Source organism: Guptibacillus hwajinpoensis (genome assembly GCF_020524165.1).
GTDB lineage: Bacteria > Bacillota > Bacilli > Bacillales > Guptibacillaceae > Guptibacillus > Guptibacillus hwajinpoensis_D.
This window is the reverse complement of record NZ_JAIVKU010000005.1, coordinates 114,451-172,121: the sequence shown is the minus strand read 5'-3', so window position 1 is coordinate 172,121 and position 57,671 is coordinate 114,451. Positions and strand designations below refer to the sequence as shown.

The following is a 57,671-nucleotide window of genomic DNA, read 5'->3' as shown; positions in this document are numbered from 1 at the left end:
TCTAAACGGGCGCTTCCGCTTTTCAAGATCCAGCTACAGCGCCCAGACACTCGGTTACTTCACCCTATAACTCGAACACAAAAACCGTGTTCAAGTTATAGGGTTCCAGTGCCTGTCGTGTCTAAACGGGCGCTTCCGCTTTTCGAATTAAAATATCCTTTTTTTATCTCTTTCTTCTTTAAGTATTTCAACGGCTTCTCGGAAGCGTTGGGAGTGGATGATTTCGCGTTCTCTTAGGAAGGCGAGGGAGTCGTTTAGGTCAGGGTCGTCTGAGAGGTCGATGATCCATTGGTAGGTGGCTCTTGCTTTTTCTTCTGCGGCGATGTCTTCGTACAGGTCAGCGATGGGATCCCCTTTAGCGGCGATGTAACTTGCTGTCCATGGAACGCCTGCAGCGTTGGAATAGAAGAGGGCACTGTCGTGATTGGCGTAATGGGCACCGAGTCCAGCTTCTTTCATTTGATCAGCTGTTGCATCTTTTGTTAATTTGTATACCATTGTGGCAATCATTTCTAGGTGAGCAAATTCTTCTGTTCCGATATCGGTTAATAATCCGACCACTTTATCTGGGATGGTATAGCGCTGGTTCAGGTAGCGGAGAGCTGCAGCCAGCTCCCCATCAGCTCCCCCATACTGCTCAATTAAAAACTTTGCTAGCATGGGATTACAGGTGCTTACTTTAACGGGGTATTGTAATTTTTTTTCATAGATCCACATATAGCGTTCACCCTTTCGGAGTTAGACTTGCCACGGCCATGGGGCATCTTTCCAATCCCATGGATAGTTAGAATAACTGTTGCCATATTGTTGTAACGGACCGTATTCTTTTTCATAACGCTTTTTTAGTTGCTTTTTCATTTTTGCATACTCATTGAATTGTTGAATGGCTTCAAAATCATTAGGGTGAGTATCAAGGTAGAGCGTTAATTCTACTAGAACAAAATCAACAGCCTGAAGCTCTTCTAATAGTTCATAATACTCTTTTGGCAATTGTTTTTGAGACATGAGTTATTCCTCCCGCTTTGAAGGATAAGGATAAGGATAAGGATCATAGAAGGCTTTCCAGAGCGTCCCTTTCTGTAGGGCTGCGCGAGCAGTGTATTGTTCAAGACCTGGCGGTTGAAATCCCATATACAGGTTTGGTGGAGTCGAGTAAGATTTCACACGAATCGGAGGACATGGATCAAACGGACTAACATATGGCTCGTAAAATTTCCGGTTTGTATGCATTTCTTGACCTCCTTCTATACAAATCTCTACTCTTAAGATGTATGAACGAAATAAGAAAACATGAATGCCAAATAAAGAAGCACTTCCAACAATGGAAGTGCTTCTATGCTTTACATTTTATTAACGGTATTGTTCCATGTTGCCAGCATGTTTTTTAAATCGTGAAGATCTGATTTGAAAGGGAAGTCTGCTGCAACACTGCGCTTCTGACCATCATCTAATTTTTCATAACTATGAACAAACTCGGTCATGTCTCGGGTTAGTCGGTTTAATTCCCATTTAAACGTCTCAAATTCTTTTTCCATTATGAAAACTCCTTTATCAAATCATTCTTATAAGTACTATACCCGAGCGCATAAGGGAGGAAACCATAGAGTGTTCAATTTGGGATTAAATGTCGTTTGGCATGCGAACGTGTTTTCTTATTTCTATTCAATTGATCGAAAACATGAGATAATAGATGAAGAATTTACGTTGTAGGAGGTAGAACAAATGACGGTGCAATTTGTCATTGGTCGATCAGGAAGCGGAAAATCGGACCATTGTTTAACAGAAATGCAAAATGAACTAAGCAAGCGACCGATTGGACAGGATATGATTTACCTCGTTCCAGAGCAAATGACTTTTCAATCAGAATATGAATTAGTACATAATAGAGGTTTAAAAGGAATGATTCGCGCACAAGTTTTTAGTTTTACAAGACTCGCGTGGAAAGTACTTCAGGAAACCGGGGGCATGGCTCGTCCTCATTTAACAAGCGTAGGCACCAGCATGATGCTTCGCCAGATTATTGAGGAGAACAAATCGGATTTAAGAATTTATCAGCGCTCTTCTGAGAAAACAGGATATGTGGAACAACTCAATGATATGGTAACAGAATTTAAACGATATTGCCTTGAACCAGGCGATATTAAGAGCTTTGCTGATGATTTTTATATAGAAGATGAGCGAAGTCTTCTTCAAGATAAACTTTATGATTTGCATCTTGTTTACGAAGCTTTTCAAAAGAAAATGATTGGTCATTATCTCGATTCAGAAGACTATCTGGCGCTTTTGGCTGAGAAAATTGAGGAATCAGATTACCTGACCAACGCAACCATTTGGATAGACGGCTTTCATAGTTTTACCCCTCAAGAACTACTGGTCATTCAAGCTTTAATGAAAAAAGGAACAGCGCTCACGTTCACGTTGACGATGGACCCGGAGATGATTCCATCAGCCATACATGAACTTGATCTTTTTCATGAACCAGGAAAAACGTATCAAACGCTTCAGGATATGGCGAATGAAGCCGGCGTTGATATCAAGGAACCTCTTATTCTAACCACGCAGAAGCGGTATCAAAATAGTGAGATGGCTCATTTAGAAGCAAATTATGGTGAACGCCCTCCTGTCGTTTATCATGGGGAACTGCGCCATATTCAAGTTCATCATGCAGTTAACATACGTTCTGAAGTGGAGGCAGCAGCGCGTGAAACGCTCAGACTTGTTCGGGATGAAGGATATCGGTACAGAGATGTTTCGATTATGGTGCGAAACATGTCCACTTATTATGAACTTGTAGAAACGATATTTGGCGACCATGGGATTCCGATTTTCTCAGACCAAAAGCGGACAATGCTTCATCACCCTCTGATTGAGTTGATTCGCTCAAGTCTGGACATTATCCAATACAACTGGCGCTATGAATCGGTTTTTCGTTGTGTTAAAACCGAGCTCTTGTTTCCTGACGATACGGGTGAAAGCCTTGAAACGATCCGTGAACGCATGGATGAGCTCGAAAACTACGTTATTGCGAAAGGGATTAAAGGCTATCGTTGGAAGACGGGCGAACGATTTAAAGCCAATATTTATCGTCAGCTAGAAGATAAGGAAGTCATCACATCAGATGAACTCGAAAAAATGGAAGATCGATTGAATGAAACAAAAGATTGGATTGCAACCCCGCTTGAGAAATTTGAGCGAAAAATGAAGAAAGCTACCACCGTTCAAGATATGTGCGAAATTCTCTATTATCATCTTGAAAACTGCCACGCAGCAGAGAAGATTGATCGTTTGAAAGAGCAGGCAGAAATGTCGGGACAGCTTTCAAAAGCACGTGAACATGATCAGGTATGGGATGCGGTGATTTCACTACTTGATGAAACGGTTGAATTAATTGGTAATCAAACTCTTTCAGTGGAACAATTCACGAAATTACTTGAAGCGGGTATGGAAAATATGAAATTTGCTCTCGTTCCTGCTTCTCTTGATCAGGTAGTTATCGGAAGTATTGATCGGACGAGATTTACGGATGTGAAATGTGGTTTTCTACTAGGTGTAAATGAAGGGGTTCTTCCAGCTAGAATACAAGAAGACGGCTTGTTAAATGAGCAGGATAGGGAGAAGTTAGAAGAACAGGGAATTCAGCTTGCTCCAGGTTTAAAGCGACGTTTGCTAGATGAAGAATTTCTGATCTACCATTCATTGTCTACTCCTTCTGACTCTTTATGGGTTAGCTGTCCACTTGCCGACGAAGAGGGCAAGGGACTTCAACCTTCCATTGTTATGAATCGTTTGCAGGAGATGTACCCTGATCTTGAAATTGGTCTCAAATTTGCAGAGCCTGGTGAAGAGATGACCGAAGAACTATCATTTATTACAAATCCATCTAAAACCATTGGGCGGTTAACAGGACAGCTTAGACAATGGCATCGAGGTTATCCAATTGATCCGATCTGGTGGGATGCCTACAATTGGTTTATAGAAGCACCGTCTCAGAAAGATCGTATTCGGTTAATTGATAGTTTATTTTACCGAAACAAAGCCGAGCGCCTCACGGAATCAACCAGTAGAAAGCTGTATGGTAACCAAATTCAAACGAGCGTTTCTAGGATGGAGAGATATAAATCCTGTGCGTTCTCTCAATTTGCTTCTCATGGTCTCAAGTTAAAGGAACGAGCGACATTCAAGCTTGAAGCCCCTGACATTGGACAGCTTTTCCACGCGGCGTTGAATATGATGGCAGAAACGATTAAGCAACGACATTGGGACTGGGCGAAACTTTCGTCTAATCAATACTATGAGCTTTCAGGACAAATTGTGGAACAGCTTGCACCAAAGTTGCAAAATGAAATTCTATTAAGCTCAAATCGTTATCACTATATCATGAGAAAGTTAACTCAGGTAGTGGGTCGAGCTTCATCCGTTCTTGGACAGCAGGCAAAGAAAAGTGGGTTTCAACCAGCTGGCCTTGAATTAGGATTTGGTCCCAACCAAGAGCTTCCCCCTATCGAATTTACGTTAAAAAACGGTGTCAAGATCCAACTTGTCGGCCGTGTTGATCGAGTTGATCAGGCATTAAATGGGGAAGAACTGCTCCTGCGTATTATTGACTACAAGTCCAGCGGTACTTCTCTTGATCTTTCGGAAGTGTATTTTGGACTTGCTTTACAGATGCTGACTTATTTGGATGTGGTGATCTCGAATGCAAATGTCTGGCTTGGAAGAGAAGCCACTGCTGCAGGTATGCTGTATTTTCATGTCCACAACCCTATGCTCCAAACATCTGCCCCAGGACAAGCCGCTATTCAACAGGAGCTTTTTAGAAAATTTAAGATGAAGGGGCTTTTACTTGCGGATAAAGACGTAGTGAGTTTAATGGACAATGACATCGAGACAAAGAAATCCGATATTATTCCAGCTGCACTAAAAAAAGATGGAAGCTTTTATAAGAATTCATCCGTACTATCTTCGGATGATTTTCAAGCACTTCGTTCCTATACAAGGAAAACAATCCAAACGATCGGAACTGAAATATCAGATGGTCGTATTGAAATTGATCCTTATAAATTGAAAGATCGCATACCATGTACGTTCTGTTCGTACCGATCATTTTGCCAATTTGATCAGGCAATGGAAGATAATGCGTATCGTCCTATTGCTGCTCAGGATGATGAAACGATCTTAAGACGCATGCGAGAGGAGGCAGATGATGATAAATAAACCTGAAGGCTCAAGATGGACCGATGAACAGTGGGAAGCCATTGCTTCAAGAAATCAAGATGTGTTAGTAGCCGCAGCGGCTGGTTCGGGAAAAACCGCTGTTTTAGTGGAAAGGATCATCAGAAGGCTGGCAGACGAAAAGGATCCAGCCGAAGTTGATCGAATCCTAGTTGTAACATTTACAAATGCGGCAGCAGCTGAAATGCGTCACCGAATCGGGGAAGCCCTTGAAGAAAGACTGAAAGAAGACCCTTCTTCGCTCTATTTAAGAAGACAGCTGTCTATGTTAAATCGTGCTTCTATTTCAACTTTACATTCGTTTTGTATGGAGGTTCTTCGTCGCTATTATTATGAGATTGATCTTGATCCTGCTTTTCGCGTAGCTGACCAAACAGAAGCTGCACTACTTCGTGAAGAAGCGATGGAAGAGCTCTTTGAAGAGCATTATAGCCAGAAAGAAAATGAAGCTTTTTATGACCTGGTGGACCGCTATAGTAGCGATCGTAGCGATGTGGATCTACAGCTTCTAGTTGAGCGACTTTTTCATTTCTCTTCAAGTCATCCGTGGCCAAAACAGTGGTTGCTTGATAGTGTCGCGTTATATAAAAATGCTGGCTATAAAAGCTTCGATGAGCTTGTTTGGGTCGAGGAATTAAAGAAGGATGTTGTGCTTCAGCTAGAAGGGATGCGTGAAGTGCAAGAAAAGGCGATTTCGATTTCATCTTCACCAGGGGGACCAGAACCTTATCTTTCAACAATAGAAGCAGAACACGAAATGGTGAATGGACTTCTTCAAGCTTCTAATCAATCATGGGAAGCATTAAAAACCGCGTTTGAATCTGTTTCGTTTGGTCGCTTAAAGCCTTGTAAAGGGGATCAATATGATCCGGAGCTCATTGATACTGTAAAGGGAATGCGCGATCGCGTTAAGAAGACCATTCAAAGCATGAAAGAGGACCTCTTTCAAAGGGGAGCTCAGGAGTACCTCGAGGATATCCAGAAGCTTGCGCCTGTTCTTGAAACGTTAGCTTCTCTTGTTAATGAATTTAGAGAGAAGTATGCAGTTCTGAAGAAAGAAAAGGGACTTGTAGACTATAGCGATCTTGAGCACTATTGTCTCTCCATCCTATTAGATGACGCATCAACACCGGAGAACCCCATTCCTTCTAGTGCAGCGAAAGAATATCAAACCCAGTTTGCTGAAGTGCTCATTGATGAATATCAGGATACAAACTCCGTTCAAGAAACGATTCTAAATGCGATTAGTCGAACATCTGAAAACGGTGGAAATCGGTTCATGGTAGGGGATGTGAAACAAAGTATTTATCGATTTAGATTGGCTGAGCCCGGATTGTTTCTTGAAAAATATAAATCGTTTGGTCATTCTGTCGAGTCACCTTCCAAACGAATCGATCTTGCGCGAAACTTTCGAAGTCGTGAGGAAGTGTTAAATGGCACCAACTTTATTTTTAAACAAATTATGGATGAGCGTGTTGGTGAAATTAACTATGATAGTGCCGCTGAGCTTATTCCAGGAGCGGATTATCCCCCGTCTCAAACGGTTGTACCCGAAGTTCATGTGATTGATCAAAGCTCTAGCGAGGAAGAAGAGATTGAAAAAGTTCAGCTCGAAGCACGTTTGATTGCATCCAACATTAAATCGATGATGGGTAAAAGCGAAAGCGAGCGCACAAAAATATATGATCGAAAAGAAGATCGTATGAGACCGATTCAGTACAAAGATATGGTCATCTTGATGCGTGCTACTTCTAGCTGGGCCCCGGTTATGATGGAGGAATTGAAAGAGGCGGGTATTCCGTCTTATTCAGACCTTGCAACAGGCTATTTTGAAGCGACAGAAGTAGCGATAATGATGAGTCTTCTGAACGTGATCGATAATCCCTATCAGGATATCCCTCTCGCATCCGTCCTGCGTTCTCCGATTATTGGCTTATCGGAAGAGGAGCTTGCATTGATTCGAATTAATGAGAAACAATCAAGTTATTATCTTGCTCTACAGGTGTATTGTGAGACAGAATCAAATGAGCTTTCAGAGAAGCTTACACGCTTTATTGATCATCTTAATCGTTGGCGAGAACAGGCGAGACAGTCATCTTTAAGTGAATTAATCTGGCAACTGTATCGTGAAACAAATTATTATGAATTTGTTGGCGGAATGCCTGCTGGATTACAACGCCAGGCTAATTTGCGTGCTTTATATGATCGCGCAAGACAATATGAAGCAACTTCTTTCCGGGGCTTGTTTCGCTTTCTTCGCTTTATTGACAGAATGAAAGAGCGAGGAAGTGACCTTGGTACAGCACGGGCCTTAGGAGAGCAAGAAGACGTCGTTCGTGTTATGACGATCCATAAAAGTAAAGGACTTGAATTTCCTGTCGTCTTTGTAGCGGGTATCGCAAAGCAATTTAATATGAGAGATATGGCTAATCAAATGCTTCTTCATAAGGAGTTCGGATTAGCAACGAAATACATTGATCCGATCAATCGTATTAGTTATCCGACGTTGCCTTATTTTACATTACAAAAGCGAATGAAGCTTGAGCTATTGGCTGAAGAAATGCGGGTGCTGTACGTTGCCTTAACGAGAGCAAAAGAGAAATTGATTTTAGTCGGTACGGTGAATGATTGGGAGAAAGAGTTGCTTTCCTGGGCAGAGGCTCCCGGAGAAGAATGGCTCCTTTCCGATTATGAACGCTCCACAAGTAAAACGTATTTAAGCTGGATTGGACCAGCAATTATAAGGCATCAGGATCTTTCCTCTATGATAGAAGGAGTCGTTCCTGTGCCTAAGCACGAAGAAATTTTTCATCATCCGTCAAAATGGTCTTTAACCCTGCATCATGCATCCGATTTTTCTCAAGTTGAATCAGAAGACGTGAAGAAACACGAGGAATATGAGCAACTGCTTCAAAGGAAAGACCCTATTCCTGAAGAAAGTGTTTTTAAGGACATCGTGAACGATCGTTTGAATTGGACGTATCCACACAAGGCAGCTGCTGAAACAAAATCAAAGCAATCGGTAACGGAAGTAAAGCGCCAACGTGAAGTTTTCCAGGATGAACGTAGTGACAACCGTCTTGTCAAAGGGTTTAGTCAATCATTAAAGGAGCGTCCGCGCTTTCTTCAAAGTAAAAAGCTGACTCCTGCTGAGCGTGGAACTGCCATGCACATCGTCATGCAGCACATTGATTTACACCAACAGTACGAGGAAAAAGACATTAAAGAATTAATCGCAAAGCTTGAAACAAGAGAGTTGCTTACAAGTGATCAGGCACAAGCCATTGATGTAAAGCAAATTAAACAGTTGATTGATTCGGAGCTTGGCGAAAAGATGAGAAACGCCATAGACATTTATAAAGAGGTTCCTTTTAGTCTAGGTGTCGATTCAAAATGGATTTATCCTGACTTTCAAGGAGATGACGAAACCGTTGTACTGCAAGGGGTTATTGACTGTATTTTGCGAAATCAACATGGAGAATTGATTTTAGTCGATTATAAAACAGACGTTATCGAAAATCGTTTTTCTTCAGAGGATCAAGCAATGGAAACGATGAAACGTCGCTATTCAACACAGCTTCAACTATATGAAAAAGCGATTAATGAGATTTGGGGTTTACCATGTAAAGAGAAAATTCTTTTCTTCTTTGATGGTGGCAGGTCGCTCTTAATCGATTAAAAATAGCCGGGCAAATGTCCGGCTTCTTCCATTCAGTCGATCTAAACGATAAGGAGTGAGGAACATGAAATTGCTTCATACCGCTGACTGGCATCTCGGCAAAACGTTAGAAGGCCGAAGCCGTCTTCCTGAACAGCGTGAATTTCTGGAGGAGCTGCAAAACATTGCAGATGAAGAAAATGTAGACGCCATTTTAATGGCTGGTGACGTGTTTGATACGGTCAATCCACCGGCAGCAGCAGAAACCCTTTTTTATGACGCAGCTGTGAAACTAACAAGCCGTGGTGAGCGGCCGCTTATTATTATTTCAGGAAATCATGATAATCCAGAACGTTTATCGGCAGCACGTCCACTTGCTCATACAAGTGGCATTACGATTATTGGATTTCCGACGACAGAACCAGTTGACGTAACGGTTCGAAATGGACAAAATCTTTCCATCGCAGCTCTTCCTTATCCATCGGAATCACGTTTAAACGAATGCTTAACAGAAGGTCAGGAAGAAGATGCGCTGCAGCTTGCTTATGACGATCGCGTGAAAAAGCTGTTTAGCGATTTAGCGGAGGCCGGCAGAGAAGATGCGGTTCATATTGCAATGAGTCATATTTATGTTGCCGGAAGCCGTGAAAGTGATTCAGAAAGGCCCATTCAAGTTGGTGGAGCTTATACAGTTTCAGCCAATTCATTACCTGAACAGGCGCAATACGTAGCGCTCGGACATTTACACCGTCCTCAGACAATTACGAAGGGTTCTGCTCTTGCTCGCTATTCAGGCTCGCCACTTGCATATAGCTTTTCAGAGGCGAATCAAGCCAAATCAGTGACCATCATTGATTTAGAGCCGAAAGGACTTGCTCATATTCGTGAAATTCCATTGCAATCCGGTAAACCGCTCGTGCGTTGGATCGCGGAAAAGGGAATTGAACAAGTATACACATGGCTTGAAGAAGGAAAAGATCAGGATGCGTGGATCGATCTTGAAGTTCATTTAAGTGATACGCTTTCCATTGAGGAAATTCACCGCCTTCGCAGTCAACATAAAGGCTTTATACATATAAGACCTGTGTTTAAAAAGAAAGAAGAGCAGCGAGAGGTATCAAATGCCAATCTACCAATAGAAGAACTTTTTAAACGCTTTTATGAAAAGCAAACGGACGGTGCTGAACCAGATGATGAGCTTGTACAGCTTTTTCTAGATTTATCACAGGGAGAAGAAGAGGAGTAGGAAAGGAGTGAGAAAATGAGACCGATCACTTTGTCTGTTTCAGGACTACATAGTTTTCGTGAAAAGCAAGAAATAGACTTTGAAACGCTTTGCCAGGGAGGAATCTTTGGTATTTTTGGTCCAACAGGTAGTGGGAAATCGTCTCTACTTGATGCGATGACTCTCGCTCTTTATGGGAAAGTGGAGCGAGCAACAAATAACACGCAGGGGATTATGAACCATGCGGAAGATACGCTGTCTGTCTCTTTTACGTTCGCACTGAGCGACTTGCGATACCGGGTTGAGCGCACGTACAAGAGATCGGGCGATGTATCGATTCGCTCTGCTAATTCTCGTCTAATTGAAATAGGAGAAGAGAATACAGTTCTCGCGGATAAAGACCGGGACGTTTCACAAAAAATTCAGGACATTCTCGGCCTAACGATTGATGACTTTACTCGTGCTGTTGTTCTACCTCAAGGTAAATTTGCCGAGTTCTTATCGTTAAAAGGAACGGAAAGAAGGCAGATGCTTCAGCGTCTCTTTCAGCTTGAAAAATATGGCGATCAATTTAATCGACGCCTAAGATCTAGAGTTGATGAGAAAAAGCATCAATTAAATGAAGTTACCGCGGAGCAGACAGGCCTCGGTGATGCGTCAAACGAATTTCTGAAAGAAGCGAAGGAAGCCGTGAACACAGCGGATAAAGCAGCTCAAAAAGCAAAAGAAGAGCTTCTTTTAGCTGAAAAGCAAAAAGAACACGTGATCGAAATCTGGAATCTTCAACAACAGCTTGCTGATCTTCAAACGAAGCAAACCATGCTTGCGGAGGGGAAGGATGAAATCAATGCATTAGAAGAAAAGATGACACAAGCAGCAGCGGCTGCTCAAATAAAACCCTATCTCGATGCAGTTGAAGCGACGGAGAAAGAAGTTCAAGATGCGAAGCTTCGTTTTGAAGAGACGAAACGTGTTCTAAATGATATGAAATCCTTGTACCAATCATCGAAAAAAACCTACGAGGATGAACGAATGAAGAAAGAGGAGCAAGAGCCGCTCCTTATTAAACAACTCAATGACCTTGAGCGAGGATTAGCGCTTGAAAACGAAATCAAACAGGTTACAAGTCAGTTAAAAGACCGTGAAGAGCAGTCTTCATCGCATGACAAAGAAGCGAAGGTGGTTGAAGAAGAAACAGCGAAAGCCCAGCAGGATTTAAAAAAGGCGCGCATGCTTCAGTCTGATTTAAATGAAGAACTCACTAGTCTCCAGGTGACACCAGAGAAGCGAAAGAAAATGGGAAGAGCTCAAAGCTTGAAGCAGGAGTTTCAGTCGCTTAATAAACAGCTTGAAACGGCTCGTGAGGAAGAAGAGAAACAAGTTAGCGAACAAAAGCGACTTCAGCCTCTTAATGAGGAATTGGGAAAAAATTTAAATCAAATGAGAGAGCGCTATAGAGGTTACTATCAAGCTGTGCTTTCAACTTACCATGCTGTATCGTCCCATAAACTAACGCTCGAACAGCATATTCGAACAGTTCAAGAGGAAATCGAGCAAGGGCAGCGTAAATTAGAAGAAAGCCGAACGCATGCCATTGCCATTCGTCTTGCAAAAAGGTTAGAAGATGGTGACGCTTGCCCGGTTTGTGGTGCAACAGAACACGTCGATCTAGCGGATGGTGAAGATCAAACAGAAGAGATCAATGAACTTTTGCATCAAAAGGAACAAACGCGTGAAACGTTAAAAGATCTGTTTCAATCGGCGAACCAGCTTCAGTATCAGTTAGAACAAACGTCTGATACGATGACAGCACAACAAGAAGGGTTGACTCATGTTCAGAAGGATGACATGGACGAAGTGAAACGCAACTTTTCAGCAGAAGAATTGATGACAGAGATGAAGTCTCTTGCTCAAGACGTTCGAGAATTAGAAGAGAAAATCAAACATACAGGGAAAAACATTCAAGAGAAGCAGTCAAAAGCTTCAGAGTATGCTTATCAACTGGCGCAAATTCAGAAGGATCTCGATTCAAAGAATGAGAAACGAATGATCCTAAGGAAAGAAATGGCTTCGATAGAGGAAACGATTCAGAAGGAAATTTCTCTGTCTGTTCAACAAATTGAAGCAGAAATGGTTCACATTGAAAAAATGGATCAACAAGCAAACGTGATTCGTGACAGGCTTGCGAAAAGTGGTCCCTACATTGAAGCGAAGGAGCAACATGTTCAGGAGCTTCAAGAAAAGATGCAGCAGCATTCTGTTCGAAAGGTAGAGTTAACAAGCGCCATTCAGCAGCTTTCTGAACAAATCAGTAAAGCAAAGGCGGAGTATACAACTCTCGTAGGATTCACAACGGCTAAGGAAGGGTTATCACAGGTGAAAGAGCACCTCAATGCCCTTCGTCAGGCTGAAAAAAGTGCGCTCGAGCAATTCCAGCAATCTGAAGAACAGTACCAGCAAGCTGAAAGACGTGCTGCTGCTGATGAAAACTATAATAACGATGCACAACTTCGGTTAAAGAAAGCAGTTGAAACGTATGAAGCGGCTGAAGCAGCTTCTATCTTTGAAAATCGCTCTCAAATCCGTCATGCTGAAGTATCACAAGAACAGAAGATCAGCTGGGAAAAGCGTGTGGAAACGTATCGAAAGGAATGGAATCAAACAGCGCATTCGATCAATGAGGTTAACGAAAAGCTTGCTGGAAGAGCGATTTCAGAAGACTCTTATAAAGAAACAATCAACCAGGCGGAACAGGCAGGTCGTGTACGGGAAGAAACGCTCTCTCGGTTTGCGGCTGCGCAACATCATCTCGAAGATGTGACGAAGAGGCATGAACGATACATGGAACTCGAGGCGGTTCGTAAATCTGTCAGTGAAGAACTCGAAAAGCTCGGTAAGCTTCAAACCGTTTTCCGAGGAAATAGTTTTGTTGAGTTTATTGCTTCGGAGCAGCTGGAACAAGTTAGCCTCGATGCCTCACAAAAACTCGGCGACCTTACGTCACAGAGATATGCCATTGAGGTTGACTCTGGTGGAGGATTTCTCATCCGTGATGATGCGAACGGCGGCGTGAAGCGACCTGTTTCGACCTTATCTGGTGGCGAAACGTTTTTAACTTCTCTTGCGCTCGCACTTGCTCTCTCGGGTCAAATTCAACTAAGAGGAGCGCATCCACTACAATTTTTCTTCCTCGATGAAGGATTTGGGACCCTTGACGAATCTTTGTTAGACACGGTGATTACGGCACTTGAAAAGTTACAGAATGAGAGTTTATCTGTAGGTGTGATTAGCCACGTTCCAGAACTAAGGGCAAGGCTTCCGAGAAAAGTGATTGTTTCCCCTTCTGAACCATCAGGACGGGGCAGTCGAATTGAACTCGAAACATTGTAACGCATCGTCTGGATACAAGAATGGTTCTGATTAGCCAATAAAAGATTCACGCCTTTCCCGTAACCGTATTAGGCAAAGCTAGGTTTGGCTTTATGTCAATTAATAAAGAGAAAACGATCTGAAAGGATATGTTTTCTCTTTTTTTCTTGAAAGATACTGTCAAAATACGAGAGTTTATGTAAAAATATGAATAGTAGTTGAGGTAATTTACATAGGAGGAACATGGATGTCGCATTCTATGAGACTAGTTTTAGGAAGTTTTAAACCTTTTTCACATTTTCGGCCGCTTCAATCCGCTTATCGGTTGAAAGGTTCGTGGTGGCGCGTCATTTTACTTGCCATTTTTTCGTTTCTAATTGTCGGAATTACATCGTTTCTGAACATCAAATATGCTGGTCAGATGCCGGAATATACGGGGGTTGCATCCGAAGACCGCTTGCTTTTTGTCTTAAGTGAAGTGATCACAGATGGCTTGCTTGGCGTCATAACATTGTTTGCCATTGTGTTAGGAGGAGCGCTCCTGTACTGGCCATTTTTTCAGCAAGTTGGCTTTAAAAGGCTTGCCTACATACATAGCTATGTTGTCTTTATTCTGTTAATCGGTATGGTCCTTCAATTGCCGTTTATTCCATTTCTTCATGAGCCGTCGCTCGTTTCTCCTTATAGCCTGGGTGTATACGTTGATTTAGTAACAAATATCCCATTCTGGTTGTATTTCAGCTATAGTCTATCGCTCTTTTTAGCCTGGGGGACGTTTGTTCAGTATGCGGCAATTAGACAAAGCTCATCGGTATCGCGAGGGTATGTCACTTTTTGGACGGTCACATTGAATCTATTCATTGCCGCGCTCGCTGCTTATATGAGGACGGCATTTTGAAAAAGGTGGAGGGTCAAACCGTGAATCGTAAGTCACTTTGGATTAGTATTAGCGTTGCACTTATCCTGCTTCTTTTTATTACTGTCAACACTTTGATCATTCAGAGTGTCATTGCAGGTGAAAAGAAGCTTGAAACAATTACTGTAAAAGGAAAGACATATGAGGAACTTGTGACGTTTGAAGGAGTTCTTATTCCAGAACTAGAGGAGTCTTATTTTTATCAGGCTTCACGGGGAAATCTGTCAGATGTTCTTGTGAATGAAGGAGATGATGTTTCAACAGGAACTTCGCTTTTTGAATATGAAGAAAGTGAAGCTGTTGATGTATCAGATTTGAACGCACAGCTGAATAAGGCAGAGACAGCCGTTTCCGTACTTGATGATCAGCTTAGTGCTCTTGCAGTTCAGTCGTCGCGCATTGAATCGAATGAAGATCTTGAAGATGATCAAAAGCTTCAATTGCAGCTTGATGTCGAAGAGCAAATAAGAGATACCGAGTATAAGAAAAGGCTAGCTGAGCTTGACGTAAAAGAGTTGGAGCGACAAATTGCCGAAGCTGATACGAATAAAGCTGAGACTTCCGTTGATGCCACGTTTAATGGTGTGGTAGAGGAAGTGAATCGAACGCCTGAAGATGGAGAAGCCGTGGTAAAAGTATTATCGAATGACTTAACCGTACAAGGTGCTGTTAATGAAGTAGACTATCCTACACTATCAGTAGATCAGGAAGTCATTATTCGTTCTGCTGCTTATCCGGGACAACCCGCCAAAGGGCGAATTACGATCCTCGAAGATCGTCCCTACGAAGTAGAAGAAGACACCGGTTTTAGTATGTATCACTTTAACGTCATTTTAAGTGAAGATAGTGAGATGAAGGCTGGAACGCACGTAGTCATTGACGTTCCTCTCCACCAAAATACCAATGCACCGTCTGTACCTGAAGAAAGCATCATTGAAAAGGACGATAAGAGTTATGTGGTTGTTTTCGAAAAAGGTGAAATTCATTTACGAAAGATAGAGCAAGGACGAATCGAAGATGGTCGCGTTGAAATCCTTTCAGGTCTTAACCTAAAGGAAAAAGTTTTAACTGAACCTAGAGAAGCTTTTACAGAATTGCTTTCTGAGAAAAAAGATCAGGAGAAAGAAACAGAAGAAGATCAGAAGCCTACTCCAGATAAGGAAAGCAAAGGATGAGAGAAAAAGACCTGTTACCATACAGGTCTTTTTTTGTATGTAATTGTGTATCCAATTGTCACTTTATTAACGAAATATTCGTGAAAATAAAACTCCATTCATGTCATAATAGGTTTAATGAGAATAACTCTATTTCTATTTGCAAAGAAGGAGTGATTGGTTTTATGAAATTTGTTTCATTTCAAGTTAACGAAGAATCTGGGTTTGGGATTTTTGATGAAGAGAATCAGCAGATTATAAACTTAAAAGACTATTACCTTGATCAGGGGATAGACATACCAGATCTACAAACGTTTATTCAACGCGGTACACCTTCTTTTGATCAGTTTGATGACCTTTCATCTCGATATCATCTTTCAGTTGATGGTATACAGATCCTAGCTCCTATTACGAGACCAGCTAAAAACATTTTCTGTGTTGGAAAAAATTATCGAGATCATGCGATTGAAATGGGTAGCGAGAAAGATATCCCGTTACACCCGATGATTTTCACGAAAGCACCAACAACGGTCTCTGCACCTAATCGCGTTCTAACGTTTGATAATGAGTTATCTGAAACGCTTGATTACGAAGGTGAGCTGGCTGTTGTGATTGGTAAGAAAGGCAAAGGAATAAAAATGGATGATGCGATGGATTATGTGTTTGGCTATACAATCATCAATGATCTAACAGCACGGGATCTTCAAAAAAAACATGGTCAGTTTTTTATAGGGAAAAGTCTGGATGATTCTTGTCCAATGGGTCCAGTTGTGTTACATACCTCAGCGGTTCCTGACCCACATGCACTAACAATCGTGACGAAAGTAAATGGAGAAGTAAGACAAAACGGGAACACATCCAATTTTATTTTCACGATTCCTGAGCTAATCCATGTTCTCTCCAAAGGCATGACGTTAGAGCCTGGTGATATTATTGCAACCGGGACACCAGCGGGAGTTGGAAAAGGGTTCAATCCGCCTAACTATCTTATGGACGGGGACGTGATTGAAATAAACATAGAAGGAATTGGGACTTTACGTAATGAAATAAGAAAAAGATAACGTTCTCGTGTTTAAATCATTCTCAAAAAAGGAATTGTTATCCAGAGAACCGATTAGGAGGAATAGCGAATGGAAAAGTTTCATTACATTAATGGTGAATGGACAGGTCAGGATCTTGAAAAGCTTGAAGTGAACAACCCTGCAACTGGAGAACTCGTTGGTACTGTTCCGGTAGGAGGGAAATCGGAAACGAAGAAGGCAATTGACGCTGCGCATCAAGCATTCCCGGAGTGGTCAAGCCTCACCGCCTATGAGCGGTCTTCATACTTAAAGAAACTTCATGGCCTTATGATGGATCACGAAGATGAACTAGCTGAACTCATGACGCTTGAAATGGGAAAACCGCTTCATGAATCAAAAGGAGAAGTCGCGTACTCTGCTTCTTTCGTTGAATGGTTTGCAGAAGAAGGTAAGCGTGTGTATGGACGTACGATTCCACCTCACAAAGAGGAGCGTATGATGGAAGTACGTAAGCAGCCGGTTGGGGTTGTTGGTGCAATCACACCGTGGAACTTCCCAGCAGCCATGATTGCGCGGAAACTTGCCCCGGCTTTAGCAGCAGGATGTACGTTTGTCGTGAAGCCGCCGTCCGCAACGCCTCTAACGGCTGTACGTCTTGTAGAGCTTTGTGAGGAAGCAGGCATACCGAAGGGCGTTGTTAATCTCGTTACGGGTAAATCATCAGAGGTAGCGGGCGAACTGATGAGTAACCCACACGTTCGCAAAATCACATTTACAGGTTCAACGGAAGTGGGCAAGAAATTAATGGAGCAGGCAGCTGAAACGGTGAAAAACATTTCACTTGAGCTTGGTGGACATGCCCCGATTATCGTTCTTGACGATGCCGATATCGACAAGGCAGTTGACGGCGTTATTGCATCTAAGTTCCGAAATGGCGGTCAAACGTGTATTTGCGGGAATCGCATTTATGTGCAAGAGAAGATTTATGATGAATTTATTTCAAAGTTCGCTGATAAGACGAAAGATCTTAAAGTTGGTAACGGATTAGAAAAAGGGACAGACATTGGTCCGATGATTGATAAAGATGGCTATGAGAAGGTAGAAAAGCATGTGCAAAATGCGCTTAGCCAGGGAGCAGAGTGCGTGGTTGGAGGAGAAGGGTATGAAGAAAACGGATCCTACTTCTACCGCCCTACTATTTTGAAAGATGTGACGCCGGGTATGTTGATTATGAATGAAGAAACGTTTGGACCGGTAGCTCCAATTCAGAAAGTGACAACAGATGATGAAGCCATCAAGTTTGCGAACCAAACACCGTTTGGACTTGCAGCATACGTATTTAGTGAAAGTGTTCGAAGAGGAAACCATGTCGTTAATGGTCTAGACTATGGAATTGTTGGGTGGAATGACGGAGTTCCTTCAGCTGCACAGGCCCCATTTGGTGGGATGAAGCAGAGCGGTCTTGGTCGCGAAGGCGGTCATGAAGGAATTGAAGCATACCTAGAAACTAAATATGTTTCCATCGGATTATAGAATAGAAGAAAACCTCGCTATATAGCGAGGTTTTTTTCTATCTTCTAGTGCACTGATAAGACTTCTGTAATTTGTTCTATCGCCCAATTTAAGTCCTCTTCACTGATAATAAGTGGAGGTGCAAAGCGAATGACGGTTTCGTGCGTTTCTTTACATAGTAAGCCTTTTTCCTTTAGCTTCTCACAATATGGACGAGCCGCTTCATGAAGTTCAACTCCAATAAATAGGCCGCGTCCGCGCACTTCCTTAATAACAGGATTGTTGATTTCTTTTAACTTTTCCTGAAAGTAGTTTCCGAGTTTAAGAGAGCGATCAGCTAGTTTTTCATCTTCAAGAACTTCTAAAGATGCCACCGATACGGCGCATGCTAGTGGGTTTCCTCCAAACGTAGAGCCATGTGAGCCGGGAGTAAATACGCCAAGCACTTCTTCGTTAGCCGCTACACACGAAATTGGAAATACGCCACCACCAAGTGCCTTACCAAGAATGTACATATCAGGTTCAACGTTATCCCAATCACATGCGAAGCGTTTACCTGATCGACAGAGCCCAGCTTGAATTTCATCGGCAACGAAAAGAACGCGTTGTTCTTTACAATAGTCATAAGCTTCTTTAAGGAATCCTTCAGGAGGAATGTTAATACCAGCTTCACCCTGAATGGGTTCAAATAAGAAGCCGGCTGTATTTGGCGTGATGGCTTTTTTCAATGCATCAAGATCACCATATGGAATCAATTTAATTCCTGGAAGCATCGGTCCAAATCCTCGCTGGTACTCCTCTTCAGAAGAGAGAGAGACAGCTGTCATTGTACGACCGTGGAAATTCCCTTCACAGGCAATAATTTCGGCTTTATCCTTTTCTACGCCTTTCACTTCATAAGCCCAACGACGCATCGCTTTTACAGCAGTTTCAACTGCCTCTGCCCCGGTATTCATCGGCAGAATCATTTCTTTGTTTGTAAATTCAGAAACTTTTCGGTAAAAAGGAGCCAGCTGGTCATTATGGAAGGCGCGAGAAGTTAATGTCACGCGATCAGCCTGATCCTTTAAAGCTTGAATGATTTTCGGATGCCTATGGCCCTGATTGACCGCAGAATATGCGCTAAGCATATCCATGTAACGATTGCCTTCAGGATCTTTTACCCAAACACCCTCAGCTTCTGCAATAACGATTGGCAGTGGATGATAATTGTGCGCACCGTATTGCTCCGTCATTTCAATAATGTCTTTTGTTTGTACCATATTACCGTTCACTCCCATTCTTTTAGTCTTCCATACTAGTATAACAATGAAATCGTTTCCTTCCTATCATTTAAGGAAAATTAGGAAGGATGTTCCAAAATACTTGGAACGCGTTTTCATGATATGATTTAAGAGAGACTGTGATAAAAGGAGAGATCTTGCATGCTTCATGCCCACTATACTGCTTGGGGGTTAACACTTATTCTTTTTCTTGTAAGCTACTATTTCATGAGAGCTGGGAAAGGTAAGGCGCAAAATAGAGTTCATATGGTTCTTCGTTTATTTTATATTTTGACGGTAATTACTGGCATGTTCCTTGTCGTGGGATATCAATTTTGGGGACCGTCGATTGTCAAAGGTGTTGTTGCACTATGGCTCATTTTTTCAATGGAAATGATTCTTGTTAGGGGAAAAAAAGAGAAAACCATATGGCCATTTTGGCTACAATTTATGTTTGCTTTTCTCCTTGTCATTTTTTATGGGTATTCTGTACTGCATCTTTATCAGCTATAAGTCCTAAAACCCACCTCTAATCAGGTGGTTTTTTCTGTTAAACGTTTGATTTGTTTATGCCGATATAGGAAGTAGGGTCGATTGGCATATTTCTGGTATAGATGTATTCGTCTATTTTAGTTTTTGATATGATAGACATAATAAAAACTTTCGAATTAAAGGCATTGAAGGATGAGGTGTGTCAAGCTTGAGAACATTTTCAGTCAAGGTCTCTCACGAAGAAAACCTGCGCGAATATATGATGAATCATTCGAAATTGTTTCAGGCGCATGCTGTACTCGTTCAGTTATTTTGCTTGTCGGATGACAAAGAACTTGCGGCTCGTATTGCACAGGAAATATCAAATCTTTTACCTCATGCCGTCCTAATCGGAACAACAGCAGAAGGTGCGTTTTTCGAGAATAACTCTGTATCGGAAGGTATTGTCGTTTCTTTCACAACATTTCAACATACAGAAGTGAAGCCATTTGTGATCGAAGGATCCGAATTGGATAAACCATTTGTCGAGCATCCTAATGAGCTTATCATTCTTTTTAATAGTGGGATCGAGGATGAGGCTGTTTTTACACTCATGAAATCAACCCCCTTTATTGGTGGGAAAGCTACTGAAAAGAATCACAGTTCCTTCGTAGTGGCCGGTCACCAACTTCTTTTGGAGGGAATTGTAGGCGTTCGTATTAGTGGGCTGGACATACAGGCGCATGTTTATAGGGAAACCTTTTGGAGGCCAGCAGGAAGAACGTTTGAAGTCACAAAAGTGCTGGGATCTCGCCTTTTTGAAATAGAGGGGATGAGTGCAGTTGCATTCTATGAGAAATATTTAGGCGACGATGTGGCTAAACGTCTCCCGGAATCATCAACTCATGTTCCGTTGCTTCACTTATTGAATGGAAAAGAAAAGCCGATCTCCGTACTAGAGAAGCATCGAGACGGTTCTGTAACAATAAACGCAGTTCTTACTCATGGGTCGAAGGTGCAATTTTCTTATGGGGATGCCACGCAAATGGTAGACTCTTATGAGCGTATGAAACAAAATGTTGAGAACATTGGCTTAGAAAGTCTCTTTTCTTTTTCGGCTGCACCTCTTCCTAACCCTTTTATTAACGAACTTGTTCGCTATTTTGATCGCCTTGAGAATAAAGGCACGCTCACTTCTGTTAGGCTTAAATCTGAATACTATTCAGATGGCACCGCGTTTCATTATGATGAGAATCATATGGTATTTGCGCACTTCAACGAAAGGGATGCTAAACAACAAGCTGTAAGGCATCTACCATTACACAATCAGGAGATGAATGACTTGGATGGTTTAATGGCACTATCACATTTAATTAAAGCTTCTACAGAAGAATTAGAGACGTTAAACACCAATCTACAGCAGTCAGAGCAGCGTTTTAAATCACTGTTTGAACAAAATCCGAATCTCGTTTACTCGGTTGATGTATACGGTAAAATTACGAGTGTTAACCCTGCATTAAAATCATTGCTAGGTTATTCGTCCGAAGAAGTAATGAGTAAACATTCCCTACAGTTTGTCTCTTCTAAAGATGTGCAAATGACAAGAGAGAAGTTTTATCAAACATTCCAGGGGATGGCTCAAACTTATGAAGCGCATCTTGTTCATAAGTCTGGTGTAGATGTGTTATTCACCATCACAAATATCCCGATCCTCGTGAACGGAGAAATTACAGGAGCATACGGGGTTGCTAAAAGCATCATGAATCAGCGGAGAGCTGAGGAGAAAATTGCTCATCTTGCGTATTATGATGTACTTACAGAACTACCCAATCGCCTGTTGTTTGAAAAATTATTAAATGAATCTTTAAAAAATACAGAAGAAAAACTAGCCGTTATGTTTATTGACCTTGATCGGTTTAAATTAATTAATGATAGTTTGGGACATCAACGGGGAGACCAAATCCTGAAGCAGGTGACCAGCCGTATTAAAGAAGCGATTAAAGATGATGCGGTGCTTGCACGATTTGGTGGAGACGAATTTACTGTTCTTCTTCCAGGGCTTATATGTGAAAAAGATGCTTTGATGCTGGCAAGACGTGTCGTGGAACATTTAAAACAGCCGATTCTTTTTGATGATGTGGAATATTTTATGACGGTTGGCATCGGAATAAGTCTGTTTCCACTCGATGGTCAGGATCTCGATACGCTCATGAAAAATGCTTATATTGCATTAGATCGTGCGAAGCAACAAGGTGCAAACTATATTGAGTTTTATACGGATGAAATGACAGATGAAGCTTTTGAACGTTTAGAGCTAGAAAGTTATTTAAGAAGAGCTCTTGAAAAGGAAGAGCTTACATTATACTATCAGCCGCAAGTAAATCTTGATGAAAAAAAGATTTACGCGTGTGAAGCGTTGATACGCTGGAATCATCCGAAGCTTGGTCTCGTTTCACCAGCTCAATTTATTCCCCTCGCGGAAGAAACAGGTTTGATTGAAGAAATAGGCATATGGGTTTTAAATGAAGCGTGCATGCAAACGAGTAGGTGGCAGGCGCTAGGATATGATGATTTATCCATTAGCGTTAACGTATCAGGACGACAGTTTCAGAGTGAGGAATTCGTCGGCTCTGTTCGTGAAGCATTACGAGCATCAGGTCTTTCGCCTCATTCGCTCCATCTTGAAGTAACAGAAAGCACAACACTCGTAAATACGGATTATAGTATTTCAATGTTAAATGAACTGCGTGGCATGGGTATTAAAGTATCGATTGACGATTTTGGTACAGGCTATTCTTCACTTAGCTACTTGAAGGATTTTCCTCTTGATATTTTGAAAATCGATCAGTCCTTCATTCGAAACCTTCAAGAAAATAATGCTGATGCTGCCATTGTTAAAGCAGTTATTACGATGTGTGAGGGATTGAATTTATCAATCGTCGCAGAAGGCATTGAAACGAAAGAGCAGGGTGACATTATTCGGAGCTTTGGCTGTAATTTTGCCCAAGGATTTTTTTATAGTAAACCATTAAATAAGGATCGTTTTGAAAAACTTCTTCTATCAAAACGATTCCCATTAGCAACTTAGCGGATCGGCCCATGTGGTCGATTTTTTTTGTTATTTCTTGGCTAGTGAAGAATGAAGTCCGGGAGCTGAGCTGCCGCAATGTGCTTCGACTGTTTCAAGCAACAATTGGAAGGGAATAGAAATGTAGCGAAGAAGAGGTGATGGTACATGGATTATGATGTGATGATCATTGGTGGAGGGATATCAGGACTTACGCTCGCTGTTAAATTAGGTCAGTGTCATGTGAAAACGCTATTAATCGAAAAAGATAGAAAGAGCGGTTTAATTTATAAAGGTGAACTTTTACAGCCTAAAAGCCTTGAAGTACTTGATCGCATAAATGTGTTAGACGTAGTAAAGAAAAATGGTTTTCTACTACCTTCTATTCAATTTTATGAGTATAACCAAAAAGACGATGGGACGATGGAGCAGCTAAGTGCGAATGAATTCCGCTATGGTGTGATTCCGTCTCCTTATAATACGTCATTGATGATTCCACACGAACGCCTAAAGGAACTTCTATTTGAAGAGGCTTCAAAATACGACTCGGTCGATTATATCCAGCCGGCAAAGTTGACTGGTTTTACCGAAGGGTCCCCGGAGAAAAGGAAAGCGATTATACAAACGAAAGAAGGAGAGCGTGAAATTCACGCAAACTTTTATATTGGTGCTGAAGGGAGAGCATCTCCAACTCGAACAGCGATGGAAGTTGAAATGAAAAATACAAAGTACAATCATCATTTTTTAACGGTTTCATTCCCGAGACCAGAGACGCTCAATCAATCGACAATCATTACAACACAGAATAAGTTTGTTGGTCTTTTTCCACTCCCAGATAACCAGGTAAGAAGCGTACTTCTCATTAAACCTGGTGAGTTTAAAACGATGCGTGAAGAAGGATTAGAATCATTCTACCGTGCTTATTGCGAACTTATGCCTGAGCTTGAAGGATACGTTCATCAAATTGATACGTGGAAAAAGATTCAGCTCATGATTCCGGTCAGACACAATGTTTCAAATTACGTGAAGAACAATTTGATTTTAACTGGAGATGCGGCTCATAGTGTTCATCCAATGGCGGGTGAAGGTATGAATCTTGCTATACAGGATTCAGATGTATTAGGAGAACTTCTATGCTGGATGTTTCAAACGAATCAAACGGAATGGAAGCATTTGAAATGGTATGAGAAAGTAAGAAAGCCGCGAGCGGAATACGTATCTACCTTAAGTCATCAGGCTGCATTGCTATACTCGTTCCCATATCGGTCATGGCAGAAACTGCGAATAAAGGGCGTGAATCAAACAGAGCATTCCCCGCTTCTACATTTTAAACAAATGTTAAACACATCCGGACTTGGCATTTGGAAATTTAACGTGTTGGATCGAATGAAACAAGCAGGATTCATTCCAGCTTCAATAGGGAATGGGAAAATTAGTAAACGACCTGAAAGGGAAGTTATGTTTACGAAGGAGGATGACTTTCCCTGGTATCGCAAATGAGACGGGAGGATATACAATGAAAGAAATAATAAAGATTTGGCGAGCTCGGAAATGGATGAAAAGCAACGAACCTTTTTTGTACGCCTGGCACGCTCACGTTGGCTATGTACACGATTTATTTGATGAATTTGAAGCATTCACCACCGTCTCAAGTGTCGCGACGAAACGAGACATGAATGAACTACTTTTAACAAGATGGGCTGAGGTAGGTGTGGCAATCGGTCATTTAACAAGTGATAAGAATGGAAAAATTCGTTCAAAGAAACACATGCTTGAATCAATATCGAAAAACAGTGAGCAGTCTGTTGGAATTCTATTGAAAGAAATGATGGAATTACATATCCCGATTCTGCTTTCATATCCAGACTTATTAAATAAAAACCATCATGCCCTCTATCAGGAAGAGGATTATGGGGGGACCGTTGCAGCAACGTCAAGTTTTATTGAACGGTTTGCTTTTCCAAAAATTTATCAAGCCATAAAAGCGACTAATGCAACATCGGTCATTGATTTTGGTGCTGGTTACGCCGGATATTTATCACGCATCGGAGCAAAGCTTGAAAATATGAAACTTGTAGGCATTGAAAAGAACCGCTCCGTTTGTCTAGATGCTGAGGCTAATATTCATTTTCCGTTAAAATCACCGATTAGCCTCTATCCAGATGATATGATGACGTGGAAGTGGGATGGAGTGCCGTTTGATGTGGCGATGATGAATAATTTACTATACTACTTCGCACCTGAAGAGAGGCGGCATCTTTTCCAGAAAGCATATGAGGTAACTGGAGAAAAAGGACAGCTGGTTATTATTACTCCAATGCATGAATCCAAACATGGACACGCCTTCTCAGCTGCTTTTAACAGTTTTATGAGTGCACATGAGAATTTGTATCCTCTACCGAGCCGAAAGGAAATGACGGAACTCGCAACAGAAACCGGATTTCAATTAAAGCAGGTAAAGCCGGTAGTAAAAGAAGGCGCATGGTACTTCTTGCGTTTTCAAAAAGTGTGAGGCCTTTAGCGAAGGTCTCTTTTTTTCGTTGTTCATAAGACATTTTGCACGAAACTTGGGCGTATGCATATTGTGAACAGAGAGCAACGAGGGGAGGAAGATCTTTTTGTGTGGAATAACGGGATGGGTGGATTGGAAACAGAACCTAACGGGTGAACAGAAAGTCCTCCAGCATATGGCGCGTACCTTGTCAAAAAGAGGACCAGATGCTTCCAATTGCTGGGTTAACGGACATTGTGGATTTGGTCATACACGATTAGTTGTCGTCGATCCAGCGGGTGGAAGTCAGCCGATGACGAGAAAACATGGTGAAACTGACTATACCATTTGTTATAACGGTGAATTGTACAATACGGAAGATCTGCGTAAAGTCCTCCTTGGAAAAGGATATACGTTTCAATCACATTCGGATACAGAAGTGCTTTTAACGTGCTATATCGAGTGGGGAGAAAAATGCGTTGAGCATTTAAATGGCATATTTGCTTTTGGTATTTGGGATGGGGAAAAGCTTTTTCTGGCAAGAGACCGTCTCGGAGTGAAGCCGTTATTTTATAGACACAGTGGAAGCTCGCTTCAATTCGGCTCGGAATTAAAAGCCATACTCGCTCATCCAGATGTTAAAACGGAGATTGACCGAGGAGGATTACAAGAAATTTTTGGGTTAGGTCCATCTCGAACGCCTGGTCACGGTGTTTTCCGCGGAATCAATGAGCTACGACCAGGATTTGCTATGAAGTTTGAACGAAGCGGTATTCGAATATGGCGCTACTGGGATGTCGTAAGTCGTGAGCACACGGATGATCTTGAAACGACAGTAGAAAAGGTGGGAGACCTTTTAAAAGATTCGATTAGAAGACAGCTTGTTGCCGATGTTCCGGTTTGTACATTTTTATCCGGCGGGGTTGACTCAAGCGCCATTACTTCTGTTGCGAGAAGCGCTTTTCAGGAGGAAGGAAAGGGGACGCTACGCTCTTTTTCCGTTGACTACGTAGATAATGATAAGTACTTTAAGAGCAGTGAATTTCAGCCTAATTCAGATGCGCCATGGATAAAGAAAGTTTCTTCAGAGCTTGCAACCGATCATACGAACTGTGTGATTGATACCGCTCAGCTTGTTCACCATCTAAAAGAGGCGATTGAATGTCGTGATCTTCCCGGAATGGCAGATGTCGATTCTTCCTTACTATGGTTCTCGAAGGAGATCAAAAAGCATGCAACTGTTGCGCTTTCAGGTGAATGTGCGGATGAAATCTTTGGGGGGTATCCATGGTTTCATAAGCCAGAATTACTTGATAAAGAACAGTTTCCTTGGATGCGATCGACGGTTGAAAGACAGGCGATGTTGAAAGAAGACGTTCGCACTAAATTAAAATTAGAAGATTACGTGACTGAAAGGTATCGCGAGTCGATGAAAGAAACGCCAATACTGGATGGGGAAAGTGAAATCGAAGCCAAGAGAAGAGCACTCTTTTATCTGAACTTAAACTGGTTCATGACGACACTCCTCGAACGAAAAGATCGTATGAGTATGGGAGCTAGTCTGGAAGTAAGAGTACCGTTTTCTGACCATCGCATTATTGAATATGTTTGGAATGTACCGTGGGAAATGAAAATGCTTGATGGACGAGAGAAGGGGCTATTACGAAAAGCGATGACTGGAACGCTCTCGCATGATGTGCTCTACAGGAAAAAGAGCCCTTATCCTAAGACTTATCATCCTGCCTATACGAAAGCTGTATCCGCATGGCTCCAAGATACGCTTAACCATAAGCAGGCGCCACTTCTTGAGTTAATTGATGCTAAAGTGGTGCAGGAAATTGTTGATTCAGAAGGCAAAGCATTTAAAGTTCCATGGTTTGGCCAACTGATGGCAGGACCTCAGCTAATCGCGCATCTCGCTCAGATTAATTATTGGATGGAACATCATAAAGTGGATTTAGTTGATTAAAGAAGGACCGAAGCACATGGCTTCGGTCCTTTTTTTTGAGGCGATATGACGAAAAGATTTATTGATGTTTTGAAATCTTGAAAGTTAAAAAGGTATTCTTCAAATGAACAATAATCTTATTAGCAAGTCTTGTAGATTCTAAACGCTAGTTTCCGCTTTTCTTTCCTTCGGAGGTTCGAGTCCGTTTAGTCGTTCGACTAATCCATGGCCAAATGGTGAGCTAGAAGAGGGGCTTTCATTGTTATTAAGAATTCCGCCTCTAACCTCGTAAGCAGTAGAACCGTGCTCTGCGAAATCCAGTCCTTGAATTTCTTCTTCACGGGAGACGCGTATAGAAGAAAAACGGGTGTAAATGAATAAAAAGATACCAACTGTGCCCAATGTCCATGCCATTACAGCTAGAATACCGATTGCTTGAACAAGGAGAAGGGATGCGCCGCCTCCGTAGAATAAGCCGCCATCGATGGCGAAAAGCCCAACTGCAAGTGTTCCCCATACTCCGCATACGCCGTGAACTGCAATCGCTCCTACTGGATCATCTAATTTGACGCGACGATCAATCAGTTGAACAGCTTCAATTAAAATAACTCCTGAGATAAGACCGATAAACATAGCGCCAATTGGGGAGACGCTTGCAGTACCTGCTGTAATACCAACGAGACCGGCAAGAGCGCCGTTTAAGGTTAAGGAAGCATCAATTTGTTTATATCTAATATAAGAGTAAAGGGCACTACCGATCACACCACTTGAAGCTGAAAGAAGAGTGGTGGCTACAATTGTAGGAATAAGTGCATCGCTTGCAGAAAGAGTACTACCTGCATTAAATCCAAACCAACCGAACCAGAGTATGAAGACGCCGAGAGCACCAAGTGGAATGTTATGTCCTTGAATAACATTTACTTTGCCGTTTGAGTATTTGCCAAGACGACCGCCAAGGAAGGCTACTGCAACGACTGCACCAAGGGCACCAGTCATATGAACGACTGTAGAACCTGCAAAGTCTGTAAATCCTAATTCGGCAAGCCATCCGCCACCCCAGATCCAATGACCGACCACAGGGTAGACAAATCCGATCATGACAACTGTAACAGCGATATAGCTAATGAGTTTCATTCGCTCAGCTACTGCTCCAGAGATAATCGTGGCGCAAGTTGCTGCAAAGACTGCCTGGAAAACGAAGAAGCCAATATTCTCAGATTGTCCAAAGAGTAGAAAACCGTCACTACCGATAAATCCGCCGGCAGATGAACCAAACATCAATCCATACCCAACAATAAAATACAGGACAGCTCCGATCGACATGGTAAGTAAATTTTTCATTAAAATGTTTAACGCATTTTTGGAACGAGTAAATCCCGTTTCAACCATTGCAAATCCTGCATGCATAAAAAATACGAGAAAAGCAGCTATCATAATCCAAACTGTATCCATTGAAGCACTTAGGACGGCTACCTCTGAGGCATCCCCTGCAGCAAAAACATGCCCACCTGAAAGAAGGAAAAGAAGTGCGAACAAACCACTGATTTTTTTCATACTGTTTATCATCCTTTTAAGTTTATTTAAATGCTGTTAGCCCGTGTTCACCTGATCGTATGCGGATAACATCTTCTACCGGATAGACGAATATTTTACCGTCGCCTACTTCACCAGTTGCACAAACATCACGAATTGTTTTGGTCACATGATCAAGAAGATGATCATCAAAAACGAGCTCTACTTTAATTTTTGCCTGAAGTGAGACTTCGAAGTGGCTGCCTCTGAATACACCTGTTTGCTTTTTTTGTAACCCGCATCCGGCTACTTCAGATACAGTCATGCCGGTGATCCCCTCATCTCTCAAACGATCTCTCAGATCCTGGAATGCTTCAGGACGAATAATAGCTTCTACTTTTTTCATGTAAGACCCTCCATGTCAGTTTTTCTAACATTACCTTTTTTCTATATCCTCATGTTATGCTGAGAAAACGCGAAATTCAAGTTTATTTTTAGAAAATTTAAAATAGTTTGTTATATAATCTAACCTTATCGGATAAGCATCTTCAGGATAGTATAGAAGTAGTAAGGGTGGTTGCGCTTACAAAAGAAATGGCACTTTAGAGACATAAAAAGCTCCTGGACTTTGGTCCAGGAGTTTTTTACTTATGAATAACTTAATATGGCGTAACCAAACGGATTTAATTGAAGAGGAGAGTCAGGCTCATAACGACCGCCTAATAAACAATTTATTTTTTTCTTCGTTGGAGAAAGGTTAACAGAAACTTTATTAGGCGAATTGTTTAATAGAAAGAGTAAAGTTTCGTTCTTTCCTTGTTTCTGATACTGAATTAGCGTTTCATCTGCATCTATAACTTCGAAATGTCCCTCATTACCGAAAGCGGAATGTTGTTTTCTTAAGGAGACAAGCGTTTGAAGAAACTGAAATAGTTCTGAATCTTGTTCATTACCATTCCAATTCATACATTCACGACATCCAGGATCAGCGCCACCTGTCATACCAATTTCATCGCCATAGTAAATGCACGGTGTTCCTGGAAAGGAGAATTGTAGAATATACATCAGTTTCACAACTTCTTTTTTTCCATTTACTAATGTCAAAAGTCTCGGTGTATCATGACTTCCTAGTAGATTAAATGCAACCTCATTTACGTTAGTAGGATAGGAGTGAAGGAGGGAAGAGAGACGATTCCCCATTGTTTCGGCTGTGATTTTACTGTGTGCATAATGATCGAGAAGGGCTGATGTTAGAGGATAGTTCATTACCGCATCAAACTGATCTCCTTCGAGCCAGGGCATTGAATCATGCCAGATCTCCCCAAGAATATAGAGTTCAGGTTTCACTTTTTTGACTTCTTTTCTGAATTCACGCCAAAATCGGTGATCAATTTCGTTCGCGACATCTAAACGCCATCCGTCAATATCAAATTCTTCGACCCAATAGCGGCCAACTTGAAGCAAGTAATCCTTAACTTCAGGATTCTCTGTATTTAGTTTAGGCATTTTTGCTTCAAAAGCAAAAGCATCATAGGACGGAATAGGCTTCGTTTCGATCGGATAAGAACGCACGTGAAACCAATCTTTGTACCGTGAACTTTCACCGTTCTTGAGCAAATCTTGAAACGGTTTAAAGTAATAGCCACTATGGTTGAAAACCGCATCGAGCATCACTTTAATACCCCGTTCATGACACGCCTGAACGAGTCTTTTAAACGTTTCTTTATCCCCGAATTGGGGATCAATCTCCATATAATCAATGGTGTCATATTTATGGTTGGATTCAGCTTTGAAAATTGGGGTGAAATAAATACCGCTTATTCCGAGCTCTGTTAAATGGTCCAGGTGATCAAGGACTCCCTGAAAGTCACCACCAAAAAAGTTGTTTTGCTTTGGAGGAAATTCTCCCCACGGAAGGGTGGCTTCAGGGTTAAGAGAAGCATCCCCGTTTGCAAACCTTTCAGGAAAAATTTGATACCACACTGTCTCCTTTACCCAGGCAGGAGCAGTAAAAACATCAGCAGAATTTAGGAAAGGGAAACTAAAATAGTCATTCGTATCTTCAGGTTGCTTAGTAAAGAAGCCTTTTTCTGTATAAACATAAGCTTCTTCATGATCTTCAAGATAGAAACCGTACCGCAATCGTCGATAAGGGGGTTGAATCGAAATGCTCCAATAGTCGAACAGTGAATCCGAACCGCTTACTTTCATTGGTTGAGAAGTAAATTGCCAGTGGTTGTTTTGCCAATCGTAAGGATCCCCATAAATGAGGGAAACGGAAGTAAGATTGTCTTTCTTCGTACGTATCATTAAGTGTAGTGTCTCTTCATTATAGGCATAGGCATAGTTGTTCTTCGGGCGGTGATAAATGGCTTCTTTGAGCATTAAGGTGAACCTCCTTGTGCAATCGCTTGCAGTGTTTTTTGAAAAAAGACCCTCAGCTTTTTATCATGAAGGGAAGTGGATCCTTCTTTATCAAATGTAGAAGATCAATTGCTTCTAGTCAAATGTAAAAAACAAGGAGGATTTGGTATGTCGAAAAAATTTTGAAAAAACTTTGTGCAAACGGTTGCGAAAAAATAGTAGCCATGTATAATAGGTTATAGAAAGTCAGTGCAATCGTTTTCACGAAATGAATGAAAGCGCTTGTATGATGATCGTAAATTTAAGAGGGGGTTAACACATGAAACGCTTTTTCGCTTTGTTTCTTACTCTAGTTCTTGCAATCGGCGTTCTTGCAGCATGCGGACCGCAAAACAATGAAAACGCTTCAAGTAACGGTGGAGGCAGTGATTCTGAAGGGGATGACGCTAACAAACCTGAGAAGCTCGTTGTTTGGGAAGATACAGATAAAGGGATTGCGCTTGAACCTGCCATTGCTAGTTTTGAAGAAGAGTATGGCATTAAAGTAGAATTTAAAGAACTAGGAATGGCGGATGAAATTAGAGAGCAAATTCGTCTTGACGGTCCGGCTGGAACAGGGCCTGACGTCATTACACTTCCACATGACCAAATTGGACAAGCGGCAGTTGAGGGACTTATTTCTCCAATTGAAGTTGAACAGTCTGTTGTAGATACGTTTACAGAGTCTTCTATCCAAGCAGAAAACTTTGATGGAAAGCTTTACGGATTACCAAAAGCGACAGAAACACCTGTCTTTATTTATAACAAAGAGCTAATGGATAAAGCACCAGAAACAATGGATGAAGTCTATGATTTCGCGAAAGATTATACAAAAGACAAGCAGTATGGCTTCCTTGCACTTTGGGATAATTTCTATTTTGCGAACGCTGTCTTAGCAGGATATGGTGGCTATGTATTTGATCGCACAGATGAAGGTTTAAACCCACAAGATCTTGGTCTTAACAATGAAGGCGCAGTCGAAGGTACTCAGTATATTCAGAAGTGGTACGAAGAAGGGCTGTTCCCTAAAGGGCTTATTGGTGAAAACGGTGGATCAACGATGGATGGTCTCTTTAATGAAGGGAAAGCCGCTTCTGTTATGAACGGACCGTGGTCATTCCAGGGCTATAAAGACGCTGGTATTGATATTGGTGTAGCTCCAATGCCGAAACTACCAAACGGTGAAAACTTTAAAACGTTTATCGGTGTTAAAGGCTGGCACGTAAGTAACTTCTCTGAAAACAAAGAATGGGCTACAAAGCTTGTTGAATGGTTAACGAACGAGGAAAATGCAAAGATTCGTTATGAAAAAACTGCTGAAATTCCTCCAGTGAAATCACTAATTGAAGATCCAGTTATTGCTGATAATGAAGGTGCGTCTGCAGTAGCGGTTCAGTCTCAATATGGTGTGCCAATGCCTAACATTCCAGAAATGGCTGAAGTATGGGAACCAGCAGCATCTGCACTTCAACTTGTTGCAACAAACAAGCAAGAACCGAAAGCAGCACTAGATGAAGCTACGAAAACAATTAAGTCTCAAATTGAACAAAATCACAGTAACTAATGATTTGAAAATTCAAAGCGGTACTCCGGAAACGGGGTACTGCTTCTCACTTTAAAGCTAGAAAGTGGGGATAAGAAAGGGGATTGCCATCACGATGGAGGCAACTGAACGTCAAACGAAGCATCGCAAAACAGCATTAGCACTCTCAATCATCCCTGGATTTGGTCAGTTCTATAACAAGCAAATCCTCAAAGGACTAATGTTCTTCATTCTAACGGTTTCCTTTGCAGTTGCTTTTGCTGACTTAATCAACATTGGACTATGGGGGATCGTTACGTTAGGAGAAAAGCTCCCGCGAGATCATTCCATTTTCTTATTGACACAGGGAATTATCGCTGTTCTTGTTATCCTAATTGGATTGGTCATTTACTTCTTAAACTTGAGGGATGCATACTTGAACGGAAGAAATCGTGATCTCGGCATCCCTTTAAATTCTGTTAAAGAGCAATACCGAAATGTTACGGATCAAGGTTTTCCTTACTTAATGTTATCACCAGGGTTTTTCTTATTAATCTTTGTCGTGATTTTTCCAATCTTGTTCGTTATTTTACTATCATTTACAAACTATGATCTTTATCATTCACCTCCAGCTAACTTAGTTGATTGGGTCGGCATTCAGAACTATATTGATATATTTAAGTTAGATATTTGGCGTGATACTTTCTTAGATGTTTTCTCATGGACGATCGTTTGGACATTTGTTGCAACGACTGGGCAAATTGCGATTGGTATTTTCCTTGCTGTTTTAATGAATCAAAAAGACCTTAAATTCAAAGGCATATTTAGAACAATCTTTATCTTGCCTTGGGCAGTACCGGCATTCGTTTCCATCCTTGTCTTTGCAGGAATGTTCAACGAAACGTTTGGTGCGATTAACAATGACATCTTAGCAGCTTTCGGAATTGATGCAATTCCATGGTTAACAGAGCCATTTTGGACGAAAGTTGCTTTAATTTTAATACAGTTCTGGCTTGGATTCCCGTTTATTTTCGCAATGGTAACAGGGGTGTTACAATCCATTCCAGATGAATTATATGAAGCTGCAACGGTTGATGGAGCGAATATTTGGCAGAAGTTCAGAGGGATAACGCTTCCGATGGTGCTGTTTGCTATCGCACCTATTTTGATTACGCAATATACGTTTAACTTTAATAACTTTAATGTGATTTATTTGTTTAACGGTGGTGGACCTGCTGTATCAGGTCAAACAGCCGGTTCAACTGACATTTTAATTTCGTGGATTTACAAGCTAACCTTTACATCCGCACAATACGGCAAAGCGGCCGCTATTACAATGATTCTATCAGCCATTGTTATCGGTGTTGCTCTGTGGCAGTTTAGAAGAACGAAATCATTCCAAGAAGAGGATATGATGTAATATGAGTCCAAAAATGCAGAATACCGTACGCTTAACATTGTCCTATATTGCCATCGCGATCGCATGTGTCATTATTTTATACCCGGTTCTATGGATCGTAGGTTCTTCGTTTAATCCTGGTGATAGCCTATCAGGCTCATCGATTATACCGAAAGATGCGACGCTCGCTCATTACAAATCGTTATTTAATACCGCTGAAAGTGATTATTTACTTTGGTATTGGAACACGCTGAAGATTTGTATTATCACAATGATTCTAGCTGTAGCTATGATTTCTAGTATGGCCTATGCCTTTTCACGATACCGCTTCGTTGGACGTAAAAATGGCTTGATGACGTTCTTAATTCTTCAAATGATCCCGAACTTTGCAGCGCTTATCGCCATTTATGTACTTGCTTATATCACTGGGTTGTTGGATACGCACTTTGCATTGATCCTTGTTTACGCTGGTGGGCTACTTCCCATGAATACGTGGCTTGCCAAAGGGTATTTTGATACAATTCCAAAAGAACTTGACGAGTCTGCAAGGATTGACGGGGCAGGACACTTTCGGATCTTCTGGCAAATTATTTTGCCGCTTGCTAAACCGATCCTTGCTGTAGTAGCATTATTTAGCTTCATTACACCCTTTACGGACTTTATCCTTGCGCAAGTAATCCTAAGAAGTGAAGAGAAATTTACGCTTGCAGTAGGACTTTACAAAATGATTTCAGATCAGTTCGGTAATGAGTTTACAACATTTGCGGCTGGATCTGTTTTAATCGCTATACCTATTTCAATTCTATTCCTATCGTTACAACGCTACTTTATTTCCGGCCTAACTGCTGGAGGAACAAAAGGCTAATTCTTGATTGGAGAAAGAAGATGAAGAGGAAAGCTTCTCTTATTCCTTCTTTCTCTTTTTATGAGATGTCTTTTTAGGAAGAAATCGTTTACAATAAATGATTAGGTCGTTCTAAATAAAATGTTGATCAGCACTAAAGCGCTAGCTTTGTATAGGAGGATTTCCAATGGCTGTAACGATAAAAGATGTAGCAAAACTTGCGAATGTCGCGCCATCGACAGTATCACGCGTCATCGCAAATAACCCCCGTATTAGTGAACGAACGAAACGCCGTGTAAGAGAAGCGATGGAAGACCTTGGCTACCATCCTAACTATAATGCAAGAAGCCTTGCCAATCGAAGTACCCAAACGCTTGGCCTTGTGATGCCAAGTTCCGCAGACAAAGCATTACAAAATCCGTTCTTTCCTGAAGTGCTTCGTGGGATTAGCACAAAGGCTCATGAGAAAGAATACACGCTTTATCTTTCAACTGGTGCGACGGAAGAAGAGATGCTCGAAGGCGTTATGGGAATGGTTCACGGTCGAAGAGTGGATGGCATCGTCATGCTTTACTCAAGAATCGATGATAAGATCATGGCATTTTTGGAGCAACAGAACTTTCCATTCACAGTGATTGGAAAACCATTAGTGAATCCAGATTCCATTACTCATGTAGATAACGATAATTTTCGAGCAGCTAAAGATGTAACGGAACATTTTATTAAAAAAGGCCATACGCACATTGCGTTCGTCGGAGGGAATTTAGATCTTGTCGTAACAGTGGATCGACTAAGCGGGTATGAAAAAGCGCTCCATGAAGCTGATATTCCGTATGAAGAGGATTACGTTGTCCATGTCGAATTCCTGAAAGAGGGTGGGCAAGAAGCGGTTATGGAGCTGTTCTCTTTAGAAAAGCCCCCAACAGCGCTCGTTGTTGCCGATGATTTGATGGCTCTTGGAATAATGAGCAAGCTTGATGAGATGGGGCTATCTGTTCCAGAAGATGTTTCCATCATTAGCTTTAACAATGTCATGCTAGCGGAATATTCCAGCCCGCCGCTCACCTCTGTCGATATTAACATTTTTCAACTAGGCTATCAGGCGGTTAATTGCCTGCTAGAGAAAATTAGTGATCCTGATTCAGGAAACAAGCGTGTTTGCGTGCCTCATAAAGTAGTTGAAAGATGGACGGTACAAACCCTAAATGACGATTTGGAAGGAAAATAACCGCTCTGGCGGTTATTTTTTATTCTGGGCAATAAGCCAACTGAGGATTTCTTGGAAGGGTTGTTCAACTCTTGCCTCCTCATAGCCGCGAAAGGGACTTACCTTTCTTTTTAATACTTCTTTCATTGAAAAATGTAACGGTGTTAAATGATCTGTTACCTCACTCCATTCGATTGGTGTTGCAACAAGTCCACTTTGATTACCGCGTACTGAATAAGGAGCAATAATTGTCTTACCACTTGCATGTTGAACATAATCAATATATAGACGACCTTGTCGGTTCTTTTTTAGTCGTTCAATCGTAAAATGTTCAGGATTTATTTCAACTAAGTAATTGGCTATGAATGATGTAAAGGTTTTTGTTTGATCATATGTGAACGTATTTAGTGGGAGAGGAATGTGAATCTGTAGGCCTTTGTTACCTGATAATTTTAAAAATCCGGTTAAATGAAGCCGGTCTAGGATGATTTTTATTTGCTTTGCTGCTTCAACTGCTAAATTAAAAGCTTTTTGCGAAGGTGGGTCCAGGTCAAAGACGATCTCGGAAGGATCTTCACTTTGAAAGGGAGCGAAAGGGGTATGGAATTCAATGGCAGCCTGGTTCCCGAGCCACAGTAAGGTAGGCAAATCGGAACAGATGATGGATTTATGATCATGATACTGGATCGTTTGAATGAAATCAGGAGCGTATTCAGGACAGTTTTTCTGATAAAAGGCTTCACCGTCTATACCATCAGGATAGCGAATAACCGTTAATGGTTTATCTTTAAGATATGGGAGCATTAGTGGAGAAATCTTCGTTAAATAATGTAGATAGTCCGCCTTCGTTACCCCTTTCCATAAAAGCTTCTCAGGATTGGTAATGGTCATTTCTATTTCTCCCACTGTGATTGAATGTTTTCCCATGTACATTCCTCCCAAGACTTTTCAAAACAAAACTTATCAAACCTGGGGTGTCTTAATTTCTCTTTATAAAGGTCGAGGTATTTGAGAGTAAGGACGATTCCGGGGTTTACGTACATTACTCCTGACTTTTCGGACGCTCGATTACGTTTCACGACCTCAATTAAAACGGATCTTTCTTCAGAACGAAGACCGTGTGAGAAGGTCCCCACCTTATAAATCTCTCCAGCTCGATTAACTGCTACGTGAAAATACCCATTTGATTGATCAAAAGCATGTAAAAATACAATTGCGATTTTCCAGTTTTTTAACTTTAACCATTCTTTCGAGCGCTTTCCTGGAGTATAGTAACTGTCTGCCTTTTTGCATATCATACCCTCGCCGTTGTTGGATGTAATCAACTTCCATAGCGGAGCGTCTTCACTGTAAGAGTCAACATAATAGATACTTTTATTTGGAGGAAGGTTATTGATTACCTGTTTGAGGTGCATTTTCCTTTGCTGTAGTGGAGTTGATAAAAAGGTATCTTCGTTTAACTCTAATAGATCAAACCCCATAAACGAAAGATTTTCCCTTTCACCGGTGTGAAGGGCTTCAAAGTTAGCGAAGAACATATTTTTTACAACACATACTTCACCATCTAAAACGCAGGGCGGTATGTTAGCTTCTTTGAATAATTTTGTGAGTGAAAGAGATAAGAATTGAAATGTATCATTTAAGTTATGACCATTTCGGCTAGTTAAGATGATTCGGCTTCCATTCCATTCTAAAATGGCACGATACCCATCATATTTAACCTCATACAACCAGTTCGCTGTATGAGGCACTGAGGTAGTGAGTGTTAGGAGCATAGGAAGATAAGGCGATGTCATTTAGCAACCTTCTTTTTTCTAGGTGCAGCTTTTTTCTTTTTAGGCGGAGCTTTTGGACTTGTATCCAGACTTGCTTGTAAAGCATCCATGAGATCAGCCACATTTCTTTTGGGTTTTTCTTCGACAACCTTAATTTCATTCCCCGATATCTTACTTTCAATGAGAGCCAAAATCGCTTCTCGTCGTTCATCTTTGTATTGAGAAGGATCAAATTTTGTTGTAAGCTGTTCGATTAGCTGCTTTGCTAACTTTTTTTCTTTATCACTTACTTCAAGTTCTTCTGGAATATCTGGAACGTTCCCAATCTCTCTGACTTCATCTGGAAAATACATGGTTTCAAGTATTAACCCCTTGTCATAAACGCGCACAGCTGCAAGGTGTTCCTTTGATCTTATTGTGATTTTTGCGAGTCCAATTCTTCCGGACTCTTCCATAGCTTGCTTTAATAACATATATGGTTTCGTCCCTTGATCGTTAGGGCCGATAAAATAGGAGCGATTGAAATAGATTGGGTCAATATCACTTAGCTCAACGAAATCGACAATCTCTACTGATTTGTTTTTTTCATGGGCTAGCGCTTCAATTTCATCCTTTTCCATGATGACAAATTTACCTTCTTCGTATTCATAACCACGCACAATGTCTTCTGACTCTAGGGGCCGATCACAATTAGGACAACGCTTCTCATATTGAATGGGAGTATGGCATTCCTTATGTAAGTAGCGCATCTTAATATCCTTATCTTCAGTCGCAGCATAGAGCTTAACAGGAATATTAACTAATCCAAAGCTAATAGCTCCTTTCCACATCGTATGCATCACACTCACCCTTTCCAATTCTTTTCACTTAGCTTCTCACGAGATGAAAAAATCATAATAGAAAATGATGGTAAGTAGGAAAAGGAGAACAAAAACACCTCCATTGGAGGTGTTTAAGAAGTAACGAACTGTCCGCCATTGATGTGAATGGTTTGGCCAGTCATATAAGAGGAGCCATCCGAACCAAGCAGAACATAAGCGGCGGCTAATTCTTCGGGCTGTCCAGGCCGACCCATTGGCGTATTCGTTCCAAAGTTTTTTACTTTTTCTGCGGAAAAGGTAGAAGGAATGAGAGGCGTCCAGATTGGTCCAGGAGCAACGCTATTCACTCGAATTCCTTTGCCAACAAGAGATTTAGCAAGGCTTCTCGTAAAGGTCGTAATCGCTCCTTTTGTACTTGAGTAGTCAATCAGCTGTTCATTACCTTCATAGGCCGTAACGGACGAAGTGTTAATAATCGCACTCCCTTTCTTAAGATGAGGTAGCGCTGCTTTCGTTAAATAAAACATTGAAAAGACGTTTGTTCGAAATGTTTTCTCAAGCTGCTCAGCTGTAATATCTTCAATTCCTTGTTTAGGGTGCTGCTCTGCTGCATTATTAATTAAAATATCGAGCTGTCCAAAGTGTTCAATGACTTGATGAATAACATTTGTAGCAAAAGCTTCGTCTCCAATATCCCCAGGCAATAAGAGGCATTCACTTCCCTCTTCTTCAATTTGTTTCTTCGTATTTTGAGCGTCTTCATGTTCGTTAAGATAGACGATGGCTACATTTGCGCCTTCTTTCGCATAAGCGATTGCTACCGCTTCTCCAATCCCGCTATCTCCCCCAGTAATAAGGGCTACTTTACTTGCCAACTTTCCTGATCCTTTGTAATCGTTATCCTCTGTCAAAGGTAGAGGATTCATTTCTTTTTCAGAACCTGGTTGGTGATTTTGATGCTGAGCGGGCTGTCCGTCTGTTTGTCTAAAATCTGGACGCATATAAACACTCCTTTCAGATTGTCTCTATGTAAGAGTTTACCAATTCCTATGTTTTCTAAACCTAATCAAAGAGAAGTAATGATGAGAGGTACATTACATGATAAAATGAAACGTACCTAAATGTAGTTTGTGAGGCGAGAGACATGAATGTTGGTCTAAAAGAATCTGAATTTAAAGAGCAGCTTGCTTCGTTTTTAGAAGAGAGCCAGCCAATTATTGTTGAAAAATGGCTAATTGGCGCAAAAATCTCTGAGGATGATCCGTATTATGAAGAGATCATAAAAAATGGAAAGCGAACGGTTGAGCTGATTTCTCGCTATATTCGAGTGCAGGATGAAAGTTGGATCATCACGCTAACCAAAAAAATTGCCCATGAACGAATTGAGGCAAATGTTAATATAGGCGAATTTATTGCGAATATTAACTTCGGTCGATCCGTGGTGCTCGCGGTTTTAAATGAATCTTCTTTTAACAGAGATGAATTGTCGGAAGGGCTACAAATCATTAATAATTACTTTAATGCTTATTCTTATCATTCTGTTACGGAATATACGAAATTGAAAGATAGTATCATTCAAGATAAAAACAAATTTATTCAAGAAATGCATAGTGATCGCTTAACAATTCTTGGTCAACTTGGGGCTAGTTTTGCGCATGAATTTCGCAACCCGCTCACTTCAATTAAGGGATTTCTGAAATTAATTGAAGAAGAATGCGAAGCAAAAGGTTCAACTGGAAATCATTATTTTAAAATCCTTAACAGTGAGATGAGGAGTCTTGAAGAAAAAGTTAGCCAATTTCTCTTTTTATCGAAAATGCGAGGAATCGATGATCGACCTCACTCTTTGAATTTAAGTGGCCTATTAAGGTATACAATTGAGATTCTTTATCCAAGACTTCTTGAATCGAATATCGAAGTAGAGGCTGAGATTGCACCTGATATCCCGCTATTTGGTGTTGAGGAGCAAATCAAACAAGTTATTCTAAACATCATGATTAATTCCATAGAGGAATTAAATGAAAACATTATCGAAAATCGGAAAATCACGCTAAGAGCAAAAGAAAATCATGGACGAGTTTCCGTTGAAATCTCGAATAATGGTCGAGAAATCTCTTCTCATCTTGTGGATAGTATATTCCAACCGTTTATTAGCACGAAAAAGCTCGGAACTGGACTTGGCTTATCAGTATGTAAACAAATTATTGAAAAACATGAGGGAATCATTTCGGTTCAATCCAATCCAGAACGAACGACATTTGTAATTGAGCTACCGGTAATGGTTGACAAAGGTGTTAAAGAAGAGTAGCTTAATAGTATCAAATCATGAAATTAAAAGCTTTTTAGATATCCACTAGGGGAGTCATTTACATGACTGAGACAGGTGTGCCTGGACCCTTTGAACCTGATCTGGTTAGCGCCAGCGGAGGAAAGTGGAGACGGATGCCACCGCAGCCGCTCCATTTCTGGAGCGGCTTTTTGACGTAGTAAAAAACGTTGAAAGCGAGTTGTTTCAGAAATGACGGGTCAACGGCATTCAAGCTCCTTTCCTCTTCATCAGTTGGATGAAAAGCGGAGAGGAGTTTTTTTATGTCATTTACAGAACAGTTAAGAGAGGAAGCTACACCAATTTTTGAGGCGATTTTTAAACATCCATTTGTGAGAGGGATTGCGGAAGGAAAGTTAGAGAAGGAACAATTAGTCCATTACGTTAAGCAGGACTTTGAGTATTTGAATACGTTCGTACGAATCTACGGGATTGCGTTATCAAAATGTGAAACTCGTAAGGAGATGACTCTCTTTCAGGAGCAAATTTCTTTTGTTCTTCATAGCGAAATTCACCCACATAATAATTTATGTCGCGCAGCGGGCGTTTCCTATGAAGAGCTACAAGGCTATCCACTTGCACCGACTGCACACCATTATACGAGACATATGCTTGATGCCGCACATTCTGGAACACTAGGTGAAATTGTTGCAGCTCTATTGCCATGTCCGTGGACATACCTTGAAATTGGCCAGCGTTTAATCGAAGAGGTTAACCCTAAACAAGATCATCCTTTTTATGATTGGATGACGTTTTATGGAGAGAAATCAATGGAACCTGTGACGGATCAGCTAAGAAAGATACTGGATGATTGGGCCGAAACGGCACCAGAACGAGAGTTAAAGCGCATCAAAGATTATTTCCTTCGTAGCTGTCAGTTGGAATATGGTTTTTGGGAGATGGCTTATCGTGTGGAAGAATGGCCAGTAGCGATTAAGAGAGGTGAGCGTGTATGAAACGATTAAAGCTATCAGATATTCTAATCACGATTGTGGTCGCCCTTGTATTTGGGATTATTTACAAAATATGGGGTCCGGTATACAACATTTTTAAACCATTTGGTCTTCATATTGGGGATGTTATTTACGGGATGTGGTTTATCGCGGGAACAGTTGCTGTGCTTTTATTGCGTAAGCCAGGTGTTGCCTTACTTGCAGAAACCGCTGCTGCATCTGGAGAGTTTCTCGTAGGTTCAGAATACGGTTTATCCGTTCTATTATATGGGATCGTGCAGGGACTTGGGACGGAATTACTATTTGCACTATTTGGTTACAAACGCTATACCGCTTTTGTCGCTGCTCTCGGAGGGATTGCTGCAGCGGTAGGCTCTCTCGTTATGGACGTTGCCTATGGTTACGTCATGGATCTTGCACTTTGGAATTTACTTCTTCTCGTTGGGGCTCGTTTGTTAGGTGGGTTTTTAATAGCAGGAATCCTTGCTTACTATCTTGTAGAGGCGTTGGAGAAAACCGGGGTTACAAGCTTAGTTAGACCTGCAAGCGATAAGGACTATAAGGCATTAGATCAATAAGGAGTGGAAACATGAAAGTAGGGGTATCAAATCTCCGTGTTAAATATGCGGGAGCAGAAACGTTATTATTTAACAAATTGTCTCTTCATATTAAAGAAGGAGAGAAAGTTTTATTTCTAGGTCCAAGCGGATGTGGAAAATCAACCTTGCTGCAAATTTTATCTGGATTAATTCCGAATGCTGTTCCGGTACCAATGAAAGCTGATGAAGTGGCGATACCCGAATCTTCAGGCGTCGTTTTTCAAGACCCTGATTCTCAGTTTTGCATGCCGTACGTGGATGAAGAGATTGCTTTCGTTCTGGAAAATTGTGCCGTGCCACAAACAGAGATGAAGAGTTTCATTCATCATTATCTAATGAAAGTAGGTCTTAACTTTGAAGATCCCCATGTCGAAATAAGCTCCCTGTCTCAAGGAATGAAACAGCGTCTCGCCATCGCTTCTATGCTTGCTCTTGAACCAGAGGTGATCTTTCTAGATGAACCAACCGCTCTGCTTGACCCTGAAGGGACGAGTGAAGTTTGGAAGACAATAAAGCAACTCAATGCGAAACAAACGATGATTATTGTGGAGCATAAAATTGATGAAGTGATTCACTTTGTTGATCGAATTGTACTATTTGATTCGGAAGGAAAGATTATCGCAGATGCAGATCCGGAAAGTGTGTTTTCATTTTATAAGCCCAAATTAAAGGAATATGGCATCTGGTATCCTGGTGTATGGACGGACCATAAACAGGATGAAAATCTCCCAGCACCATATGAGAAAGGACAACAGCTCATGTCCATTTCTCAGTTGCAAGGCTACCGAGGAAAAAGCTCAAAAATTGAAGTGTCTGATGTGACCGCTTATGAAGGCGAGTGGATTGCGGTAACAGGTAAGAATGGAGCTGGCAAAAGTTCATTTCTTTTAAGTTTAATGAATGTCATGAAAACTTCAGGTACGAAAAGAGTAAGGGATAAAGTATTAAAAACGATTAAAGCATCGCGAGAACAGCTCGCCTTTGTTTTTCAAAATCCAGAATTTCAGTTTATTACGAATTCAGTTTATGATGAGCTTGTCTACTCACTTGAAATGCTGGAGGACAAAGGAGTAGAAAAAGTGAGGAATTGGCTAGAGGCTTATGATTTATATCACGTAAAAGATCTTCATCCTTACCAGCTTTCTACTGGGCAAAAGAGGCGTTTAAGTGTTGGAACAGCTATGTTTGGTACTCAACCTGTCCTATTATTAGATGAACCAACATTTGGACAGGATGCAAGCAATACGTTTAAGCTTCTAGCATTATTTGAAGAGTTAAGGACAGAAGGTATGCTGATTATTATGGTTACACACGATGAAATGATTGTTCACAACTATGCGACAAGAGAGTGGGTTATTCAAGAAGGAAAGCTAATTGAAGACCGCAAGCGGGAACGTCGAGAGAAGGGAGAGCGTCATGCAATGGACTTTACAGTATGAAGAAACCTGGCTTCATCGGTTAAATCCGGCCTTTAAATTGATTTTCTTTCTTTCCTTGTTTCTCATTCTCTTATTTGTGCATAATCCAAATGTGATTAGTAATCTAACACTTGTTCCGTTACTGCTCGTGCTTTTTGCGACCGGACATCGGAGGAAGGTCATCGTACTTTTGCTTATTCCATTTCTGATCTTGTTTTTTTCTAGTGCTTCTAGCATGATGTTTTTTGGTCAAGGGACGACAACATGGTGGAAATGGGGCATTATTCACATTACAGAAGAAAGTTTCTTTCGTGGCCTTCACATTGGATTTCGTGCATTAAATTTTGCATTATTAGGACTGTTATTTGCACTTACCACTCGACCTGTCTTTCTATTCTATTCCCTCATTCAACAGCTTAAAGTGCCCCCAAGGTTTGCCTATAGTTTTATGGCGGCTGTGCGCATTCTCCCAGTGATGGTGGAGGAGTTTCAGCAGCTTAGGGCAGCTTTACTTATCCGAGGGGTAAAAAAGAAAAAAGGATTGCAACGCGTTACACAGTCAATCATGCTCTATGCCGTTCCATTGCTTTCTCAAAGTATTCGACGGGCCCATCGGATTGCGGTGGCCATGGAGGCGAAGCAGTTCAATAACAAAGAACGAACGTATTATTACAAACAGACCTATTCAAAAGTAGACATTTATTTTGTACTCTATATCATGGCGGGCTTTGGTCTTGCTTATTGGGTTGGTCATACGTTTCCTTACTTTGGAATAACGGATGTTCGAAATTAAGAAACCGGCTGGGTAGCCGGTTTCTTTCAGTTTAAAGCCCTATAAATGATCGGTGTCTTTTGAATATTGATGCTTTCCGCCTTCACGGTTTTCTTCTTTTAACCTGTTTTTCAACATTCGCTTCGCGTTTTTATCAACAGGTTTTTTGTTATTATCTTTTGTTGACGACAATTCAAGTCCTCCCTTACTGTCAGGATGGCCATGCACATTTATAGAGTACACGATTATGCGACATCCTATGTAGAAGGAAGTTACTTATTTAGGAAAAATAAAGCGAGCGTGCCTGGACCTGAGTGTGAACCAATCGTAGCACCTACTTCATGAATGACGAAGTGTTCACTTCCATAGGTCTCTTGAATGGCGCTTTTAAGTTTTTCGGCGCTTTCAAGATCATCTCCGTGTGAAATACCGATTAATTGAGACTGGAGATTGACACCTCGTTCTTGCATGATTTCGACCATACGCTTTGTTACTTTGTTTTTACCCCGTATTTTTTCAATAGGAACAAGTTTTCCATCTTCTACATGTAGCACTGGCTTAATCTTTAACATTCCGCCAAAGAAAGCAGAAGCTTTACTCACTCGGCCACCGCGCTGAAGAAATTCGAGGTCGTCAACTGTAAAGATATGCTCCATGTGTGTTAAATAGTTTCTGTGTAAGCTTTCAGAAATCTGCTCGAACGATTTGCCGTTCTCAGCAAGCTCGGCAGCATGAATCGCCATAAGACCATAACCAAGTGAAGCTGCTTTTGAATCAATCACTTCCATTTGTACATCGGGAAATTCTTCCTGCACTTCATTCTTTATGACTGCAGCAGATTGATAAGTGCCTGAGATACCGGATGAAAGGGCAATATAGATAAAAGGTTGTCCTTGTTCGGCATACTTCGTAAAGGTTTCCCTCATTCTCGCTGGTGGAATTTGCGACGTTTTCGCCATTGTTCCTTCACGTAACATTTTGTATAATTCTTTTGCTTGAATCTCTTCTCGATCGTAATATTCTTGATCACCGATGATAACCATTAAAGGCATAATTTCGATTTGATGCTTTTTCACAAGATCCTCTGGCAAATCTGAAGCACTATCTGTAATAATTTTTACGTTCATAGTGGACCATCGTCCCTTCTTCATTTAATAAAATACGTATGTAGCTTTCATCCTGTTTTCTTAAAGTTTATCCCGTAGTTCTAGGGAAATCAAACCTATTGAATTAGTTGAATAGAAAACAGTTGACGTAGATAAAATTGTTTGTTTAGATAAACATGGCAAAGGCGCCTGTTCCTATCCTAAGGTGGAACAATCACTAGTCTAAATAAAATTGGTTTTTTGGCACTCATTTAAAATTCTGTAAACGGGTTAAGCTCTGTTTCAAAAAAAGAAGGTGTACGAATTGGAAGAAGTAAAAAAAATAATTGTCATTCTCTTAGGTGCGATTCTAGGAGCCGTATCTCTTAACTTGTTTCTCATTCCTGCAAATGTGTATGCGAGCGGGTTTACAGGGATTGCGCAGCTCATTTCAAGCGTGCTAAGTGACTATACACCGATTCACATATCCACAGGTATATTACTCATGTTACTTAATATTCCTGTTGCGATTCTTGGTTGGAAGAAAGTAGGGAAGTCCTTTACATTATATAGTGTGATCAGTGTAGGAGCCACCACTATTTTTCTTGAAATCATTCCAGTTCAAGCGCTTTCAGAGGATATCTTATTAAATGCTGTATTTGGCGGTGTTATTGCCGCAATCGGTATTGGATTCACGTTAAAATGGGGGGCTTCCACAGGGGGAATGGACATTGTCGCCATGATTCTTTCTAGAATGAAAGACCGTCCCATTGGTACGTATTTCTTTAGTATGAATGCCCTCATTATTTTAACAGCTGGTATGCTGTACGGCTGGGAAAAAGCGCTTTACACGCTTGTTACGTTGTATGTATCTTCCCGCGTGATTGATGTCATTCATACTCGTCACGAAAAACTAACAGCGATGATCGTTACAGCAAAAGGTGACGAAATGCAAAAAGCCATCCACGATCGTTTGGTAAGAGGAATTACCAAACTTCCTGCTAAAGGAGCTTATCGTGGCGAACCAAAAGAGATGCTGATGATCGTTGTTACAAGATATGAACTTTATGACCTGGAGCATATCATCCAGGACATCGACCCAACCGCTTTCACCAACATCGTCAACACCACAGGCATTTTTGGATTCTTTAGAACAGAATAGAAAAGCGGAAGTGGGCGTTTAGACACGGCAGGCACTGGAGCCCTATAACTTGAACACGTTTTTTGTGTTCGAGTTATAGGGTGAAGTGACCGAGTGTCTGCCCACTGCAGCTAGATCAAGAAAAGCGGAGACGAGCGTTTAGAAACGGAGATATTGGAGCTCATGAACTAGAACACGCCTTTTGTGTTCTGGTGAAAGAGCGAAATATCGCAGTTTCTGCGAGTCGTAGCTGGATCTCATGAAAAGCGGAAGTGGGCGTTTAGACACGGCAGGCACTGGAGCCCTATAACTTGAACACGTTTTTTGTGCGAGTTATAGGATGAAGTGACCGAGTGTCTGCCCACTGAGCTGGCAAGCTTAAATCCGCTACAATCTAAAAAAGTTCCCCAGGCTCGTCCTGAGGAACTTTTTTCTATGCATTATTAGAGATGGTTTCCTTCACTTCAGGAAGTAAAGTATCCCAATCAGCTTCAGGCATTTTGTTAATTGTAATAAAATCCTGGTAACCAAATACATTATCAACGCCCTCTAATTTTAGAAGAGCAGCTGCCATCGCATGGTCAGGGGTGTCGTTCTTTTTAAAAGAGTGACTGGAAGACCCTTCAAAAAGCTGTTGGTCAGCAGTAATTTTAACTGCATTTGGGTTTGGTGTACGGTCTACGCGTAGTTCCATAGTATACGCCTCCTTTCGCTATCATCTACTAGTGTATCAGAAACGCTCCTACCAGCAAATAACCATTCTAATTAAGAAGAGAACGTAAAGCCGTATCGTTTTGAAACAATGTCGTGAAAACCAAGAGAATTATACAAATGTTTCGTAATCGCATTGTTAATTCCCGTTTCAAGTTCAATGCCTTTAATGCCTTCATTTTCTGCCCAATAAATCACATGAAGAAGGAGTTTTCTACCAATCCCTTGATTTCGAGCATCCGGGTCAACGAACAATTCATTTAACCAAATATAAGGTCCTCCACTTGCGAGACTAACTCCGATATTAAAAAAAGCCACGCCAAGCACTTCATCGTCAGATTCTGCAACGACGATCCTAGAAGCTGTTTGTTCTTCAAGGGCAAGCTTTACCCCTTTAACGAGCTTTTCATAGCTTCCATTCTGATCAGAACGGGTAATTTGCTTCATTAATAAGTTTGAAACCTTTTCGATCGTTTCTTCATCTGTCTGGCTCGATAATTGGTACACATTCATTACCGTTCCACCTCCGTCATACTGTTTCGACCCCATCACCTTCAATCCCTTTTAAGAGGTCGGGAATAAAATATTTATTTAATTGCAGGATATTTGAAACATTCAGCCATTTCTATTCGTCTATAAGAGTAGGGAAGGAGCTTACAAGATGAATATCGTTTTTTCATGGAGCTCTGGAAAAGATAGCGCCATGGCATTATATGACTGTTTGACAAATTCTCAATTACAAGTGAAAAAATTATGGACAACGGTGAATGAAACGAATGGATCAATTCCATTCCACGGAGTCGATACGATGCTGTTAAAAAAACAGGCAGCTGCCATTGAACTTCCTCTAACGATAACCAATTTACCAGATAACTGTACAAATAAGCAATACGAGAAGCTTGTTGGGGAACAATACGACTTGTTTCGAAGTGAAGGGATGAATGCTGTTGCGTTTGCCGATTTGTATTTGGAGGAAATACGGCACTATCGAAATGTTCTACTACAGGATCATCAACTTAAAAGTATCTATCCCTTATGGCAACAATCAACTTTACATACAGCGAGACGTTTTCTCTCAAATGGATTTAAAGCAATAATTACTAGTGTGGATGAATCGTGTCTGAAGGCTGATTGGATCGGAAAGCCATTTGATGCTGCTTTTTTAGAAAAGCTTCCTCAACACGTCGATCCATGTGGAGAGAATGGGGAATTCCATACATTTGTTTATGATGGACCGCTATTTTCTAAAGCTGTCTCTTTTGAAATTTGCGAAATCATGCAACAGGGATCATATCAATCTGCAAGATTAACTTCTTGACGTGAGTAAGGAAAGAAAGGAGGAGGAAGAAATGCCGGTACTTGTTTGTTTCGGGGATTGTCTAACTGCTAGAGAAGTGGACGATAAGGGAAATGAGCGACTAACGTCTAGAATTAGAGGAGCTCTCGATGAATGGATCGTTATTAACGCAGGTTCAACCCCAACTTCACGAGAAGGAGTATCAAGGTTTCAATCAGATGTTTTAAGTTACCAACCGGACTATGTCACGATTTTCTTTGGTACGCAGGAAGCATGCCTCATTGATGGTTCAGACATAGGCGAGTTTGAAAGAAATATAGGTTATATGGTGAACAATCTTCCTCCAGAACGAGTCATTCTCATTTCACCTTCACCGGTAATGAATGAGGAAAATGCTTCAGTAACAAATCAGAAAATTGAAGGGTATGCAGAAAGAATTCGTTTTCTGGCTAAGAACTTTGGAACGAGACACATTGATCTCTGGCAACTTATTCATGAAAACCGAAAAAGTAAAACACTTTACGAGAAGGATGGCGTTCAGCTAAGTGCTAAGGGATATAAACTAATCACGAAAGAAGTATTGAGATCCTTGGGGCGAAAAGCAAGAATGAAACCGATCATTAAATTATTCTAAAGAAGTGACTTCATTCAAAGGAGTTGCATCCATGAACGAAGAACCCCCGTCATTAGGTGACGGGGGTTCTTCGTTAGAGAAAGTTTAAAAGGGTTTATTGGATGCTTCATGGCTAAGTTCTTGAATGACTTCTTGGTATGAAGTGAGCTGTTCTTTTTCAGCGCTAGTTGATTGATGGAAAGCAGCAGAAAGATTGTTAAGGGCCACGTTGATTTGATTCTGTGTATCTGGATGTCCGTTCGTAGCCATTTGCTCTGCTCTTTCTACCGCTTCACGTGCAAGTTGGAAATAACGATTTCCCATCTTCATTCACCACCAGACAAATTTTCTTGTTGCTGTTTCTTTCGTTGCTGACTGCTTAAACTTGTCATGTCGTGTTGATCCATGTTTTGCACGGCACGATCCGCGCCTTCTTTTATCATCCTTTTCGTTTTGCTGTTCTTTGCCATGATTGAATCCCTCCCTTTCCTTTATAGGATGAGTACAACAATCATTTATTATTCTGCTTTCATTTCCTATAAAGTAAATAAAAAAGACAGCTTATGATAGCTGTCTTTTGTCAGAAATAGTGAGCTTTAGTCTTTCCTCAAGAAAAGTGGCAATCCCATCTTCTTCATTCGTAAAGGTCACTTCATTCGCGATGTTTTTTAACTCGTCAATTGCATTACCCATCGCAACGCCTGTACCTGCATATTCAATCATTTCAAGGTCATTGTCTTCGTCACCAAATGCAATAACTCTCTCCTCTGGAACGTTAAAGTGTGCCGCTAAGCGTCTCAAACCAACGGCTTTATTTAAGCCTGCTCGAACGATTTCTATAATATTCAATGGGGCAGCCCAAACCCTGTGTTCAACCATTTCTGCATGATGGTCTCTCAGCATTTGCCGCAGATCGGCAAGCTGCTGCTCATGAGGGTGGATAAGAAGAGACGTTGGATCATCTTTTAAATTTTTATGAATTTCACCAGTGAAAATGGAAGAGTCATTCATAATCATATTTTGCATAATAAGTTCATCATGCTGATGAAGGTAAACATCATCAAGCACTTCTGCCATTATATTTTTTACATTAATATCATTACAGGAAGAAACGATTGATTTTGCAATCGTTAAATCTAATGGAGAATGATGAGTTCCAAAAGAGCGATCCAGGGGATGATGAACAAAGGCCCCGTTAAAATTAACGATCGGAGAATCAAGTGCAAGTTCTTTATAATACCGAACGCTTGCCCGATAAGGGCGACCTGTTGCGATCGCGACGTGATGCCCTTGCCTTTTCGCTTCAAAGATAACCGATTTTGTGCGTTCAGAAATATTCTTTTCGCTGTTTAACAACGTGCCATCAAGATCAATTGCGATTAGATGCGGTTTAGTTGTCATAGAAGCTCCTTTGAAAAGTGTCTTTTGATCGTAGCGCAAATGCATCTACTCCCTTATTGTACATGGCATAAGATTAAGTGTCTATTTTGTAATATTAAAATTTTGACAAGAATGTTAAAAGGATAAGATCATCGTTTGAGGAATTATTAAGAAGGGTAAACTTTAACTATCATTCCATTGGAGGTGGCAGTCGATTATGACTAAGAAACAAACATGGCTAATATCAAGTATTGCGGCAGGGACAATCGGCATTTCATCCTATTTATTAAAGGATGAAGAAAAGAGAGCGAAATTAAAAACGAAGGCAAACGGACTGCGTAAGCAGGTGACAAAGAAATTCAGTGACAGCTTGCCAATCGAAAAGGCAGGAAACCCAACAACCCCTGATCAATCTGATGATAGCGGAGATAGCAAGATGGTTTATGAAGGGTCTCAGTTTCCAACTCAGTACTATAATAAATTAGAAAACATGAAATCCGTTGAAAAGAGTCATGAAGAGCAAGTGAAAAATTAACGAACCTAACATGCAAGCAGCGCTTGCATGTTTTTCTTTGCTAGCCTTCCTTCAAATTTCTCATGTAACCATATGAATGGTACGATAGAAAGGACGGTTACAAGAGGAAAGGGGTAAGTTCATGATTACAATTGTAAATGAATACATAGAGAATATACCCGTTCTACATGTTGTAGACGGTGAACTTGCGAACGAGAAACTTCCGCTCGTTATGTTTCAGCATGGTTTTACCAGCGCAAAAGAACACAATCTCCATATAGCATACCTCCTTGCTGAAGAAGGGTATCGCGTTATTCTTCCTGATGCGGTGCATCATGGGGAACGCGAAAATGATTTGTCAGGGAAAAAGCGTCAGTATGTGTTTTGGGAGATTGTCATTCAAAGCTTAACCGAGCTTGACCAACTAAGACAGCATCTAGTCGATCGAAACCTCGTTCAAGAAGACCGAATTGGCATGTCTGGTACCTCAATGGGAGGCATCCTTACGTTTGGAGCGTTAACGCAATACCCATGGATTAAAGCGGCCGTTTCTTTGATGGGTTCGCCGTCTTATTTCAAGCTGGCGAACGCTCAAATTCGTTACTTGAAAGAAGAAGGATTCAGTCTACCGATTTCTGAAGAAGAAATGAAAAAACAAATTGAAGGTTTACAGTCTTATGATCTGTCTTTACAAGAAGATAAACTTAATGGCCGACCACTTATGATGTGGCACAGTACAGTTGATAAGGTGGTTCCTTATACGTTAACGTATGATTTCTATCATCAAATTAAACCGCTTTATACTGGGAAGGAAGAACATCTGAAATTTATTAAAGATGAGACATCTGGCCATAAAGTTTCACGAGAAGCTGTTCTTGCTTTAGTGAACTGGTTTAAAACTCATTTATAGAATTAAGGCTTTTCGGTTTAAGTTAAATCTGAATTTGTTATAATGAAAGTTGGAAGCACTTGTTATGAAAGGAGAGATTGCTATGTCTGATCAAACAGATCAAGAAATGAGAGATAAATTATTTGAAGCTCTGGAGAATGTGATTGACCCTGAGCTTGGTATAGACATCGTAAACCTTGGCCTCGTCTACGAAGCTGATCTTAACGATGAGGGTGTAGCACAAGTCGTTATGACATTAACTGCAATGGGTTGCCCATTAGCAGGTACCATCGTGAACGATGTAAAACGCGCCCTATCTGATGTAGAGGAAGTGAACGATGCTGATGTTAACATCGTTTGGAATCCACCATGGTCAAAAGATAATATGTCACGGTATGCTAAGATTGCACTTGGTATTACGTGATAAAATGAGAAAAGGAAGAGGGGCTCCCTCTTCCTTTCTTTTATATTGAAGGAATGCCATGAACAGCCAAATATAGTAAAATGACGTTTCTATTCTGTACGTTCAACAATGATTTTTTCGTTAATCATCTTCCAAATTGCAGGGTCCTCCATCCCTAGTCTCCATAAGGCTACGCCCTGGACACCAAGTTCATCCGCTAAGCGAATTTTCGCTTCAATGCTTTGTTCATTCTCAAACCAAACTTCATGCTTGTTTCCTTCATCATCTGTATAACGGAAGAAAGGCGTTTTACGCTCTTCATTAAATTGAATTTCGGCATTATATTTTTTCTGTAACTTCATCGCCATATCATACGTGACGTACGTACTTTTTTCTTTATCAAGGTTAAAGTCAAAACCAAACACAGAAATAGCGGATACTAATTTTTCAGGTGGAATTCTCGTTTTGGCATATGTCATCACTTTTTCCATCCATCCGGCCGTTACGGCAGGTCCTGGAGGACTTCCTGGCCAGCCAAATTCATTATAGAGCATGACGATGAATTGATCGACGGCTTTGCCGATTTCAGCATAATTAAATGGATCTGAAAATGGATTGACGAGTTCATCCGAAGCTCTTGATGGGACGCTTGCTGAGAAGAAATATCCTTTCTTACGTAGCTCTTCTCCGATTGTCTGGTATAGAAGTGTTAGTTTATCTGCATCTTCAATATAGACGTCTTCAATGTCAATATCGACCCCATCAAAATTATATTTTTCGATTAATTTTACAAGATTCAAAGCAAATGCTCGTCGGTTTTCTTCGCTTGAAACAAGTGTTTGAACAACCTTTTTACTTGGTTCTGTGTCACCCTTTTTATACAGTAAGTTATGCACAACGGGCATGATCTTTATGTTTTGATCATGAGCAAGTTGGACGAGTTTCTCAATTTCTCTGTCGCTAAATTTGCCGAACTTCTCAATTGTTGTTGGGTTCTCCTGGCTGATTCGAAAAAGAAACAAAGCTAGCTGTGAAAGGGCGGAACGATTCGAAACAAAGGATTTATAAGAAGAAGGGAGCGAAGGGCCTTCTTCAAGCGTATAATATCCGATAATCCGTGATACCGGCTTATCATCTCCATACGCTTTAAAGGTAACGAGACTATCGGATATCCACCCATTTGTGCCATCATATAGCTGAACTTTGTACCAGTTTCCACGAATACCTTCAACTGCAAGCTTCGCTCCAGTTCTCATCTGAGCAATGATGTTATACCCTTTACCTGGACCCGTTCTCACATTCGCTCGATCTGCTTTAACAACAACTTCCGTATAGACTGGAATTTTTAACGTTTGCCCTATTGAAAGGGCATCTGATGATAAGTCATTTAACGACTGAATGCTTTGAGCTGTTGTACCGTAATTTTGGGCAATACTGTATAGGCTATCTCCAGCTTTAACTGTATAGTCAATTCGCATCGATCGAGCACGATTAAGAGGGATTTCAAGGTGTTGCCCAACATAAATGAGATTAGAGGGTAATTGATTTAGTTCTCTCACTTCTTCGACAGGAACTTGGTAATGCTCTGAAATGCTTAGTAATGTATCGCCCTGTTTCACTGTATACGAATGATTTGTAGAAGAAGGAATTCGAAGCATTTGTCCCACGTAAATAATATTTGAATTAAGCTGATTCATTTGCTTGATTTCATGAACGGATTGCTCGTGCGTTTCTGCAATTTTAAGTAGCGTGTCGCCAGGCTTAACCCAGTATTCTCTTTGAGGCATGTTCATCACTCCTTTCCATATAAGATGCATCACTAACAATCTATTCACCACTCTCGCCATTCATTCAAGTTTTCCATTGAAACGTATGAGTGAATCTTTGTTACAATAAAGAGGAAAATGTGAACAGATGGAGATGAGATGATGGTCGAGAGAAGAAAACCAATCACAGTGGAGGAAGCTGTTCAAAAGGTGATGAACCTCTCCTATGAGGGCTCGATTGAAACAATTCCTTTAGAAAAAAGCGATGGGCGTCATCTAGGAGTCGCGCTTGTAGCTGACCATGATGTTCCACCGTTTGATCGTTCTCCTTATGATGGGTTTGCGATCCGAGCAGAAGATACATATGAAGCTTCGAAAGATCGTCCAGTTAAGTTAAAAGTCATTGAGGAGATAGGAGCGGGTACGGTTGCGTCAAAAGTTCCAGAGAAGCACGAGGCAATCCGCATAATGACGGGTGCCGCGATACCTGAAGGAACAAACGCAGTCATTATGCTTGAGCTCGTTCAAGAAATGGAGGAAGAAGAGCAGCCGTTCATACAGGTGAAACGAAAAGTAAGAAAAGGAGATAACCTCTCTCTACGTGGGGAAGATACGCAGGAAGGAACCGTCCTGATTGAGAAAGGAACACAAATCACTCCTGGTGTGAAGGCTCTCCTAGCAACGTTTGGTTATGCCAATGTTCCAGTAGCTCGTAAACCAGAAGTAGGGATATTCGCGACTGGTACAGAGCTTCTCAATCCAGAAGAAGCCCTTCAACCTGGAAAGATTCGTAACAGCAACTCTCCTATGATAGAGGGACAGGTGAAGGATGCTGGAGCTACACCGCTTTATTTTGGGAAATTAGAAGATGATTTCGAAACTTGTTTTTCATCAATCAAAACCGCTTTAAACAAAGTAGATATTCTCATTACGACAGGGGGCGTATCCGTAGGCGATTACGATTACCTGCCAGCAATTTATGAAAAACTCGGTGCTACTGTGTTATTTAATAAAGTAGGTATGAGACCAGGAAGTGTGACTACCGTTGCAGAATGGAATGGAAAATTGTTATTTGGTCTTTCGGGAAATCCTTCAGCATGTTTTGTAGGTTTTGAACTGTTCACAAGACCGGTCATCAGGCGTGCGCTTTTTTCGAAGTATCCTTATCGCCAGAAAAGCAAAGGAGAATTGTTAACAGACTTTCCAAAACCTAACCCGTTCACAAGGTTTGTACGAAGTCGAACAGAGGAGAAGGAAGGACGAATTTACATAAAGCCAACAGGACTTGATAAATCTGGAAGCGTGACCTCTCTTGCCGAAGCGAATGCGTTTGCCGTTTTACCTGGAGGAACGCGTGGTTTTGCAACTGGTGATACGGTTGTGCTTCTTCACCTACGTGAGGAAGGATCGGCTACGTGGTAAAGACACCGGTCATTCAAGTAGTAGGCTATCAGAATAGCGGGAAGACGCTTTTTGCTGAAAAATTTATCGAACAAGCTACAGCTGAGGGTATTAAAGTGGGCGTGATCAAGCATCATGGGCACGGTACGCCTGATGTGTACGATCAGAAAAAGGATAGTGGTCGCCATCGGAAAGCTGGAGCCGTTGTGACGGGTGTAAGCGGCGGTGGAATGGTATCCATCCAAGCTACGCAAGAAACAGAGTGGGAGCTTGAACAGTTAGTTCGTTTATATCATTCGTTTGATCTTGATCTTATTTTAGTGGAAGGGTTCAAAGAAGAGAGCTATCCGAAAATTGTGCTACTACGAGATAAAGATGACGTGAACTTATTGAACAAAAAACATGTCATCGGTACGATCATGAAAGAAGTTCTCGATGTTTCTGTGGATAATAGCAATAGCTACCACTATGATCAAATGAATGACTGTATAAAAGATGTGTTGAAGGATGTTAGGAGAGGGTAACGATGGAAATGTATAAGATAACTTCTGATGAAATTGATGTGAATCAAGTAATAACGAGTGTGATTCGCCCTGAGGCCGGGGCAATTAATACCTTTATCGGTACAGTAAGAGAATTTACTGGTAATAAGCAAACCGTTTCATTACAATATGAGGCGTATCCTTCAATGGCTGAAAAGCAGTTAAAGCGTATCGGAATCGAAATTCGAGAAAAATGGCCCAATGTCCAAACGTCGATTGTGCATCGAATCGGAAAATTAGCGATAAGTGATATGGCAGTAGTGATTGCAGTCGCATCTCCACATCGTGCGGAAAGTTATGAAGCAAGTCGCTATGCCATTGAGCGGATCAAGGAAATCGTCCCTATTTGGAAAAAAGAGTACTGGACGGATGGGGAAGAGTGGATTGGAGATCAACTTGAGAACACTTCATATAAAAATCGCGTACCAAAGGAGGAAAAAGAATGATTACGGTTCTTTTCTTTGCAAAACAGCAGGAGCAGCTTGGACTAGACAAGCTCGAGCGCGCTGAATCTCAGCTCGCTGTAGCTGAGCTGAAACAAAAACTGATTGAGGATTATCCGGAGCTATCTCTCGATCATACGATGACTGCGATAAATGAAGAATACGCGGATGAGGATCAAATGATAAACGACCAAGACATTGTCGCGTTTATACCGCCAGTTAGTGGAGGATAAAAAGGAAAAACACCCATTGGGGTGTTTTTTCGTTGTTTTTACTGTTTCGTGAAAAAAAACAGGATATCGCGGAAATATTGGTGTGGAGGGCACTACATTCGTGCGCATTTAACCAGGCACGCTCCGCTTTTCGAAGATCCAGTTGCAGCGCCCAGCCTCTCGATCGCTTCACCCCATAAAATGAACACAAAAAGCGTGTTCTTTTTATGCGGCTCCAGCGCTTTTCGAGGCTAAACGGGCGCTTCTGCTTTTCAATGATCCAGCTGCGACTCGCAGAAACTGCGATATTTCACTCTTTCACCAGAACACAAAAAGCGTGTTCTAGTTCAAGAGTTCCAATATCTCCGTTTCTAAACGCTCGTCTCCGCTTTTCGA

The 57,671-nt window shown here is 41.2% G+C and carries 52 protein-coding genes and 1 riboswitch; of the genes, 32 read left to right on the top strand and 20 right to left on the bottom strand.

Annotated elements, in window-relative coordinates:
- Positions 1-147: 147 nt before the first annotated feature.
- The 4 genes from LC090_RS13830 to LC090_RS13815 all read right to left on the bottom strand — a co-directional run bounded on the left by LC090_RS13830 (position 148) and on the right by LC090_RS13815 (position 1,535).
- Entirely contained in the window at positions 148-717 is a 570-nt protein-coding gene (locus LC090_RS13830) for a manganese catalase family protein (protein WP_224595129.1), read from the bottom strand.
- Positions 718-738: 21 nt separating this feature from the next.
- Positions 739-1,005 carry a spore coat protein CotJB gene (locus LC090_RS13825; RefSeq protein ID WP_226658618.1) on the bottom strand — a complete coding sequence of 89 codons (267 nt, stop codon included), beginning with the start codon at positions 1,003-1,005 and terminating at the stop codon, positions 739-741.
- Between the two features lie 3 nt (positions 1,006-1,008).
- Positions 1,009-1,230, bottom strand: coding sequence for a spore coat associated protein CotJA (locus tag LC090_RS13820; protein ID WP_226658617.1), 222 nt, complete (start codon positions 1,228-1,230; stop codon positions 1,009-1,011).
- 110 nt (positions 1,231-1,340) lie between these two features.
- Positions 1,341-1,535 (bottom strand): hypothetical protein, encoded by a 195-nt coding sequence (locus tag LC090_RS13815; RefSeq protein ID WP_226658616.1) that lies wholly within the window; start codon positions 1,533-1,535, stop codon positions 1,341-1,343.
- A gap of 187 nt (positions 1,536-1,722) precedes the next feature.
- Between LC090_RS13815 and addB the strand changes: the two genes are divergently transcribed.
- The 8 genes from addB (at position 1,723) to LC090_RS13775 (ending at position 18,109) form a co-directional block, all read left to right on the top strand.
- Complete coding sequence (addB, locus tag LC090_RS13810; protein WP_226658615.1) at positions 1,723-5,214, top strand: helicase-exonuclease AddAB subunit AddB; 3,492 nt, start codon at positions 1,723-1,725, stop codon at positions 5,212-5,214.
- A complete protein-coding gene (gene addA, locus LC090_RS13805; protein WP_369522756.1) occupies positions 5,201-8,911 on the top strand; it encodes a helicase-exonuclease AddAB subunit AddA in 3,711 nt (1,236 codons plus the stop codon). Before addB ends, addA begins: the two co-directional genes overlap by 14 nt.
- 64 nt (positions 8,912-8,975) lie before the next feature.
- Complete coding sequence (locus tag LC090_RS13800) at positions 8,976-10,136, top strand: exonuclease SbcCD subunit D (RefSeq protein ID WP_226658614.1); 1,161 nt, start codon at positions 8,976-8,978, stop codon at positions 10,134-10,136.
- A 15-nt stretch (positions 10,137-10,151) separates the two neighbouring features.
- Positions 10,152-13,505: an AAA family ATPase gene (locus LC090_RS13795; RefSeq protein WP_226658613.1), complete on the top strand. Its 3,354-nt coding sequence runs from the start codon at positions 10,152-10,154 to the stop codon at positions 13,503-13,505.
- 226 nt (positions 13,506-13,731) lie between these two features.
- Positions 13,732-14,382, top strand: coding sequence for a hypothetical protein (locus tag LC090_RS13790; protein WP_226658612.1), 651 nt, complete (start codon positions 13,732-13,734; stop codon positions 14,380-14,382).
- A 20-nt stretch (positions 14,383-14,402) separates the two neighbouring features.
- Complete coding sequence (locus LC090_RS13785) at positions 14,403-15,575, top strand: efflux RND transporter periplasmic adaptor subunit (RefSeq protein WP_226658611.1); 1,173 nt, start codon at positions 14,403-14,405, stop codon at positions 15,573-15,575.
- Positions 15,576-15,739: 164 nt separating this feature from the next.
- Positions 15,740-16,615, top strand: coding sequence for a fumarylacetoacetate hydrolase family protein (locus LC090_RS13780; RefSeq protein ID WP_226658610.1), 876 nt, complete (start codon positions 15,740-15,742; stop codon positions 16,613-16,615).
- 69 nt (positions 16,616-16,684) lie between these two features.
- Positions 16,685-18,109: an NAD-dependent succinate-semialdehyde dehydrogenase gene (locus LC090_RS13775; protein WP_226658609.1), complete on the top strand. Its 1,425-nt coding sequence runs from the start codon at positions 16,685-16,687 to the stop codon at positions 18,107-18,109.
- A gap of 44 nt (positions 18,110-18,153) precedes the next feature.
- Here LC090_RS13775 and LC090_RS13770 read toward each other — a convergent pair whose 3' ends face one another.
- Positions 18,154-19,350: an ornithine--oxo-acid transaminase gene (locus LC090_RS13770; RefSeq protein ID WP_226658608.1), complete on the bottom strand. Its 1,197-nt coding sequence runs from the start codon at positions 19,348-19,350 to the stop codon at positions 18,154-18,156.
- Positions 19,351-19,512: 162 nt separating this feature from the next.
- Between LC090_RS13770 and LC090_RS13765 the strand changes: the two genes are divergently transcribed.
- From LC090_RS13765 to asnB, 5 genes are all read left to right on the top strand, one after another.
- Positions 19,513-19,863 carry a YisL family protein gene (locus LC090_RS13765; RefSeq protein WP_226658607.1) on the top strand — a complete coding sequence of 117 codons (351 nt, stop codon included), beginning with the start codon at positions 19,513-19,515 and terminating at the stop codon, positions 19,861-19,863.
- 187 nt (positions 19,864-20,050) lie between these two features.
- Positions 20,051-22,909: an EAL domain-containing protein gene (locus tag LC090_RS13760; RefSeq protein ID WP_226658606.1), complete on the top strand. Its 2,859-nt coding sequence runs from the start codon at positions 20,051-20,053 to the stop codon at positions 22,907-22,909.
- A 147-nt stretch (positions 22,910-23,056) separates the two neighbouring features.
- Positions 23,057-24,388 (top strand): FAD-dependent oxidoreductase, encoded by a 1,332-nt coding sequence (locus LC090_RS13755; protein WP_226658605.1) that lies wholly within the window; start codon positions 23,057-23,059, stop codon positions 24,386-24,388.
- A gap of 16 nt (positions 24,389-24,404) precedes the next feature.
- Complete coding sequence (locus tag LC090_RS13750) at positions 24,405-25,400, top strand: class I SAM-dependent methyltransferase (RefSeq protein ID WP_226658604.1); 996 nt, start codon at positions 24,405-24,407, stop codon at positions 25,398-25,400.
- 106 nt (positions 25,401-25,506) lie between these two features.
- Positions 25,507-27,348, top strand: coding sequence for an asparagine synthase (glutamine-hydrolyzing) (asnB, locus tag LC090_RS13745; RefSeq protein WP_226658603.1), 1,842 nt, complete (start codon positions 25,507-25,509; stop codon positions 27,346-27,348).
- 138 nt (positions 27,349-27,486) lie between these two features.
- Here the strand turns inward: asnB and LC090_RS13740 are convergent, their stop codons facing one another.
- From LC090_RS13740 to LC090_RS13730, 3 genes are all read right to left on the bottom strand, one after another.
- On the bottom strand, positions 27,487-28,881 hold the full coding sequence (locus LC090_RS13740; RefSeq protein ID WP_226658602.1) for an ammonium transporter: 1,395 nt from the start codon (positions 28,879-28,881) through the stop codon (positions 27,487-27,489).
- A 22-nt stretch (positions 28,882-28,903) separates the two neighbouring features.
- Positions 28,904-29,245 (bottom strand): P-II family nitrogen regulator, encoded by a 342-nt coding sequence (locus tag LC090_RS13735; RefSeq protein ID WP_224595073.1) that lies wholly within the window; start codon positions 29,243-29,245, stop codon positions 28,904-28,906.
- A gap of 242 nt (positions 29,246-29,487) precedes the next feature.
- The gene (locus LC090_RS13730; RefSeq protein WP_226658601.1) at positions 29,488-31,224 is read right to left on the bottom strand and encodes a glycoside hydrolase family 13 protein; all 1,737 of its coding nucleotides are present in this window, start codon (positions 31,222-31,224) and stop codon (positions 29,488-29,490) included.
- A 298-nt stretch (positions 31,225-31,522) separates the two neighbouring features.
- Here LC090_RS13730 and LC090_RS13725 point away from each other — a divergent pair, with 298 nt between their 5' ends.
- The 4 genes from LC090_RS13725 to LC090_RS13710 all read left to right on the top strand — a co-directional run bounded on the left by LC090_RS13725 (position 31,523) and on the right by LC090_RS13710 (position 36,235).
- Positions 31,523-32,806 (top strand): extracellular solute-binding protein, encoded by a 1,284-nt coding sequence (locus LC090_RS13725; RefSeq protein WP_226658600.1) that lies wholly within the window; start codon positions 31,523-31,525, stop codon positions 32,804-32,806.
- 94 nt (positions 32,807-32,900) lie between these two features.
- Positions 32,901-34,184, top strand: a complete 1,284-nt coding sequence (locus tag LC090_RS13720; RefSeq protein ID WP_226658599.1) for a carbohydrate ABC transporter permease — start codon at positions 32,901-32,903, stop codon at positions 34,182-34,184.
- A 1-nt stretch (position 34,185) separates the two neighbouring features.
- Positions 34,186-35,028, top strand: a complete 843-nt coding sequence (locus LC090_RS13715) for a sugar ABC transporter permease (RefSeq protein WP_226658598.1) — start codon at positions 34,186-34,188, stop codon at positions 35,026-35,028.
- 166 nt (positions 35,029-35,194) lie between these two features.
- Positions 35,195-36,235, top strand: coding sequence for a LacI family DNA-binding transcriptional regulator (locus LC090_RS13710; protein WP_226658597.1), 1,041 nt, complete (start codon positions 35,195-35,197; stop codon positions 36,233-36,235).
- Positions 36,236-36,247: 12 nt separating this feature from the next.
- On the opposite strand, the gene ligD is transcribed toward LC090_RS13710, so the two are convergent.
- From ligD to LC090_RS13690, 4 genes are all read right to left on the bottom strand, one after another.
- Complete coding sequence (ligD, locus tag LC090_RS13705) at positions 36,248-37,141, bottom strand: non-homologous end-joining DNA ligase (RefSeq protein WP_226658596.1); 894 nt, start codon at positions 37,139-37,141, stop codon at positions 36,248-36,250.
- Positions 37,108-38,010 (bottom strand): RNA ligase family protein, encoded by a 903-nt coding sequence (locus tag LC090_RS13700; protein WP_226658595.1) that lies wholly within the window; start codon positions 38,008-38,010, stop codon positions 37,108-37,110. The genes ligD and LC090_RS13700 overlap by 34 nt, the downstream gene beginning before the upstream one ends.
- Positions 38,007-38,828: a Ku protein gene (locus LC090_RS13695; RefSeq protein ID WP_226658594.1), complete on the bottom strand. Its 822-nt coding sequence runs from the start codon at positions 38,826-38,828 to the stop codon at positions 38,007-38,009. The genes LC090_RS13700 and LC090_RS13695 overlap by 4 nt, the downstream gene beginning before the upstream one ends.
- 113 nt (positions 38,829-38,941) lie before the next feature.
- Positions 38,942-39,811, bottom strand: coding sequence for an SDR family oxidoreductase (locus tag LC090_RS13690; protein WP_226658593.1), 870 nt, complete (start codon positions 39,809-39,811; stop codon positions 38,942-38,944).
- A gap of 143 nt (positions 39,812-39,954) precedes the next feature.
- Here LC090_RS13690 and LC090_RS13685 point away from each other — a divergent pair, with 143 nt between their 5' ends.
- From LC090_RS13685 to LC090_RS13665, 5 genes are all read left to right on the top strand, one after another.
- Positions 39,955-41,118, top strand: coding sequence for a histidine kinase N-terminal domain-containing protein (locus LC090_RS13685; protein WP_226658592.1), 1,164 nt, complete (start codon positions 39,955-39,957; stop codon positions 41,116-41,118).
- A 37-nt stretch (positions 41,119-41,155) separates the two neighbouring features.
- A riboswitch (TPP riboswitch) is annotated at positions 41,156-41,258 on the top strand.
- 141 nt (positions 41,259-41,399) lie between these two features.
- Positions 41,400-42,092, top strand: coding sequence for a thiaminase II (gene tenA, locus LC090_RS13680; protein WP_226658591.1), 693 nt, complete (start codon positions 41,400-41,402; stop codon positions 42,090-42,092).
- Complete coding sequence (locus LC090_RS13675; protein WP_226658590.1) at positions 42,089-42,667, top strand: ECF transporter S component; 579 nt, start codon at positions 42,089-42,091, stop codon at positions 42,665-42,667. Before tenA ends, LC090_RS13675 begins: the two co-directional genes overlap by 4 nt.
- Positions 42,668-42,678: 11 nt before the next feature.
- Positions 42,679-44,127 carry an ABC transporter ATP-binding protein gene (locus tag LC090_RS13670; protein ID WP_226658589.1) on the top strand — a complete coding sequence of 483 codons (1,449 nt, stop codon included), beginning with the start codon at positions 42,679-42,681 and terminating at the stop codon, positions 44,125-44,127.
- Complete coding sequence (locus LC090_RS13665; protein ID WP_226658588.1) at positions 44,105-44,899, top strand: energy-coupling factor transporter transmembrane component T family protein; 795 nt, start codon at positions 44,105-44,107, stop codon at positions 44,897-44,899. Before LC090_RS13670 ends, LC090_RS13665 begins: the two co-directional genes overlap by 23 nt.
- 39 nt (positions 44,900-44,938) lie before the next feature.
- Here the strand turns inward: LC090_RS13665 and LC090_RS13660 are convergent, their stop codons facing one another.
- On the bottom strand, positions 44,939-45,070 hold the full coding sequence (locus LC090_RS13660) for a DUF3941 domain-containing protein (RefSeq protein WP_098443092.1): 132 nt from the start codon (positions 45,068-45,070) through the stop codon (positions 44,939-44,941).
- An 80-nt stretch (positions 45,071-45,150) separates the two neighbouring features.
- Entirely contained in the window at positions 45,151-46,005 is an 855-nt protein-coding gene (locus LC090_RS13655; protein ID WP_226658587.1) for a DegV family protein, read from the bottom strand.
- 283 nt (positions 46,006-46,288) lie between these two features.
- Between LC090_RS13655 and LC090_RS13650 the strand changes: the two genes are divergently transcribed.
- Positions 46,289-47,125: a YitT family protein gene (locus tag LC090_RS13650; RefSeq protein ID WP_224595019.1), complete on the top strand. Its 837-nt coding sequence runs from the start codon at positions 46,289-46,291 to the stop codon at positions 47,123-47,125.
- Positions 47,126-47,537: 412 nt separating this feature from the next.
- Here the strand turns inward: LC090_RS13650 and LC090_RS13645 are convergent, their stop codons facing one another.
- Both LC090_RS13645 and LC090_RS13640 read right to left on the bottom strand, forming a co-directional pair.
- Entirely contained in the window at positions 47,538-47,798 is a 261-nt protein-coding gene (locus LC090_RS13645; RefSeq protein WP_160920145.1) for a NifU N-terminal domain-containing protein, read from the bottom strand.
- Positions 47,799-47,869: 71 nt separating this feature from the next.
- Entirely contained in the window at positions 47,870-48,364 is a 495-nt protein-coding gene (locus LC090_RS13640) for a GNAT family N-acetyltransferase (protein WP_226658586.1), read from the bottom strand.
- 112 nt (positions 48,365-48,476) lie between these two features.
- On the opposite strand from LC090_RS13640, the gene LC090_RS13635 reads away from it, so the two are divergent.
- Both LC090_RS13635 and LC090_RS13630 read left to right on the top strand, forming a co-directional pair.
- On the top strand, positions 48,477-49,133 hold the full coding sequence (locus LC090_RS13635; protein ID WP_226658585.1) for a diphthine--ammonia ligase: 657 nt from the start codon (positions 48,477-48,479) through the stop codon (positions 49,131-49,133).
- A 31-nt stretch (positions 49,134-49,164) separates the two neighbouring features.
- Positions 49,165-49,746, top strand: coding sequence for an SGNH/GDSL hydrolase family protein (locus LC090_RS13630; RefSeq protein ID WP_226658584.1), 582 nt, complete (start codon positions 49,165-49,167; stop codon positions 49,744-49,746).
- Between the two features lie 84 nt (positions 49,747-49,830).
- Here the strand turns inward: LC090_RS13630 and LC090_RS13625 are convergent, their stop codons facing one another.
- From LC090_RS13625 to LC090_RS13615, 3 genes are all read right to left on the bottom strand, one after another.
- The gene (locus LC090_RS13625) at positions 49,831-50,049 is read right to left on the bottom strand and encodes a DUF3813 domain-containing protein (RefSeq protein ID WP_226658583.1); all 219 of its coding nucleotides are present in this window, start codon (positions 50,047-50,049) and stop codon (positions 49,831-49,833) included.
- A 2-nt stretch (positions 50,050-50,051) separates the two neighbouring features.
- The gene (locus LC090_RS13620) at positions 50,052-50,195 is read right to left on the bottom strand and encodes a hypothetical protein (RefSeq protein ID WP_226658582.1); all 144 of its coding nucleotides are present in this window, start codon (positions 50,193-50,195) and stop codon (positions 50,052-50,054) included.
- A 91-nt stretch (positions 50,196-50,286) separates the two neighbouring features.
- Positions 50,287-51,126, bottom strand: coding sequence for a Cof-type HAD-IIB family hydrolase (locus tag LC090_RS13615; RefSeq protein ID WP_226658581.1), 840 nt, complete (start codon positions 51,124-51,126; stop codon positions 50,287-50,289).
- Between the two features lie 196 nt (positions 51,127-51,322).
- On the opposite strand from LC090_RS13615, the gene LC090_RS13610 reads away from it, so the two are divergent.
- The 3 genes from LC090_RS13610 to LC090_RS13600 all read left to right on the top strand — a co-directional run bounded on the left by LC090_RS13610 (position 51,323) and on the right by LC090_RS13600 (position 52,932).
- Complete coding sequence (locus LC090_RS13610; protein WP_224594992.1) at positions 51,323-51,640, top strand: hypothetical protein; 318 nt, start codon at positions 51,323-51,325, stop codon at positions 51,638-51,640.
- A gap of 121 nt (positions 51,641-51,761) precedes the next feature.
- On the top strand, positions 51,762-52,529 hold the full coding sequence (locus LC090_RS13605; protein WP_226658580.1) for an alpha/beta fold hydrolase: 768 nt from the start codon (positions 51,762-51,764) through the stop codon (positions 52,527-52,529).
- Positions 52,530-52,611: 82 nt separating this feature from the next.
- Positions 52,612-52,932, top strand: a complete 321-nt coding sequence (locus tag LC090_RS13600; RefSeq protein WP_098443103.1) for a metal-sulfur cluster assembly factor — start codon at positions 52,612-52,614, stop codon at positions 52,930-52,932.
- 89 nt (positions 52,933-53,021) lie between these two features.
- On the opposite strand, the gene LC090_RS13595 is transcribed toward LC090_RS13600, so the two are convergent.
- Complete coding sequence (locus LC090_RS13595) at positions 53,022-54,698, bottom strand: LysM peptidoglycan-binding domain-containing protein (RefSeq protein ID WP_226658579.1); 1,677 nt, start codon at positions 54,696-54,698, stop codon at positions 53,022-53,024.
- Positions 54,699-54,839: 141 nt separating this feature from the next.
- Between LC090_RS13595 and LC090_RS13590 the strand changes: the two genes are divergently transcribed.
- Genes LC090_RS13590 through moaD form a run of 4 tightly spaced genes read left to right on the top strand, consistent with a single transcriptional unit; the run spans position 54,840 to position 57,296 of the window.
- Positions 54,840-56,099: a molybdopterin molybdotransferase MoeA gene (locus LC090_RS13590; protein WP_226659373.1), complete on the top strand. Its 1,260-nt coding sequence runs from the start codon at positions 54,840-54,842 to the stop codon at positions 56,097-56,099.
- On the top strand, positions 56,093-56,602 hold the full coding sequence (gene mobB, locus LC090_RS13585) for a molybdopterin-guanine dinucleotide biosynthesis protein B (RefSeq protein ID WP_226658578.1): 510 nt from the start codon (positions 56,093-56,095) through the stop codon (positions 56,600-56,602). The genes LC090_RS13590 and mobB overlap by 7 nt, the downstream gene beginning before the upstream one ends.
- A 2-nt stretch (positions 56,603-56,604) precedes the next feature.
- Positions 56,605-57,066: a molybdenum cofactor biosynthesis protein MoaE gene (locus LC090_RS13580; RefSeq protein ID WP_226658577.1), complete on the top strand. Its 462-nt coding sequence runs from the start codon at positions 56,605-56,607 to the stop codon at positions 57,064-57,066.
- Positions 57,063-57,296: a molybdopterin converting factor subunit 1 gene (gene moaD, locus LC090_RS13575; protein ID WP_226658576.1), complete on the top strand. Its 234-nt coding sequence runs from the start codon at positions 57,063-57,065 to the stop codon at positions 57,294-57,296. The genes LC090_RS13580 and moaD overlap by 4 nt, the downstream gene beginning before the upstream one ends.
- Positions 57,297-57,671 lie beyond the last annotated feature (375 nt).

Coding starts and splice junctions, on each gene's coding strand:
- moaD (WP_226658576.1), top strand. CDS start 57,063: ATGATTACGGTTCTTTTCTTTGCAAAACAGCAGGAGCAGCTTGGACTA.
- LC090_RS13720 (WP_226658599.1), top strand. CDS start 32,901: ATGGAGGCAACTGAACGTCAAACGAAGCATCGCAAAACAGCATTAGCA.
- LC090_RS13725 (WP_226658600.1), top strand. CDS start 31,523: ATGAAACGCTTTTTCGCTTTGTTTCTTACTCTAGTTCTTGCAATCGGC.
- LC090_RS13815 (WP_226658616.1), bottom strand. CDS start 1,535: ATGGAAAAAGAATTTGAGACGTTTAAATGGGAATTAAACCGACTAACC.
- LC090_RS13740 (WP_226658602.1), bottom strand. CDS start 28,881: ATGAAAAAAATCAGTGGTTTGTTCGCACTTCTTTTCCTTCTTTCAGGT.
- LC090_RS13685 (WP_226658592.1), top strand. CDS start 39,955: ATGAATGTTGGTCTAAAAGAATCTGAATTTAAAGAGCAGCTTGCTTCG.
- LC090_RS13830 (WP_224595129.1), bottom strand. CDS start 717: ATGTGGATCTATGAAAAAAAATTACAATACCCCGTTAAAGTAAGCACC.
- LC090_RS13625 (WP_226658583.1), bottom strand. CDS start 50,049: ATGGGAAATCGTTATTTCCAACTTGCACGTGAAGCGGTAGAAAGAGCA.
- LC090_RS13790 (WP_226658612.1), top strand. CDS start 13,732: ATGTCGCATTCTATGAGACTAGTTTTAGGAAGTTTTAAACCTTTTTCA.
- ligD (WP_226658596.1), bottom strand. CDS start 37,141: ATGGGAAAACATTCAATCACAGTGGGAGAAATAGAAATGACCATTACC.
- LC090_RS13820 (WP_226658617.1), bottom strand. CDS start 1,230: ATGCATACAAACCGGAAATTTTACGAGCCATATGTTAGTCCGTTTGAT.
- LC090_RS13800 (WP_226658614.1), top strand. CDS start 8,976: ATGAAATTGCTTCATACCGCTGACTGGCATCTCGGCAAAACGTTAGAA.
- LC090_RS13715 (WP_226658598.1), top strand. CDS start 34,186: ATGAGTCCAAAAATGCAGAATACCGTACGCTTAACATTGTCCTATATT.
- LC090_RS13580 (WP_226658577.1), top strand. CDS start 56,605: ATGGAAATGTATAAGATAACTTCTGATGAAATTGATGTGAATCAAGTA.
- LC090_RS13675 (WP_226658590.1), top strand. CDS start 42,089: ATGAAACGATTAAAGCTATCAGATATTCTAATCACGATTGTGGTCGCC.
- LC090_RS13690 (WP_226658593.1), bottom strand. CDS start 39,811: ATGCGTCCAGATTTTAGACAAACAGACGGACAGCCCGCTCAGCATCAA.
- LC090_RS13735 (WP_224595073.1), bottom strand. CDS start 29,245: ATGAAAAAAGTAGAAGCTATTATTCGTCCTGAAGCATTCCAGGATCTG.
- LC090_RS13775 (WP_226658609.1), top strand. CDS start 16,685: ATGGAAAAGTTTCATTACATTAATGGTGAATGGACAGGTCAGGATCTT.
- LC090_RS13610 (WP_224594992.1), top strand. CDS start 51,323: ATGACTAAGAAACAAACATGGCTAATATCAAGTATTGCGGCAGGGACA.
- LC090_RS13620 (WP_226658582.1), bottom strand. CDS start 50,195: ATGGCAAAGAACAGCAAAACGAAAAGGATGATAAAAGAAGGCGCGGAT.
- LC090_RS13590 (WP_226659373.1), top strand. CDS start 54,840: ATGGTCGAGAGAAGAAAACCAATCACAGTGGAGGAAGCTGTTCAAAAG.
- LC090_RS13665 (WP_226658588.1), top strand. CDS start 44,105: ATGCAATGGACTTTACAGTATGAAGAAACCTGGCTTCATCGGTTAAAT.
- LC090_RS13765 (WP_226658607.1), top strand. CDS start 19,513: ATGCTTCATGCCCACTATACTGCTTGGGGGTTAACACTTATTCTTTTT.
- LC090_RS13695 (WP_226658594.1), bottom strand. CDS start 38,828: ATGCATACGATGTGGAAAGGAGCTATTAGCTTTGGATTAGTTAATATT.
- LC090_RS13700 (WP_226658595.1), bottom strand. CDS start 38,010: ATGACATCGCCTTATCTTCCTATGCTCCTAACACTCACTACCTCAGTG.
- addB (WP_226658615.1), top strand. CDS start 1,723: ATGACGGTGCAATTTGTCATTGGTCGATCAGGAAGCGGAAAATCGGAC.
- addA (WP_369522756.1), top strand. CDS start 5,201: ATGATGATAAATAAACCTGAAGGCTCAAGATGGACCGATGAACAGTGG.
- tenA (WP_226658591.1), top strand. CDS start 41,400: ATGTCATTTACAGAACAGTTAAGAGAGGAAGCTACACCAATTTTTGAG.
- LC090_RS13655 (WP_226658587.1), bottom strand. CDS start 46,005: ATGAACGTAAAAATTATTACAGATAGTGCTTCAGATTTGCCAGAGGAT.
- LC090_RS13755 (WP_226658605.1), top strand. CDS start 23,057: ATGGATTATGATGTGATGATCATTGGTGGAGGGATATCAGGACTTACG.
- LC090_RS13595 (WP_226658579.1), bottom strand. CDS start 54,698: ATGCCTCAAAGAGAATACTGGGTTAAGCCTGGCGACACGCTACTTAAA.
- LC090_RS13730 (WP_226658601.1), bottom strand. CDS start 31,224: ATGCTCAAAGAAGCCATTTATCACCGCCCGAAGAACAACTATGCCTAT.
- LC090_RS13605 (WP_226658580.1), top strand. CDS start 51,762: ATGATTACAATTGTAAATGAATACATAGAGAATATACCCGTTCTACAT.
- LC090_RS13710 (WP_226658597.1), top strand. CDS start 35,195: ATGGCTGTAACGATAAAAGATGTAGCAAAACTTGCGAATGTCGCGCCA.
- LC090_RS13635 (WP_226658585.1), top strand. CDS start 48,477: ATGAATATCGTTTTTTCATGGAGCTCTGGAAAAGATAGCGCCATGGCA.
- LC090_RS13780 (WP_226658610.1), top strand. CDS start 15,740: ATGAAATTTGTTTCATTTCAAGTTAACGAAGAATCTGGGTTTGGGATT.
- LC090_RS13670 (WP_226658589.1), top strand. CDS start 42,679: ATGAAAGTAGGGGTATCAAATCTCCGTGTTAAATATGCGGGAGCAGAA.
- LC090_RS13600 (WP_098443103.1), top strand. CDS start 52,612: ATGTCTGATCAAACAGATCAAGAAATGAGAGATAAATTATTTGAAGCT.
- LC090_RS13645 (WP_160920145.1), bottom strand. CDS start 47,798: ATGGAACTACGCGTAGACCGTACACCAAACCCAAATGCAGTTAAAATT.
- LC090_RS13770 (WP_226658608.1), bottom strand. CDS start 19,350: ATGGTACAAACAAAAGACATTATTGAAATGACGGAGCAATACGGTGCG.
- LC090_RS13825 (WP_226658618.1), bottom strand. CDS start 1,005: ATGTCTCAAAAACAATTGCCAAAAGAGTATTATGAACTATTAGAAGAG.
- LC090_RS13640 (WP_226658586.1), bottom strand. CDS start 48,364: ATGGGGTCGAAACAGTATGACGGAGGTGGAACGGTAATGAATGTGTAC.
- LC090_RS13795 (WP_226658613.1), top strand. CDS start 10,152: ATGAGACCGATCACTTTGTCTGTTTCAGGACTACATAGTTTTCGTGAA.
- LC090_RS13630 (WP_226658584.1), top strand. CDS start 49,165: ATGCCGGTACTTGTTTGTTTCGGGGATTGTCTAACTGCTAGAGAAGTG.
- LC090_RS13615 (WP_226658581.1), bottom strand. CDS start 51,126: ATGACAACTAAACCGCATCTAATCGCAATTGATCTTGATGGCACGTTG.
- LC090_RS13750 (WP_226658604.1), top strand. CDS start 24,405: ATGAAAGAAATAATAAAGATTTGGCGAGCTCGGAAATGGATGAAAAGC.